Below are 46,723 nucleotides of genomic sequence, written 5' to 3'. Positions count from 1 at the left end.
GCGTATCCTGCTGACCAGCGCCGCGAGAACCGTAGCGTGAATACCCGCTACAGCAGGGTCATTCACCATGAACCGCGAAGAGCCGGTTATCAGCCCGTGATCGACCAGGTGCGCGAGGGAGGATCGGTCGATGTCGGCGATGCGCGCGGCGAGGGCCACGGGGATCTGCTCGTCGGGATTCGGTTTGGTGCTGCGGACGGTCGGCTTCAACAAAGCATTCCATACCCGAATCGTCATTTCGAGTGGCACGCAGATTGTGCACGATGCCCGGGAAGTGAGCGCTACTCGGAATGTGGCCGCTGCATGATTGGCGGTGGATGCAAGGAACTGTGGACTGCACAGATACTGGTACCCCGGAATCGTTCAATGTCCGGTAACAGCCATTATCGGACATTGAGTTCACGTGTCACACGAAACCCATCAACAGAGAGCCGGACACCTCTTCAGCAATCAGCTGGAGGAGCTTGACGCATAGAACTTGAGCACTCCGCAGATGGTGCCCGCACGGCCAAATATGCGTTTCGGTGCAGCGGGATGGCTTCCCACCGCGGCGTGGGTCCTGTTCGCCCTGACGGGTAGCCGCGGTGCAGGGGCACTTCGAGGCGTACGTGGAAGGTGACCCGGTGGATGACCCGTGAGGGCGCAGCGCTATCGATGCCCCGGCAGCCGAGAGTGGCCGCGCCGACACTGCCGCAGTTCTTCCCCACGTGTGAGCTCCGACGGGAAGGGCAGCCTTGCGACGGGCGAGCCGGCCTGCCTGGTCTTGAGTCGCGGCGACGAGAGAACCTGGGGGAGACCCTGGCCCTGGCCACCAGCCGGCCCCGTTCTGTGCTCGCCCCGCGTGCCCCTGGTCCGAGTGCGGCACTCGAACGTCGATCGCCGTCGTGATGGTGACCCCGAGGCTCGTGCGGTCTCCAGCCGGCGCGACTCTAGCGGTCACATCGCCGCCAAAAAGACAACGCCCTGGCGAGAAACTTGTTCTCACCAGGGCATTTGTCGGGCTGACAGGATTTGAACCTGCGACCCCTTGACCCCCAGTCAAGTGCGCTACCAAGCTGCGCCACAGCCCGAGATCTTGCGTGATCCTCCGTCACCGGAGGACCGAGGATCACAGTACCCCGAGCAAGCCCCTAGGAGCCAATCGGGAGGTGCGTGACCTGCGGCACCTGCGCCGTACCCGCCCGCGAGGACGCGGATGCGATAGTGGGCGCAGGCCGTGCCCCCGCCATGGCCGAGACCATCCACCCAGCGGGACCCGACGCGCAGGAGGATCGATGATGACCGACGAGCAGCAGTTGCAGCGCTGGCGAGAGGCCCTCGCGGAGCAGCCGACGGGGTGGGACGTCTCCGCCCTCGCCGGCTTTCGGGAGACGGAGCCGCCGTGGCGGTGGCGCACCCTGGTGGAGAACCTCGCCCCGATGGCGGACCGGGTGCTGGACCTGGGCACCGGCAGGGGAGAGGTGCTCGCCTCCCTCGCGGATGTGCTGCCGGAGGGGACGACCGCGACCGAGGGACGGGCCTCCCACCTGCCTGCCGCCCGGGAGCGCCTGACGCCGCTGGGCATCGAGGTCCACGAGCACGACCCGGAAGCCGCCGGATCGCGCCTGCCCTTCGCCGACGCCGCCTTCGGACTGGTGCTGAACCGTCATGGAGCCTTCGACGCGACGGACGTCGCCCGGCTGCTCCGCCCCGGCGGCACCTTCCTCACCCAGCAGGTGGGCGGAGACGACGGCCACGAGATCCGCGAGCTGTTCGGCATGGATGATCCGAAGGAAGAGGAGACTCTCGAGGGCACGGTCCACGCACTCACCAGAGCCGGCCTGCGCGTGGACCGTTCAGACACCTTCCACGGCCACTTCGAGTTCGACGATGTGCCGACCTTCCTGCGCTACCTGCGCCGGGCCCCCTGGGATGCCCCGGAGGACTTCGATGTCGACGGCTACCGGGACATGCTCGAACACCTCCAGGCGCAGGTGCGGAAGGGACCTTTCTCCGCCACCGTGAGCAGATACCTGGTCCAGGCGAGCGCGCCCGAGACGCCAGATGCCGGCCGCACGGACTTCTCGGCCCTGCTCGGTGAGCAGCTGGATGTCCCGCGGGTCTGACGGCTCCGCACTGCTGCCGCTCCTAGACTGCTGACATGCGCGAACGCGAGCATGAGACCCCGCACGGCGAGACCCCGTACTCGCCGACCTCGCTGCTGCGCGCACTCACTGCGGACCCGTACGGCGTGGACACTCTGCGCAAGGACGATCACCCGGCTGCCGAGGCCGCGCCGCCTGACAACCGGATCATGCGGGGGGTGACCCTGCTGCTGGCACTGGCGCTGGGCTTCGCAGTCGCCGTCTCGGTGCTGGATCTGCGCCACGAGGCCGGCGCGGCGGACGGCCCGCGCGCCCTGCTCGAGCAGGAGGTCCTCGAGACTCGGGCCGAGGCCGAGCAGCTGGAGGAGCGCCAGGCCGAGCTGGAGGCACAGATCGCCGACGCCCAAGGGACCGTCCTCGACAGCACCGACGCCGGCGCGTCAGAGCGCCTGGCCAGCTACGAGCAGGCCGGGGGAGGAGTGCCGCTGAGCGGCCCGGGAACGGTCCTGGAGCTCGAGGACTCCGCTCCGCTGCCGTCGAGCCCCGGCGGCGGTGCCGGCACCGTGAACCGGGTGACCGACGGTGACCTGCAGATCGCCGTGAACGGACTGTGGGCCGCCGGCGCGGAGGCCATCGCCATCAACGGCCAGCGCATCACCAGCACCACCGCGATCCGGACCGCGGGCTCCGCGGTCCTGGTCGACTTCCGCCCCCTGTCTCCGCCATACCGGATCACGGCGCTCGGCGACTCCGAGCAGCTGCACTCCGGGGTGCTCGAGGCTGAGACCGGCGAATACCTCACGGAGATCTCGACCCGTTTCGGAATCCGGATGTCCTGGGAGGATGGCGAGGAGCTCACCGTTCCGGCGCGCGCGGTGGGCATCCTCCAGGAGGCCTCGGTGCTCGACGACGAGACCCAGGGCGCCCCGGACACCCCGCCGACCCCCAGCTCGAACCAATCATCGACCGCCGGCAGCGGCGCCGAGGAGGAGTCCCCATGATCGCCATTCTCGGACTGGTGCTGGGCATCGTGCTCGGCGTCGTCGTCCAACCCGATGTCCCCGCTGTGCTCCAGCCCTATCTCCCGATCGCGGTGGTGGCGGCCCTGGACACCCTCGCCGGCGGCCTGCGGGCGAGCCTCGACGGCGCCTTCGACTCCCACGTCTTCATCACCTCGTTCCTGTTCAACGTGCTGATCGCCTCGTTCCTGGTCTTCCTGGGCGATCAGCTCGGAGTCGGCTCGCAGCTCTCGACCGCCGTGATCGTGGTGCTCGGGATCCGCATCTTCTCGAACGCGGCAGCGATCAGACGTCTGCTGTTCCGGTCATGAGCGACGGCACCCGCACTCCCGACTCCCCGACGCAGCAGAAGCTGGTCTGGCGTCGGCTGCGCGACACCCTCCGCCCGCAGGCGAATCTCTCCCAGCTGATCGTGGGGCTGCTGTGCCTGCTGCTGGGGCTCTCGATCGCCGCCCAGGTGCGGCAGGGCGATGAGTCCCTCGAGGGCGCGAGCCAGCAGGAGCTGGTGCGCCTGCTGGATGAGTCGGGGAGGCACGCCGCCGATCTCGAGGTCGAGAACGCGGAGCTCGATCGCACCCTGGAGGCGCTGCGCTCCGGCCAGGAGGATGACGTCGCGGCGCAGAATGCGGCCGAGGAGCGGCTGGAGGACCTCGAGATCCTCGCCGGGACCGCCCCGGCCAAGGGCCGGGGAGTGGTGGTCTCGATCGCCGATCCGAACGGCGAGCTGCGCGCGTCCACGCTCCTGGGAGTGATCCAGGAGCTGCGCAATGCCGGGGCAGAGGTGATCCAGATCGAGGATGTGCGGGTGATCGCCTCGAGTTCGATCACCACCGCCCCCGCAGGCGGCTTGCTGGTGGACGGAACGCCGATCGAAGCGCCCTATGAGATCCGAGCTATCGGGGACCCCTCCGTGATGGAGCCGGCGCTGCGGATCCCGGGCGGGGCGGCGGACTCGGTCGCAGGCGACGGCGGAACGCTCGCGGCGACCGCCGACGACGCGGTCCGGGTGGAAGCCACCGTCGCGCTGAAGGACCCCGAACACTCCCGAGTGGTCAAGTGATCGTCAATTCTTGGCGTCTCCCCGCCTGGAAGGTCCCCTGCAGGGCGATTCGCGTGCGAGGATGGTGGAGCCGAATCCTGCGCGCCCATTGCGCAGGGTCCGTTGCAGGCCAGGAAGGGGTGCGCGGTGTCAGGGAACACCGAGTGGAACGACGAGAATCTCGACCACACATCGAAGCTGAGTGCGATCTCGCCCAACGATCCCCTGGAGGAGACCGAGCCCGGTCTCTCGTCCCAGGACCGCAGGGCGATCGAGAACCTGCCCCCGCGCAGTGCGCTGCTGATCGTGCAGAAGGGCCCGAATCTCGGCGCCCGCTTCCTGCTGGATTCCGAGACCACCATCGCGGGACGTCACCCCAAGAGCGAGATCTTCCTCGACGACGTGACGGTCTCCCGCAAGCATGCCGCCTTCGTGCGTGATGGCGATGGCTTCCTGGTCCGGGATCTCGGCTCTCTCAACGGAACATATGTGGGCAAGGACCGGGTCGACGAAGCTCGCCTCCAGGCCGGCCAGGAAGTCCAGATCGGCAAGTACCGATTGACCTATCACCTGTTCCACGGGACGGCCTGACCTGATGTCGGCCTCCGCCGCGCGCAGGCCGAGCTCCTCGGGCGCAGCGCGACTGAGCATCGGGCAGGTGCTCGAGATGTTGCGCGATGAGTTCCCGGACCTCGCGCACTCCAAGCTGCACTACCTGGAGTCCGAGGGTCTGATCTCCCCGGACCGCAGCGCCGCCGGCTATCGCAAGTACAGCCGTGAGGACGTGGACCGTCTGCGCTTCGTGCTGCGGGCCCAGCGGGACCGCTTCTGGCCGCTCAAGGTCATCAAGGAGCACCTGCTCGAGCACGGCGTCGACTCCGAGGTCACGTCCATCGCCTCCCGCCCCGGCCCCACCGCGTCGCTCCAGGCGGTGCGTCTGGACCGGCGAGGGCTCGCTCGTGAGGCGTCCGTCGAGGAGGAGTTCCTCGCCGAGCTCGAGCAGTACGGACTGCTCGGTGATGGCGCTCTCTTCTACGGCTCCACCGAGCTGGAGCTCGTCGGGGCGGCCCGGGATCTCGCCGAGGAGGGCCTGCATCCGCGCCACCTGGTGATGCTGCGCACCGCAGCGGAGCGGCAGGCGCACATGATCCGCTCTGTCGCCAGCCCGCGTTCGCGTCCCGGCGACTCTGCGGCACGCGGAGAAGCTGAGGATTTTGCTCGTGACCTGGGCGAATCGATGATCACACTGCACGGGGCTGTGCTGCGGACCGCGCTCCGGGATCGCTGACCAGCAGGGGGCCGTCACCTCTCCGTGACCTTCGGGCGGCGCGTTGCTGTCGGCCGGCGGGCACTTCGCGCTACTCTGAGCAGGTGCTCTCACCCTTCCCCCTCGGAGAGCCTGAACCCGGAGGTAGCCGTGAACGCCGTTGGCGATGATCGCACTGAGCAGTCCACCGTCCCCGCAGAGCCCGCCCAGGGCGTGCTCTTCGACGACATCGTGGATACGCCGGGCGAGCTCGGATATCGCGGCCCTGCCGCATGCAAGGCCGCCGGCATCACCTACCGCCAGCTCGACTACTGGGCCCGCACCGGTCTCGTGGAGCCAGGCGTCCGCGCCGCCCACGGCTCCGGCAGTCAGCGTCTCTACGGCTTCCGCGACATCCTGGTGCTGAAGGTCGTCAAGCGCCTGCTCGACACCGGCGTCTCCCTCCAGCAGATCCGCGTCGCCGTCAGTGCGCTGCGTGAGCGCGGGATCGACGATCTCGCAGGCATCACCCTGATGAGCGATGGCGCCTCCGTCTACGAATGCACCTCCGCCGAGGACATCTTCGACCTGGTCCAGGGCGGCCAGGGCGTGTTCGGCATCGCGGTCGGCCGAGTCTGGCGCGAGGTGGAGAACGACCTGCTGGGCCTGCCGGGTGTCAACCCCGCGGACGATGCCGCACTCGCGCTCCAGGACGAGCTGGCCGCTCGGCGCCGCTCCCGCCAGGCTGGTTGAGCCAGCCCACACACCACAGTCGCACAGCAGAACGGCGAGTCCTGGGAAGGGACTCGCCGCTCTGCTGTGCCGATGCTGCTGATCCGATGCGCGTGCGCTGAAACCTGCTGTGTCTCAGGACCTGCAGGGGAGCGACGAGCAGGCGAGCAGGGACCACAACCGGGCAGCGACGCAGAGGCCTCTGCGCCTCGGGTCCCGACCGGCGGTCAGGAGTTCTGGCGCGAGTCCATCACCGTGGCCAGCAGCGCGTCGAAGTCCTCCGTGAGACGTTTGCCGGACGCGCCCTCGTAGCGGTGCAGCGGCACGGCGCCGCCCTGGGCCTGCTGAAGCCCGACGCGCTCCTCGATGACTGGTTCGAGCACGGCATCGCCGAACAGCTCACGCAGCTCCGCGAGCCGGTACTGATGCTCGACCGAGCGCGGACGGTAGCGGTTCACCACCAGGCCCAGCGGCTGCAGTCGGGGGGCGACGCCGTCGGCATGCATCTCGGTGGCGAGCTTCAGGGCCCGGTCCGCGGCGGTCACCGCGAAGAACCCGGGCTCAGCGACCACCAGGGAGCGGTCGGAAGCCGCCAGCGCCATCTGCGTGAGCCCGTTCAGCGACGGCGGGCAGTCGATCAGCACGATGTCGTACTGGTGCGAGCGCTTGTCGAGGGCCTGATGCAGGCGGCGCACGTCCTTGGGGGTCGGCGCGGGGGAGTCCATGACTGCCGAACGGCTCGAGCCCGGGATGATGTCCAGGTGGGAGGCCGCCCCGGCCGCCCAGGGCGTCTCGATGATGGCCCGGTCGATGGTCTCGGTGCGCGGGGAGGACAGCACCTCGGCGATGTCCAGCGTGCTCGCCGGCTCACCGAGCAGTCCGAGGGTCGAGTCCCCTTGCGGGTCGAGATCGACCACGAGGGTATTCACCCCCTGATGCAGGGCGGCAGAGGCCAGGCCCAGGGTCACGGACGTCTTGCCGACGCCGCCCTTCAGGGAACACACACTCACGATGAACACGCTCCGCAGTCTACCGACAGCACCTGCGCACGGACGCCACGACGGGCGGTAACCTGCGTGAATCATTCGATGAACAGCCGATCAGGGGGAATCGATGGGACAGATCACCCACGAACTGGTGCTCGAGGTGCTCGACGGCTGCGGCGCGAGCGCCCTGCAGGAGGCGAGCCGACTCGGGTTCGCACGGCTGGTCGGACCGACCGAGCTGGTGCTGAGCACGTCGGATCTCGACGCCGTGCGCACGCTGCGGCGCGTGGTCGCGGCCTCGACGAGCCATACCGTCGCGGCCCGTCGGCCGCGAGAGCTGCTCGAGACCTCGGTCCAGCAGCGGCTCGGCGAGCTGCTCGAGGACGTGCGCCGTCAACGACCGCGGATGCGCTTCCACGGCCTGCGCCTCGAGGCCGCCGGCTCTGACACACCCGATATGCGCCGCCTGGCGACCGCTGTCGCCGAGCTCGCCGGGGTGCCGGTCGCCGCGGACGGTGACCTGGTCATGCGGGTGCGGCGAGGGGCGCCGTCCGGAACCTGGCAGGTGCTGCTGCGCACCACCCCGCGGCCGCTGGCCACCCGCGCCTGGCGCACAGTGGACTACCCCGGCGCGGTGAACGCGACCATCGCCGCGACCGTGCTCGATCAGCTCCAGGTGAGAGCCGACGATTCCCTGCTGGACATGACCTGCGGCTCCGGCACCTTCCTGGTGGAGCAGCTGCACGAGGTGGCACCCGCGCGCGCGGTCGGTGTGGATCTGGATCCCGCCGCGATCGACGCCGCCCGCGAGCACCAGCGCGCCGCCCGGCGCAAGGGCAAAGTGGACTGGGTGGTCGGGGACGTGCTGGAGGTGGACCTCGAGCCGGGATTCTCCCGACTGGTGACCAATCCGCCCTGGGGCACCCTCCATGGCGAGCACGAGACGAACGAGAAGCTGCTGGCCGCGCTGCTGGGCCGCGCCGCTGAGCTTTCCGCCCCGCAGTCGCGCATGGGGGTGCTCACCCACGAGATCACCAGGATGCAGCGGGTGCTGGAGACCTCACCGGCGGGCTGGCGACCTGTGGGGGAGCATCGGTTCTTCCAGAAAGGCCACCACCCCCGCCTGTTCCTGCTCGAGCGCGGCTGAGACCTCGAGCGCGGTTGGGACCTGGAGTGCGGCTGGGACCTGGCCACACGGGCCCGCCGGCCAATCCTTCCGGGCATTCCTTACAGGCCCCGCCGGCCGTCCTGCAGCGCACGCAGCGCGGCTGGCTCCCCGTGGACCTGCACCCGGGCGACCTCGTCGCGGCCGCTGACCCACAGCAGCAGCTCGAGCGGCTCGCCGTGCACCCGCAGGCTCCCCGCCGAGCGGCGGGCGCGCAGGCGCCTGCCGCCGAGCGGGGAGACGAGGGTGACATCGGCCTGCACCGACATCGCCAGCGGTGCCATCAGGCCGACCGCCCGCCACGCATCCTCAGCTCGCGCGGCCGAGATGCGCCGCGGCTCCCAGCCGTCCTGCGCCCGGCGCAGGTCCTCGTGATGGATCAGCAGCTCCGCCTGGCCGCTGAGCGCATCGATCCGGCCGATGGGGGAGAGGGGACCGGGGCCGGCGTGGAAAGCCGCCACCCTCTCCTCCCAGGGAGTCCTCCGGTACCGCTCGAGCGCTGAGCGGGCTCGCCCTGCCCACCGATCCGGCAGCCGGTGCGCGAGCATCAGGTGCGGTGCCCGCTCCCGCAGATGCAGGTGCTCCAGCAGCGCGGCGGCATCCCAGCCCGGCAGGATCGTCGGCGCCACGGGGCCGAGCGCGAGGAAGCTCGCTGCGAAGTCCTCCCGCTCGGTCCCGTGAGTCCTCGCGCTCTCCGCCATCTCAGCTGTCCTGGGAGAAGGCGGCATCGAAGGAGAACTCAGAGGTGGGGTAGTCCAAGCTGCGCAGCAGCTCGATGGCCTCCTTCGCGCCGTGGAGCCGGTCCATCCCGGCGTCCTCCCACTCGATCGAGAGCGGTCCGTCGTAGCCGATCGAGCGCAGCGCGCGGAATGCTGCATCCCAGGGCACATCTCCCCGGCCGAAGGAGACGAAGTCCCACCCACGGCGCGGGTCACCCCAGGGCAGGTGCGAGCCCAGGCGGGTGTTGCGCCCCGTGGTGCGGACCCGGACGTCCTTGCAGTCCACGTGGTAGATCCGGTCGGCGAAGTCGGTGATGAACGAGACCGGGTCGATCTCCTGCCACATGAAGTGCGAGGGATCCCAGTTCAGGCCGAAGGCCTCGCGATGGCCGATCGCCTCGAGCGTGCGCTGGGTGGTCCAGTAGTCGTAGGCGATCTCCGAGGGGTGGACCTCGTGAGCGAAGCGCACACCGCATTCGTCGAAGACGTCCAGGATCGGGTTCCAGCGATCGGCGAAGTCCTGATAGCCCTCGTCGATGACCTCCTGGGAGACGGGCGGGAACATCGCCACGTACTTCCAGATCTTCGAGCCTGTGAAGCCGATGACTGTCTTCACCCCGAGCTTCTGCGCGAGCCGGGCGGTGTTCTTCATGTCCTCCGCGGCGCGCTGACGGACGCCTTCGGGGTCACCGTCGCCCCAGACGTCGGCGCCCACGATCGCCTGGTGGCGGAAGTCGATCGGGTCATCGCAGATCGCCTGGCCCTTGAAGTGGTTGGAGATGGCCCAGCACTTCAGGCCGTGCTTCTCCAGGATTCCCAGCCGCTCGGCGACGTACTCCTCGTCATCCCAGCGTGCGGCGTCCAGATGCTCGCCCGAGACCGAGATCTCGAGACCGTCGTATCCCCAGCCGGCCGCGAGCTCGGCGACCTCGTCGAGGGTGAGGTCGGCCCACTGGCCGGTGAACAGGGTGTGCGGATGGGACATGGGGTGATGCTCCTTCTCAGGAATGGCGGGTGGTGACTAGCGGGTCGTGGAGGAAAGGTCGTGGATGGCTGGTGGTGGTGGAGGAGGGGTCGAGGATGACGGGTCGCGGTGGTGCGAGTCTGAGAGTGGCGGCGGCGGCTTCGGCACGCAGGTCTCCGATGGCCCGCACGTCGATGTCGGGCATCTGCACGACGTGGATGAGGTGCTGGGCGGCGATGACGCCGGCGCCGATGATCCCCACGCCCACAGGGCCGGTCCTACGGCTCATGCCTGCACCTCGCGGAGGTACTGGTTCAGCACGGTGTAGGACCGGTCGACAGCCTCGAAGATGTCACCGTCGTGGCCATCGAACTCGATCACCCCGAGCTCGAGCCAGGGGGCGGCCGCGAGGATCGAGGGCACATCCATCTCGCCCTCGCCGAGACTGAGCTGATCGCGCACGTCGCCCTGGAGCGGGCCGTCCTTGAGATGGACGAGCTGGATGCGCTGGCCCAGCTGGCTCAGCAGCGCGGCCGGGTCGGTCCCGCCGACGGCGGACCAGAACGTGTCCAGCTCGAGCACGACGCGAGGGTCGAGATGATCGGCCAGGATGTCCAGGCCGCAGCGCCCGTCGAACACCGGGCGGGCTTCGAAGTCGTGGTTGTGGTAGCCGACGCGCACCCCGTTCGCGGCAGCGATCCCGGCGAGCTCGCCGAGCCGCTCAGCAGTGGCCTTGATGTCGTCCTCACGCGCCCAGTGCTCGCGGTCCCAGTGCGGGTCGATGACCGACTGCACGCCGAGGGCGGCGGCGGTGGCGAAGATCGCGGCGGGATCCTCCGCCCCGAGCAACGAGACGTGCGCCGAGGGGGCGGTCAGCCCGTGCTGGGGCAGCAGCGTGCGCAGGGTCTCCGCATGGTCCATGAGCCCGTAGGGCTCGACGGTGGTGAAGCCGATCTCGGCGAGTCGCCGGAGCGTGCTCGCGGGGTCAGCAGCGAAGGCCTCGCGCACGCTGTAGAGCTGAACGGAGATCTGCACTGCTGCTCCTAGAACCGGACGGTGAGGGCCGGGGGGATCGGTGGTGACGGCTGGGTCACAACTCTATGTCGGAGATCACGTGGCGGCAAAGACGAGGGCCGCGCATGCCCCGGGCGCCCGAATGCTGGACACTGAAGGGGTGAAACGACATGTGCGCGCGTGGATGAGGGCCGAGGTGGCCGCCGGGACCGACATCGCCCTGCTGGTGGCTGTCTCCGATGCTCCTGCTGCGGAGGAGTCGCTGCAGGTTCTCGCCGACGGGGTCGACCACCCCGTCACAGAGACCCGCGACCGCTTCGGCAGCCGCCTGCATCTGGTGCACGGCCTCCCGGAGGGCGCAGTGGAGTTCGTCTATGACGCCACCGGCGTGGGGGAGGCCCCCGTGCCGCAGAGCGACGAGGCGGATGCCGTGCTGCATCTGCGGCCCTCGCGATACTGCGAGGTGGACGAGTTCGATCGGATCGCGGCGGAGATCGTCGGTGAACGCACCGGGGATGCCGCCGTGCAGGCGGTGGTCGACTGGGTGCACGAGCATCTGGACTATGTGCCCGGATCGAGCACCATCACGGATTCCGCGCGCTCGACGTACCTGGCGCGTCAGGGGGTGTGCCGCGACTACGCGCATCTCACCGCGACGCTGCTGCGCGCGAGCGGGATTCCCGCCCGTTGCTCCTCCGTCTATGCACCGGGGCTCAGCCCGATGGACTTCCACCTGGTGGTCGAGGCGCTGGTCGAGGATTCGTGGCAGGTGGTCGATGCGACTCATCTGGCTCCCCGCGCCTCGATGGTGCGGATCGCGACCGGTCAGGATGCGGCGGACACCGCCTTCATGACCACCCTGGCGGGCAACGTCACCCTCAGCGGCATCCAGGTCACCGCGGTGGTGGATCCTGGACTGCCGCACGAGACGCCGGGGGAGCGGCTCCCGCTGCGCTGACGCTCGCCGCTTCGCGACGCGCTGCTCAGGCCTCCGGGGACCGTGAGTCCGCAGGTCCGTTCGGCGAGTCCGGCCCGCTCGGCGAGTCCAACCCGCCGGGACTCTCCGGCGTGCTGGGCGTCTCCGAAGCGCTCGGCGTCTCGAGATCGCCGGGGTTCGCTGGACCGTTCAGGGGCTCCTGGCCGTCGGCCGCTCCTGGGCCGTCAGGGTCCGAGCTGCTCTTGCCGTCCTCACCCTCCGCGTCGAAGCTCGCGAGGTACTCCTCGACCTCCGCGGCGATCGCGTCCGCGGTGGGGACTTCGGCGCCGGCACCGGAGGTGATCATCCGATCGAATCGCTTCTCGAGGCCCTGGACCATCTCCTGCAGCTGGGGCTGAGCGTCGATCTGTGCCGCCACCGCCTCGCGCACCGGCCCGGCCTGGGTCTCGAGCGCGTCCAGCGGCAGCTCCGGTCCCTGCTCCTCGGTGATCGCACCGAGCAGGGCGATCGCCACGTCCGGATAGGTCATCTCGTGCAGGTACTGAGGGACGTGCACCGTCAGCCCCACCACCTCATGGCCACCTTCGGAGAGTCGCATCGTCAGCAGCGCGGTGAAGGGGGCGCGCAGCCGGAAGGTCCCCGGCATGGTGCGGCGCACGGTGATGGAGTCCGGGTCGCCGGCGAAACGGGTCACGGGGAGTTCACGGGTGTGGGGGACTGGTGCCGGGAACCCCTGCAGCAGCAGGGTCCGCTCGATGCCGAGCTGCTCGACCACGATCCGCAGCGCGTTCGCGACCCGTTCCCACTGGAACGACGGCTCCGGACCGGTGAGCAGGAAGAAGGTCTCGCCGTCCGGTGCGGTCACCTCGTGCAGGAGGATCTCCGGCTTCTCGTAGTCCGTGAAGTGGTCGAGCTGGAGGGTCACCTCGGGGCGTCGTCCCGCGTAGTCGAACACCTGGTCCATGTCGAGCCGGCCCACGACGCGGCTCGAGAGGGCGTTCAGCAGCTGATCGTCGACCAGCCGCTGGGCGTCGCCGGCATCGCTGTAGGCGCCGAGGGTGACGAGCAGGGTCCGACCGCGCAGGGCGCGCGAGTCGACGTGACGCTCGTAGCTGAACAGGGTCGTCGGATCCATCTTGACCTCCAAGGCGACGGGCCGCGGGAAGGCGGCGCGGGTGACTACTTCTGCAACGAGGTCCGCGGCGGGCCTATTCCATCCTGAGCGGACACATCACGTGACCAGCGCCACCGAGTCGATCGCGAGGCGCAGCGCGAGCGCCCCGGTGACCACCAGGAACACCACCCGCACGAACCGTGAGCCGAGCCTGAGCGCGAGCCGGGCACCGAGGTAGCCGCCGGCCAGGTTCGCCAGCGCCATCACCGCTCCGAGGATCCACCACACCTCGCCCTGCAGCCCGAAGACCAGCAGGGCACCGAGATTGGTGGTGAGGTTCGCGAGCTTCGCGTGGACGCTCGCCTCGAGGAAGCCGTACCCCAGCAGAGCCACCATCGCGATGATGAAGAAGGTGCCGGTCCCGGGCCCCAGGACGCCGTCGTACACGCCCACCGCACCGCCGATTCCGCCCGAGCGCAGCACATGGGCCCGGCCCTGATGCCGCGGCTCGTGCACGAGCCCCATCGCGGGCCGCAGCAGTGTGTAGGTGCCGACGCCGAGCAGAGCGAGCAGCACGATGGGCGAGAGCCACTCCCGGGGGAGGAACGAGGCCAGGCCCGCGCCGAGGGCGCTCCCCGCGAGGGCGCACAGCACCAGCGGCACAGCGGTCGCGGCCACGGGCGTGATCCGGCGGATGTACGTCCAGGAGGAGATCGCCGTACCCGCCGCAGAGGCGACCTTGTTCGTGCCCAGCACCGCGCCGGTGGAGGCGTCGGCCGGCAGGGAGGTCAGCAGTGCCGGCAGCTGGATCAGCCCACCGCCGCCGACGACAGCATCCACCCATCCCGCCACGAACGCGGCGCCGATGAGCAGCACGAGCGTGAGGGCGGAGAGCTGGAGCAGCTGATCGAGCAGGGGCACCGGTTCAGTGAACACCGGTTGCCGCGCGGGGGACGAATCAGTCCGCTCCCTGACAGACTGGTGACATGCGAGCAGTGATCTGGGACCTCGGCGGCACTCTGGTGGACACATATCCCGATGTGGACCGCGCCCTCGCATCGGCGCTCGATCCGCAGCCCGGTGAGGAGCTGCTCCGCGAGGTGGGGCAGCTGACCCGCATCTCGAGCTCCCACGCGATCAGCACCCTCGCCGCCAGGCACCAGGTGCCCGAGCGCCGGCTGCGCACCGCCTACGAGGCGACGAAGGTGCACTGGCAGCAGCATCCGCCGGCGGTGATGGCGGGCGCCCATGAGCTGCTCGCGGCCGTGCACCGCGCGGGCGGGCTGAACTTGGTCGCGACCCATCGGGAGCGGGGGAGCGCCACTGCGCTCATCGAGGCGCTGGAGCTGCCGGTCGACGACATGGTCTGCGCTCCCGACGGCTTCGCGCGTAAGCCCGATCCGGCGATGGTGCTGGCTCTCCTCGCGGGGCACGCGCTCGCGCCTGAGGAGTGCCTCGCGGTGGGGGACCGCCCCGGCGACGTCGAGTCCGCTCGGGCCGCCGGGGTGCGCGGGGTGCTGTTGGAGACCGCCGGCATCGCCCTCGATGCCGGGGACTCCGAGCGGGTGACCTCCCTGTATGCCCTGGGCGCGCTGTTCGGCCCAGCGGTCCAGTGACACGGGGAGCGGCCCACCCCCGCAGGCTCCTTCCCGCTGACCCCCGCAGGGAGGCGGGGGATCCCCTCAGACTCCCGCCAGGTCCCCTGAAATCACTGGTCACCACGGGAGCATGACCCTACCGTGAGGTGATCGGCGCGGCATCGAGCGGCGTCCGGCGGAGGGTCGTGGAACCGTGCTGTGGCGGATGGCGAGAGGAAAGCTGCGCGAGGAGCGCGCGGTGATGACGACGCTGGCCGGACTGATCATGCTCTCGGTCCTGCTCGCCTGCGCCGGCACCGGCCTGATCACTCGCCTGGTGGGCAGCGGCGACGCCCTGATCGAGCGGGCCGATGCCCCGCACCTCGCCCAGCTGCACACCGGCGACGTCGATGTCGACGAGATCGCCGACTTCGCCGCCGACCGCCCCGAGATCACCGCCCACCAGGTCACGCCCCTGCTCGGGATCGACGGCGCGCAGCTGTTCTTCGACGGGGCCAGCCAGTCCAGCAACGTGCAGCAGAACTCCCTGGTGGTCCCGAGCCATGAACGAGATCTGCTGCTGGGCCTGCAGGACCGCCCGATCATCGATGTCGAGCCCGGCACCATCTGGCTCCCGCTGCTGTATGAGGACTCCGGCCTCGCCGCCGGTTCCACCGTGACTCTCACCGCCCCGGACGGCTTCCGCCTGGACCTCGAGGTCGCGGGATTCCTGCGCGATTCAAGCATGGGCCCCGCGATCGCCGGTTCCAAGCGGCTCGCGGTGAGCGCCGAGGACCTCGCCGCGGTGGCCGAGCACACCGGGACCTGGGAGCACCTGATCAGCTTCTGGGTCCAGGACCGCTCCCGGGACCTCACCACCGTGCGCGCCGCCTACCAGGAGGCGGGCCTGCCCGCGGCCGGCCCGTCGGTGGACCGCTCGGCGTTCATACTGTTCACCGTGTTCGCCGAGGGCCTGGTCGCGGCGCTGGTGCTGCTGGCCGCCGGGATGGTGCTGGTGATCGGGATGCTCACCCTCCGCCTCGCCCTGCGCACGGCGCTCGCGCGGGACCGTCGCGAGATCGCGGTGATGACCGCCATCGGGATCTCCGCCCGCGACGTGCGCACGCTCCACCTGCTCGTCTACGGCACCCTCGCCGGAGTCGCGGGAGCGCTGGGACTGCTGGGCAGCATCGCGCTCGAGCGGGTGCTCTCCTCGGGGCTGACCCGCTTCCTCGGCGAGACCGGGGGAGTCCGCGTAGTGATCGTGCCGGCCCTGGCCGCGATGCTGCTGGTGCTCGGAGTGCTCGCCATGGTCGCAGGCTTGCTGCGCCGACTTCGCCGCATCGGGCCGCTCGAGGTGCTGCGCAGGAGCGGCTCGGTCGGCGACGCCGCTGGACCGGGCCGCCTGCGCCTGCGCCGCTCACCCCTGCCCGTCGGCGTGAGCCTGGGGCTGATGTCCCTGCTGGGCCGCGGCAGCTCAGCACCGCTGCTGGTCACGGTCTTCGCCGTGTGCACCCTGCTGGTGATGGTGCCCACCTCGATCGCCACCACGCTGTCCTCTCCGCAGTTCTCCGCGTACTTCGGACTGGGCGCGGCCGATGTGCGCATCGATCTGCCGCACACCGGGAAGGACAGCACCGACCGGTTCGAGAGCGCCCGCCGCACGCTCGCCGACGACGCCCGCGTGGCCGAGCACACCGCCCTGGTCACCACCCGGCATCTCGTCGAGACCGATGAGGGCGAGGAGCTGGGCCTGGCCGTCTCCAGCGGGGACCGCTCCGCGACGCCCGGCATCTACACCGAGGGACGAGCGCCCCGGAGCGAGGTGGAGATCGCCCTCTCGCTGCTGTCGCTGGCGGAGGCCGGGGTCTCCGTGGGGGACCAGCTGCCGATCCAGGTCCAGGGGCAGTGACAGGAGCTGGAGGTGGTCGGCTCCTATCAGGACCTCACCAACGGCGGGCGGACCGCCAGGGGCATGCTGCCCGCGGAGGGCGAGCAGGTGATCGGGTACGTGCTCGGGGCGGCCCTGACCCCGGGCGCTGAGACCGCCGCTGTCGCCGAGGATCTGTCCGCTCAGCTCACTGACGCCCGGGTCTCGGAGACCGAGGTGTACCGGTCCCAGCTGCTGGGTCCGGTGGCGGAGCGGATCAGCGTCGCCGCGGCGCTGGCCTCGGCGGCGGCGGTGGCCCTGGCCGCACTGCTGGCGGTGATGATCTCCCGACTCTGGCTGGCCACCGATGCTTCCCCGCTCGCCGTCCAGCGGGCGCTGGGTGCCTCGCCCCTCACGCTGCGCGCCCCGTACCTCATCCGGATGCTGGTCACCCTGCTGCTCGGCCTGGTCGCCGGTGCCGCACTCTCCCTCACCCTGGGACAGGGACTGTTCAACGTCCTGATCGAGGGGATGTTCGGGGGGATGGAGCATCTGTTCCAGGGCACCAGCCGGATCGATCTCGTCGTCGATCCGCTGCTGACCGGAATCGCGATGCCGCTGCTGCTGGGCACCATCGCCACGCTCGCCACGCTGTGGACCTGCCGCCGGCTGCGCACCGCCGACGTGCGCGCCCAGACCACGGAATGATCCCCTCGGAGGAGACCGTCATGACCACCACCCTCAGCACCACCGGCCTGGACGTTCCGCTGCTCGAGGCCAGAGGAGTGACGCGCCGCCTGCAGCGGACCACCATCCTGCACGACATCGATCTCACGGTCGCGGACGGGGAGTTCCTCGCGGTGATGGGCCCTTCCGGCTGTGGGAAGTCAACCCTGCTGTACACGCTCAGCGGTCTCGAGGACCCCACCGACGGCAGCGTGCTGTGGGCGGGGGAGGACCACAGCACGCTCGACGGGAAGGCACGTTCGCGCCGCCGACTGCTGGAGATCGGCATCGTGTTCCAGCAGTTCCATCTGCTGCGGAACCTCTCGCTGCTGGACAACGTGCTGCTGCCGGGGCTGCTCGCCCGGACCGAGCAGCGCACCGTGCTGCGCACCAGAGCCGAGCAGCTCATGACGCAGCTCGGCGTCGACGATCTCGCCGAGCGTGGAGTCGGTGAAGCCTCCGGTGGGCAGCTGCAGCGGGTGGCTCTCGCCCGGGCACTCATCAACCATCCTCGGTTGCTGGTGGCCGATGAGCCGACCGGAGCGCTGGACTCCGCAGCCACCGAGGAGATGATGGATGCCCTTGCTGAGATCAGCGCCGAGGGGACGACGATCGTGCTGGTCACCCATGACGCCCAGGTCGCGCAGCGCGCGCACCGGATCATCGCCCTGGCCGATGGTCGGATCAGCGGCGACCGGCCGGCTCCTGGGAACGGCTGACGTCCGGGAGCACCGCGGGATCCAGTCGCAGGACCCGTGCCACGGGATCGCGCTGGATCAGGCTCAGCACTGAGGCGAAGGCGACCGCGATCCCGCTCATCTCCAGCAGCTCTTCGAGCATCGTGCTGTAGATATAGGCGTTGTTGACGATGCCGTCGTTCCCCACCAGGATCCGCCCATTGAGGGTCTCGACCGCGACCGCTCCGGCGAGGAAGAGCGCGCCTCCCAGGAACAGTCCGTTGCGTGCACGTGAGGGCAGGGAGAGGACGAGGCGGAGCAGCAGGAGGACGATCACCAGGGCGATCGGGGCGCCGAGCAGCACCCAGGAGAAGCCGATGGTGACGGGCAGATGCTCCGCGATCAGGTTCCCGGGCACGTCCAGCCGTTCATGCACCTCGAGGTACTCGTCCACCGAGGCGAACAGGGCGACGACTGCCAGCAGCCACCAGGACCGGCGTCGGGCTGATCCCGTCACGGCGATCATCGCGGCGAGGACGCCCAGCAGCAGCCACAGTCCGGAGTTGTACCAGGTGGCCATGTTGTACTCGCGGCCCACATCGAAATACCAGAAGACGGTGTGCAGGTTCTGCGAGAGCAGCCCGGTGGTGCGCTGATGCGCGAGCAGGAACAACAGCGCGATCACGATGATCATTGCGGCGACCGCGATCAGGCGGAGGGCGACCCGGTACTGGGACAGCGGTCTGAAGCCCGCGGGCGCGGAGGGCGAGGTGGACATATCGGGAGTGTATGAACTTTCGATGAGTTCGGGGTGAAGCCAGGATGTGGACGCTCTCATGCGTGTCGCGGGGGAGCAGGGCACTACCGTGGGAGCCATGGCGATCATCTACCGTGCCGAGCTCAGCCCCAACAAGACCGAGATCCTCCACGACTTCCTGTCCTCGCGTTCCTGGGGAGAGACCGGTGAGCTCGTGCTCCTCGGCGCCTACCGCTTCGACGACCCCGAGGGCGAGGTCGGCGTGGAGTGCCATCTGGTGCGCGTGGGGGAGACGACCTACCATCTGCCGCTCTCGTACCGACCCCTCCGGGTTGACGGTGCCGACGAGCATCTGCTGGCCATCATGCAGCATTCGGTGCTCGGTGAGCGCTTCGTCTACGACGGCCTGGCCGACGAGACCGCACTGGACTGCTTCCGGCGCGCGATCTGTGGGGAGCAGCAGCAGGCGGCGCTCGACATCTATGACGAGGACGGCACGCTGAGCGAGACGCTTCCGCAGAGCGTGACGCTCAGCCTCGAGGTCGACGAAGGCGAGCAGCCGCCGACGGGGGATGAGCTGCTGGACGGCGCGCCGTTCACCATCGCGCGCACCCTCGGTGATCTCGACGGCGCCGTACGGCTGCGTGCCCGCTGGTCCGGCGGCGACGGCGTCGTCGTCGCGTACTGAGCACCGCCCGCAGCTCAGCCGGGGATGTCCACCAGCGTGAGGCAGAACGGGTGGCCCACCGGATCGGCGAACTCCAGGCAATGCTCCGCATCGGCAGTAGCAAGGGGATTTCCGAGGGTCCGGCGGTCTGGCGCCACCGTCGCCTCACCGCTAGGGTCACGTTCATGGAGATGCTCGGAGCAGCTCAGATCGCCGCAGCCCGCCTGACGGACTGGTGCCAACTCGCCCAGGGCCTGCACGCCCGGTATCTCATCGACGACTTCGAAGCGGGAGCACGTTTCCTCGTGGCCATCGGCGAGGTCGGCACCGAGCTCGGCCATCAGCCTCGAGTATCGATGGACGCCGGTCATGTCGATCTGAAGCTGGTCAGTGACGACGCGATCTATCGGGACGGAGAGACTGAGCACGTCGTCCAGTGGGTCACCCAGAGGGACCTGGACCTGGCACGGCGCATCACCGAGATCGCTGCGCTCCACGATCTTCGCGCCGAGGTGGCTGCGGTCAGCCACATCGAGCTCGGGCTCGACACCCAGAGCTCCGCGATCATCGCCCCGGTATGGGCAGCGCTCCTGACCGGGGACCCTGCGGCCCAGGGCCGCGGGACACCGAGCGACGAGGTGCGAGATGCCACGGGGCGGGTCCCGAATCTGTGGTTCGGGGACGGGCAACAGGCGGGCGAGCAGCGGTTCCATCTCGAGGTGTACGTGACCCCGGAGGTCGCGCCGCAGCGGATCGCGGCGGCCGTGGCCGCCGGGGGGACTGTCGTCGATGACAGTCAGGCGCCCTCGCTCGTGGTGATCACCGACCAGGACGGCAACAGGGGAGTCGTGTGCGCTCCGGCGCCGATCGCGGGCACAGGGGACTGACATGCCCGAAGGGTCGTCGTACCGCATCGAGCCGCTGGACATCCGCACCTGGCCTGCCTTCGAGGCTCTGGTGCAGCGGCACAACGGCATCTTCGGCGGCTGCTGGTGCCTGTACTTCCATCCGGCCTGCGAAGGGCGCGGCGAGAGCTTCGAGGGCAATCGCCTGCTGAAGAAGGCTCACGTCGAGCAGGGGACAGCACACGCTGCGTTGGTCATGGACGGCGAGGAGGCGATCGCCTGGGCCGAGTACGGCACCCCGGAGGAGCTGCCGACGATCCATCATCGCAAGCAGTACGACGCCACCAGCACTGCGGCGCCGGACTTCCGGATCACCTGTGTCTTCGTCGACAAGCGGTATCGGCGCCACGGCCTGACCGAATTGGCGATCACCGGCGCGCTGGGGCACATCGCGGCAGCCGGCGGCGGAACGGTCGAGAGCTATCCTCACGACCTGACGCATCAGACGAAGAAGATGTCCTCGTCGTTCCTGTACAACGGCACCCGGCGCCTGTACGAGCGGCTCGGCTTCACTTACGACCGACCCAAGGGGCTGAAGAACTGCGTCATGGTCATGACCGTGGAGCCAGCGTGAGCTGGACTAGACACAGGACACAGAACACAGAACCGTCAGGGGAGCACTCTCTGCGCGTCACTCCAGGCCCACTTTACATAACGTGCATTATCGGCGGCGCATGAAGGGCCTGGCCGGGCATGTGTCGGCCGTGTCGCCGCACCACTGACACTTCAGGCGCACTACCTACAAGGTGTCGCCCACGACGGCTTCGTCCAGGATCCCACTGAGGCCGTCAGGAACATCGACCCTCGGCACAATCGACGGCGTTGCACCGACAGTGACGAACCTGCGCCAAAGCTCGGGGATCCGGGCATCCGGGCCATCGAGACAGCATCTGAACACTGAACTCAGGAACACATCTTTCGCACGCTGTATCGCCCGCTTCGGGAGACCTTCTCCGTGCAGCCCTGATCTCCGCACGCTCCTGGCGACCTCTCCCCCGGCACTCTCTTGTAAAGTGCTTGCGACCTGCAGGTTTGCTGCATCGTCGCAGGTCACGGCACAGCTCTGCTCGACGGGATTCTTTTCGCGCGTCGATCGGATGCCGCAGGCCGACCCGCATGGGCGTCACGGACTTTTCCTGCAGGTTCCTCGAGGGTCTTGTGCTGCGCGGCGCGCAGCACCAGTTCACAGAGAGAAGACCGACCAGCAGATCGCGTCACGACTCCCCTGGTCCTCGAGCACGAGCTCCCGGACCGCTGCCGGCAGGCGGGCGCGCTGCCAGTCCCGCTCGCCGCACAGTGCGTCGTCGCCGGAGGCGCTGCGCACCGCCTTGAGCGCATAGGCGGCAGCACCCAGGTCATGCTCGGCGACGTGGCCCACGCAGGCGGCCTGCCCGGCGGCATAGGCGGCGAAACGGGCGGCACCGGGCAGCGGCCGGGCGGCGCCCATCGCGTGCCCGCCCAGCGTCCGGGCCTGCATCATCGACATCTCGCCGTCGGCCCAGGCGCGCGCCGCGACGATCGCGTCGCGGGGACGCGCGTCCCCCGGCTGGACGGTCTCGAACAGCGCGAGCACGTGCTCGGCGCATTCGGCCGCCCAGCGAGCCAGCAGCTGATGGTGCTCGTCACGCAGGGTCCCTCCGCGACGGATCGTCACCATCCGCGGATCACGCACCTCGGGCAGGATCATCACTGGCTCATCTCGCGGCCGATCCGCTCAGGCCGCGACGGTGTGGGGGTTCGCGGTGCCGCTCCCCCGACCCGCCAGAACGAAGAACGTCGCCGAGATCAGGCAGCCCACCACCATGGTGATCGCCATCGGCAGCGAGGAGTGCGTACCGGCGATGCCCACGAGCGGCGCGGCGATCGAGGCGGAGAAGGAGAAGCCCAGGCCCAGCATCGCCGACCCGGTGCCGGCGAACTCGCGGGCCTGGTCCGAGGCGAGCGCGCCTCCGTTGCCGAAGATCATGCCCTGCGGCGCGACGGTGAAGAAGAAGGCCGGGAGCACGATCCACGCCGGGGTGTCCAGGAACAGGCTGCCGATCAGCAGCGCGAAGCTCGCGAGCGACACCACGATCAGACCCACGCGGATCAGGGCCCGGGGGTGAATGGTGCGGGTCAGGCGCGCCGAGAGGAGCGAGAGCACCATCATGCCCACGGAGTTGATCGCGAAGCTCACCGAGTACTCACTGGAGGAGAAGCCGAGCATCTCCTGGACCACGAAGGACGAGGCGGAGACGTAGGCCATCAGCGCGAATGCGGAGAAGGCGTTGACCAGCAGGTACGCGACGAATATCCGTCGGCGCAGCAGCGTGCGCACGTTCCGCAGGAAGGTGCGGAAGCCGCCCGAGTGCCGTCGGGATACCGGCAGCGACTCGGGGATCAGGAAGAGCACGCCGAGCAGCGAGACCAGGGACATCGCGGCGATCACGACGAACACCTCCCGCCACTGGCCGACCAGCAGGATGAGCCCGCCGAGCAGCGGGGCGACGATCGGTGCGACGCCGCCCACGCCCTGCATGATGTTCATGATCCGGAAGAGCTCCGGGCCGTCGGTCATGTCGATCAGCACCGCGCGGCCCAGCACCATGCCGAAGCCGCCGCCGATGCCCTGCAGCACGCGCATCACCAGGAGCATCTCCACGTCCCCGGCGAGGGCGCAGCCGATCGAGGCCACGAGGCACAGCACGATGCCGATCAGCAGCGGGATGCGGCGGCCCATGCGGTCCGAGAGCGGGCCTGCGACGATCTGTCCGCTCGCGGTGCCGAGGAAGAACGCCGTGATAGTCAGCTGCATCATCGAGGCGGTGCTGCCGAGCTCCTCGGCCACCTCCGGGAAGGCCGGGATGTACATGTCGGTGGCGAGCGGGCCGATCGCGCTGAGCGTGGTGAGCACGAGGATCACCATCGCGGTGACCTTGCTGCGGGTGCGGCTGAGCTGCTCTTCGTCGGGGAGGCGGGCCATCTCGTGGTCCGCCGGGTCCTCGAGCACGGGGATCGCACCGGTGATGGTGGGGATCGCACCGGTGATCGTGGGGATGGACCCAGTGGTGGTGGGGATGGATCCGGTCGCGGTGGGGATGGATCCGGTCGTGGTGGGGATCGAGCCTGTGGAGGTCGGGGGCTCTTCGCGAGCGTCCTCGCGGGATGTGTCGTCGGCGGCGGGTGCCACGGAGGTCCTTTCACGGAGTGCAGACGTCGGGCCAGGAGGATCTCGGCGATCCTGCCTGGCCCGATCAGCAATCCTATAGGCGCGTCCGCGGCCCCGTACAGGTCCTCGGCACGCGCGCGCCGTCACACGGCGGGCTTCTCCCGCGCGGCCAGCCCCGCCTGGTAGCTGGGGTCAGTGCGCTTCATCCAGCGGATCACTGCGGAGGTCACCGGGATCATCGCGTACTGCACTGCGACCTTGTACACGAACCCCAGGATCGTGTACTCAGCCCACTGCTCGATGCTGGTGATGCCGATCGCGACCGAGGCGATCGAGCAGAAGATGATCGTGTCCACCAGCTCGCCGAGGCCGCTCGAGGTGAACAGCCGGGCGATCAGGCCCCTCTCCCCCATGCGCCGCTTCATACGGGTCACCACGAAGGAGTTCAGGCTCTGCCCGGCGAGGAAGCCTGCGAGCCCGGCGAGCACCACGATCCAGACCGGCCCCAGAGCCAGTTCGAGAGCTTCCTGCTTGGCCAGCCCGTAGGCATCGGGGAACGGGGGCAGCGCGATGATCACCTGGTAGCTGATCGAGGCCAGGATGCTCACGGCGAAGGAGGTGATGATCGCGCGGCGCGCGCTGCGGGCGCCGTACAGCTCGGTGATGATGTCGCCGAGCACATAGGCCAGGGGGAAGAGGAAGAAGCCACCATCGGTGATGATCTCGAAGCCGGTGCCGGGGATGGTTCCGAAGCTGACGCCCTTGGCAGCGCCGATCCCTGAGAGCACGACCACGGTGACCATGGCGGCGAGGAGTATGTCGAAGTGAGAGCTGCCCCGGTCGGCGTAGACGGCGCCGGCCGGGCGTCCAGAGTGCTGGGCGGAGGGGGTGGGGGGTGTTTCAGTGTTCACCGGGGCAGGGTACACAGTGGGCCGGACCGACACCACGCGGGCCGGGCCAAGACCACGCGGTCAGGGCTCGGCCCGGCCGGTGCGATGGAGTCCGGTGGAGGCTCAGATGCCGTCGGCGCCGTAGTCGTACTCGCCGACGAAGCGCGCGAACTGCTCTTCGCTGCCGTGCCAGAGGTTCGAGTCGCCGGCGAAGGGGCCGGAGTCCGAGTACTGCCACATCTCCCAGCCCCACCAGCGGCCCGGCAGCGTGCTGGGGCGGGAGGAGGAGTAGGAGGCGAGGAAGAGCGGGGAATTCTTCGGGGTCCACTCCCCCACCACGTCGTTCCACCAGTGGAGGTTCGTGTACAGCACCGGTCGGCGACCGGTCTGCTCACGGTAGTGATCGGAGAAGCCCACGATCCAGTCGCGCATCTCCTGCCGGGAGAGACCGTAGTCGCGCGGCAAGCCGCTGTACCCCTCGAAGTCGACCATGCCGGGCAGGGTGACGCCGTCTTCGCTCCAGCCGCCGCCGTTGTTGAGGAAGAAATCCGCCTGCTCCTCGGGGCCTCCGGAGTCGGGGCGCGCGAAGTGGTAGCCGCCGCGCACGAGGCCCGCGTTCCCGGCACCGGTGTACTGGTGATTGAAGGCAGGGCTGCGGTAGCTGCGGCCCTCGGTTGCCTTCACGTAGGCGAAGCGGGAGCCGAGCTCGGCCTGGGCGGCCCAGTCGACCTCCCCCTGCCAGCCGGAGACGTCCTGGCCGTAGATGCCGGCGGCATTCGCCGCTGGGGCTGCCAGCGCGGCCGTGCCGGCGCCGAGGGCCGCGGCGCCGAGGACCCCTCCGCGCAGGACGGACCGGCGCGAGGCACCGACGGGATCGGCGGGAACGGGAGGAGGGGTGAGATGGCGTGGTCGATAGGACGACATGGCGTCTCCTGGGGAAGCGGGGAAGCTGGGGAAGCAGGAACAGTCAGTGCGACGACCGTCACACCGCCGCCACCGTACGCGGAACCGCTCCCCCATGGGGTCCGCAGCTGCAGAACTCGGCGTGTCGCGACGAATCGGGCAGACCGCGCCGAAGCGGGCCCACAGCCGTGTCCCGGCGCTCAGCCCTCTCGGGGCACTCAGTCCGCGCGCGGCGCTATGAAGGCCTGCAGCGTGCCCAGGATGGTGGTCGCGGCGAGCTCGGTGACGTCGCGCTGCTCCATGTGCTCGCGCAGCATGAGGTCGATGAAGATGCCGATCAGCAGTTGCGCGAGATCCTCCGGCGCCAGCAGTGCGCGTGCCCCGGTTGCCTCGAGCCGCATCGAGAGCATGGCGCCGATCTCGTTCCGCAGCCGTTCACGCTGCACGGCGAGCTCCACCCGCATCTGCTCGTCCCGCAGCGAGTGCGCGATCGCATCGGAGTAGAGCAGGTACCACTGGCGGCCGAAGGGTCGGATCCCCTCGAACACCGCGAGCATCACGTCGGCATCGTCAAGGTCGGGAAGGCGCTGGGAGTTCTGTGCCGACGCCTGGGTCACCGCGTCCTCGACGGAGCTGTTCGCGATGCCGATGAGCTCCGCGGTCACCTCGTCGAACAGCGCGGTGAAGACCTCCTCCTTGGTGGAGAAGTTCGAGTAGAAGGCTCCGCGGGTGAACCCGGCCGCCTTGGCGAGGTCGTCGACCGTCGCGCCGTCGACGCCCTTCTCGACGAAGACCTCGAGCGAGGCCCGCACGAGCTTCGCGCGCGTGTTCTCCCGGCGCCGGGTGCCGGCGGATTCGGGCAGCGGCTCGAACAGATCGCTCATGGCTCCTCATGGGGATGCGGTGGGACAGGTTGCGGCAGGGCAGGGCGGGTGGGATGACTCTCACCCCGGTGATGCTCAGGGGACGTTGATGTCCGTGAGGACCAGCCGATACTATCGCACCGATACGTTCGTGTATCGAATGCGTGGGCGTCTCCAGTGGGGCGGTCCGACGTCTCCCCCTGCTCGTGCCCGTCCTGGAGGTCGCGTGTCCTCGTCCCTGTACCGCCTCGGTCGTCTGATGGCCTCCCTGCGCTGGAAGATCGTCGGCGCCTGGGCCGCGCTGCTGCTCATCGTGGGCGGCCTCGCCGTCGGCCTCGGCGGCACCTTCGCCACCGACATCCAGATCCCCGGCACCGAGGGACAGCGCGGCATCGATGCCCTCGCCCAGCGCTTCCCGGAGCTGGGCGGCACCGCCGGCCAGGTGGTGCTGGTGGCCCCCGACGGCACCACGGTCGATGAGCATCAGGACCAGATCGAGACGCTCATGGAGGAGATCGCCGCCGTCGACGGCGTCGCCGCCGCCCCCTCCCCCTTCGACGAGCTCTCTCCCGGCACCCGCACCGAGGACGACACCGCGATCATCGCCCAGTTCCAGATGGAGCCCTATGACGGCGAGTACCCCGCGGAGTCCATCGCCGAGATCACGCAGCTGATCGAGGAGGCGGAGACCCCGTCGCTCGAGACCCACGTCGGAGGCCAGGTGCTCCAGAGCGCCGAGATCCCCTTCGGCGCCGGAGAGGTGATCGGCGTCATCGTCGCGCTGCTGATCCTCGCTATCGTGTTCCGCTCGCTGGTCCCCGCGGTCATCCCGATTATCACCGCGATCGTCGGCGTCGGCGTCTCGATGCTCGCCCTGGTCGCACTCTCCGCCGGGGTCGAGATCCCCTCGGTGACCACCGCGCTCGGCGCGATGCTCGGCCTCGCCGTCGGCATCGACTATGCCCTGTTCATCCTCTCGCGCCACCGCGACCAGCTCAGCCAGGGCGATGACGTCCACGAATCGATCGGCAAGGCCCTGGCCACCTCCGGCAGCGCCGTGATCTTCGCCGGCCTGACCGTGATCGTCGCGCTGGTGGGCCTGTTCATCACCGGCATCCCCTTCCTCACCGTGATGGGCGTCGCCGCAGCGGCGACCGTTGCCCTGTCCGTGGTCGTCGCCCTGACCATGCTCCCGGCGATGATGGGGATCCTCGGTGAACGTCTGCGCCCGCGCAGGATCCGCCGGGCCATGGCAGAACACGGCGGGACGCTGCCGGCCCCGGAGCCGGACGCGCGACCCCGTCGGAGCTTCGGCCGCACCTGGGCGCGCCTGGTGACCAAGGTGCCCGCGCTCACGATCCTGCTGGTGATCATCGGCGTCGGCGCCCTCGCGATCCCGATCAAGGACCTCGAGCTGGCACTGCCCGATCTCGGCACCGAGCCGCAGGGCACCTCCGCCCGCGACACCTATGACCTGGTCGCCGAGGAGTTCGGCCCCGGCTACAACGGTCCCCTGCTGGTCACCGCCGACATCATCAACACCACTGATCCACTCGGCGTGGTCGACGAGCTGGAGAGCGACATCGCCTCCCTCGACAACGTCAAGGAGATCCAGATGGCGACCCCCAACCGGGGTGCCGACATGGCGGTGGTGGTCGTGGTCCCCGACGGCGGGCCCACCGACCAGTCCACCAAGGACCTGGTCGCCGAGCTGCGCGGCAGCGCCGACGGCTGGGAGGACGAGCTGGCGATCTCCGAGGTGACGGTCACCGGTGCGACCGCCGTCGGCATCGACGTCACCGACAAGCTCTCCAGTGCTCTGCTGCCCTTCGCACTGTTCGTGGTGGGCCTCTCGCTGATCCTGCTCGCCCTCGTGTTCCGCTCCATCTGGGTGCCCATCAAGGCTTCCGTGGGCTATCTGTTCTCGGTCGCCGCGGCCTTCGGCGTGACCTCGATGGTGTTCGAGTACGGCTGGTTCAACGGACCGCTGTTCGTGCACGTCAACGGCCCCGTCGTCTCCTTCATGCCGATCATGGTGATGGGCGTGCTGTTCGGCCTGGCCATGGACTACGAAGTCTTCCTGGTCTCCCGCATGCGCGAGGAGTTCGTGCACACCGGCGATGCCCGCGGCGCGATCGAACGCGGCTTCACCGCCAACGCCCCGGTGGTCACTGCCGCGGCACTGATCATGGTCGCGGTGTTCGCCGGCTTCGTCACCTCCGGCTGGTTCATGCTGCAGCCGATCGCCGTGGCGCTCGCGGTGGGGGTGCTGGTCGATGCCTTCGTGGTGCGGATGACCTTCGTCCCCGCAGTGCTCGCGCTGCTGGGACGGCATGCCTGGTGGCTGCCGGGATGGCTGTCCCGCGCGCTGCCCACGGTCGATGTCGAGGGCGAGGGGCTGGCCGCGGTGCTCGAGCACCGCCGCTGGACCGAGGAGCACGGCGAGCACGCGCTGCGTCTGGACCAGGTCGTCGCGCCTCTGCTCGGTGCCTCCGGCACCGTGGGTCCGCTCACCGGCTCCATCGCCCCGGGCACCCTGCTGGTGGTGCGCGCGCCCGACGACGCCGCCCGCGCGACCTTCCTCGCGCTCGCCGCGGGTCGCCACACCCCGACCTCCGGCATCCTCGCCGTCCACGACCGTCTGGCCCCTGACGACCTCGGGGCGATCCAGGGACGTGCTCACTGGATCGGCGCCGGCGCACCTGTCGCGCACCGGCTGGTTGAGATCGACGGCCACGGCATCGGCCGGGCGGTGATCGTCATCGAGCAGATCGAGGACCTCGCCCACGCCGCCGCCGTCAGCGACGACACCCTCATCGAACGCCTCGACGCACTGCTGGAGAAGGGCGCCACGGTGGTCGTCGGCTCCCGCACCGACCGTCCCGTCGACGCCGAACGCCACCTGTTGGGGAGCCTGCGGGATCCGCGCCGCTTGCTCGCCCTGTCCGTCCAACGCTCCACCGCATCGTCTCCAGACACCGCGTCCTCCCTCGAAGGAGCCCTCGCATGAACCGCCTCACGCATCCCCGCACCCTGATCGTCGTCCTGGTGCTGCCGCTGCTGGTGGCCGCACTGGGCATGTGGGCGCTCAGCGGGCGTGTGGACCGCCTGGACACGGTGCCCGCCGCAGTCGTGAACCTCGATGCGGGCGCTGAGATCGAGAACGCCGACGGCGAGGTCCAGACCGTCCCCTTCGGCCGACTGCTGGCCGGGTCCCTGACCCAGCCCGGCACCGTCGAGGGGCAGGACACCCCCGACACCACCGGCTTCGACTGGCAGCTGACCAGCCAGGACGATGCCGCGCAGGGCCTCCAGGACGGCACCTACTCCGCCGTGGTGGTGATCCCGGAGAACTTCTCCCAGGATCTGGCCACGATCGGCACCCCCGAGGCCACCCAGGCGATCCTCGAGGTCACCACCAACGACGCCAGCGGCCAGATCAACGCCCTGGTGGGCACTGCGGTCGCCGAGGCGTCCGCCTCCACCATGGGTGGGCAGATGGCACAGCAGTACCTCGACGGCCTCTACCTCGGCTTCAACGACCTCGGCGAGGGCTTCCGCGATGCCGCCGACGGTGCGCAGGACCTCTCCGAGGGCACCAGCGATCTGGACAGCGGCACCCAGGAGCTCGCCGAGGGCACCCGCACCCTGGCCGACGGGACCGAGAAGGCGGCCGAGGGCGCGCACGAGTTCTCCGGCGGGGTGTGGACCTTCGCCGACGGCACCTGGCAGGCGGCCGACGGGACCCGCACGCTCGCCGATGGACTCGACGAGCTGGCCACCGGCAGTGAGGATCTCGCCGACGGCGTCCTCGGACTGCAGGACGGCATGAACGGCACCGACGGCCAGCCGGGCCTGCTCGATGGCGCCTCGCTGCTCGCCGCCGGCGTGGAGGGCGACGGCACCGCGGAGAACCCGGGTCTCGAGGCCGGCGCGGACCAGCTCGCCACCGGCATCGAGCAGTTCGCGGACGGCGTCTCCCAGGCCGGAACCGCGGTCACGGGCGACGGCACCGCGGAGAACCCCGGCCTGGTCCCCACCGCGCAGGGCGTCGCAGAGGGCACCGCGGAGCTCGGCCAGGGCGCGCAGCAGGCCGCCGACGGGCTCGCCGGCACGCCCGAGCAGCCGGGCCTCGCACAGGGGGCGCAGGGCGTGGTGCAGTACGCCGACGGGATCGACGCCGCCGTGAACGGCGACGGCACCGAGCAGAACCCGGGGATGGCCGCCGACGCCGCGGCGCTTCAAGAGACTCTCTGCGCGCAGGACTCCGAGAGCATGGAGTGCCTCCAGGCCTCGCGGCTCGCGGCGTCCGCAGACGGCGCGTCAGCCGCTGTGAACGGCGACGGCACCGCCGAGAACCCCGGCCTGACCGCCACCGCGCAGAGCGTGGGCGACGGCGCGAGCACCGCTGCGGGCGGCGTCCAGCAGATCGCCGACGGCATCAACGGCACCGACGAGCAGCCGGGCCTGGTCCAGGGCACCGAGGGCGTGGTGACCTACGCCCAGGGCATCGCGTCCGCCGTCGACGGGGACGGCACCGCCGAGAACCCCGGGCTCACCGCGGCCGCGCAGCAGCTCGCCGCCGGCGCCCGCACCAGCGCCGACGGCGCCGGAGAACTGGTGAACGGGGTGAGCGGCCTGCATGACGGGCTGGTGCGGTATGCCGACGGCGTCGACCAGCTCGCGGAGGGCTCCTCGCAGCTCGCCACTGGCACCCGGACCAGCGCTGATGGCGCCGGAACCCTCGCCGATGGCACCGATCAGCTGGCCGAGGGGGCGACCGAGCTCGGCACCGGCGCGCAGCAGCTAGCGCAGGGCAATCAGCAGCTGGCCGATGGCTCCGGGGAGCTCGCGGAGGGCACTGAGGAGCTGGCCGAGGGCACCACCGGGCTCGCGGAGGGCACCGAGGAGCTGGCCGGCGGTCTGCGCGAGGGCGCGGACTCCGTGCCCTCGTACACCGAGGCCGAGCGCACCCGGATGGGTGAGATGGCCGCCGCTCCCGTCGGCACCGAGGTGGAGCGGCAGAACGAGGCGAACGGGGCGGATACCGCCACCTTCCCCTTCGTCACCGCGCTCGCGCTGTGGCTGGGCGCCTTCGGCACCTTCCTGCTGCTGCCGGCGCTGCGGCGCAGCCTGCTGGACCGGGCGCTGCCGATGTGGCAGGTGGTGCTGCGCTCGCTGGCACCGGCGCTGCTGATCGCGGTGGTGCAGACCGTCGCGGTGCTGTCGGTGCTCACCGCCATCGGCATCTCGCCGCTGTCCCCGCTGTCGGTGGGACTGGTGGCCTTCGCCGGGGCGGTCATGTTCGCCGCGCTGCACCAGATGCTGCTGACGCTGCTGGGCGATCGCATCGGCCGGATCTCTTCGATCGTGCTGATGGTGCTGCAGGTGGTGACGCTGGTGGGGATCGTGCCGGTGCAGACTGCTCCGGAGCTGCTGCAGTCGATCGGCTCGCTGATGCCGCTGTCGATCGTCACCCAGGGCCTGGTCCATGCGGCGCTCGGCGGGTCGCTGGTGAGCACCTCGAGCACCCTGCTGGGAATCGTTGCGTGGGCGGCGGTGTCGCTGCTGCTGACCCTGGTGGCCTCGCGCAGGGCCCGCTTCGCGCGGCGTTCCGTGCGGGTGGGCGCGGGGGCGGTCCCGGCGGCTGCCTGACGGGAGCAGTCACTGGAAGTCCCTGCTCACTGGAAGTCCCTGGACCTGCCCGCTGCGACCAGGTCCAGGGCGGTGACGTCGTCGGCGACGAGGTTCACCGCGCCGGTGCGGTTCTCCACGATGCCGCGCAGCACGATCGACCGGGCGGTGCGCAGCAGGGCCCGGTGCCGTACCCAGAACCCCTGGGAGCAGACCACGTTGAGGATCCCGGTCTCGTCCTCGAGGCTGAGGAAGGTGACGTTCCCGGCGGTCGCGGGGCGCTGGCGGTGGGTGATCACCCCGGCGACCCGGATCCGGGTCGAGTCCTCCGCCTCGCGGGTGCCGGCGATCGAGAGCACCCCGTCCCTCGTGAGCTGCTTCCGCAGCAGCGCCATCGGGTGGTCATCCAGGGTGATGCCGGTGGCCCAGGCGTCGGCGGTGGCGAGCTCCGCCTCGCTCATCCCCGGCAGCATCGGCGCCTGGGCACCGATTGCGAGATGCGGCAGGGTGCCCGGGGATTCCTGCGCGGCGGCGCCCGCGGCCCACAGAGCCTGCCGACGCGAGCTCGCCAGCGCATCGAGCGCCCCGGCCGTGGCCAGTGCCTCGAGCTGCCGAGCGGTCAGCCGCACCCGGCGGGCCAGATCCGGGACCGAGACGAACACCCCACCGCGCTCCCGCTCCCCCGTGATCATCTCCGCGGTCTCGGTGCTGATGCCGCGCACCTGATCCAGGCCCAGCCGGATCGCCGGACCGGCCGCAGCGGTCTCCCCCTGGATCTGCTCCCGCGGCGGATCCACCCGGTAGCCGTGATGCTCCTCGTCGGTCTCCAGATCGGTGCGGGCGCGGCTGCGGAGCACATCGGGCCCGCGGGTGAGCACGCCATGCCGGCGGGCGTCCGCGACCAGCGACTGCGGGGAATAGAAGCCCATCGGCTGGGAGCGCAGGAGCGCCGCGGTGAACGCGGCCGGGTAGTGGCACTTCAGGTAGGAGCTCGCGTAGACGAGGTACGCGAAGGAATACGCGTGCGACTCGGGGAAGCCGTAGTTGGCGAAAGCCAGCAGCTTGCGGTGGACCGCGTCGGCGTCCTCCCCCACGATCCCGTGCTTGGCCATCCCCTCGAACAGCGCGTCGGAGAGCTCGAGCATCTTCTGGGTGGAGCGCTTGGAGCCCATCGCGCGGCGCAGCTGATCGGCCTGGGCGGGGGTGAAGTCCGCGACGTCGACCACCATCTGCATCAGCTGCTCCTGGAACAGCGGGATCCCGAGCGTGCGGCCCAGGGACTTCTCCAGCCGCGGGTGGAGGAAGGTGACCTCCTCCTCCTTGTTCCGGCGCCGGATGTAGGGGTGCACGCTTCCGCCCTGGATGGGGCCGGGCCGGATCAGCGCCACCTCCACCACCAGGTCGTAGAACTCCCGGGGCCGCAGCCGCGGGAGGGTGGAGATCTGGGCGCGGGACTCCACCTGGAACACGCCCACGCTGTCCCCCTCGCACAGCATGTCGTAGACCGCCTCGTCCTCCTGCGGCAGGGTGCGCAGCTCGAAGTGCTGGCCGTGGTGCTCGGCGATGATCCGCAGCGCATGATCCAGCGCGGTGAGCATCCCCAGCCCCAGCAGGTCGAACTTCACCAGGCCCGCGTCGGCGCAGTCCTCCTTGTCCCACTGCAGCACGGAGCGGTTCTCCATCGCGGCCCACTGCACCGGGCACACCTCGATCACCGGCCGGTCGCACAGCACCATCCCGCCGGAGTGGATGCCGAGGTGGCGGGGGGCGTCACGCAGCTGGTGGGCGAGCTCGACCACGTCGGCGGGGACGTCCGCATAGGCGAGGGAGGAGAAGGAGCGCTCGATCCGCTTGGCGAAGGCGTCCTGCGCGCCGGGGTCGTAGCCGAGCGCCCGAGCCGCGTCGCGCACCGCGAGCCGGGCCCGGTAGGTGATGACGTTGGCGACCTGGGCGGCGTTCTCCCGCCCGTAACGGTCATAGACGTGCTGGATCACCTCCTCGCGGCGGTCGGAGGCGATGTCGATGTCGATGTCCGGCGGGCCGTCCCGCTCGGGGGCCAGGAACCGTTCGAACAGCAGGTGGTGGCCGACGGGCTCGACCGCGGTGATCCCCAGCGCGTAGCAGACGGCACTGTTGGCGGCCGAGCCCCGGCCCTGGGCGAGGATCCCCTCCCCGGCGCAGAAGTCGACGAGCTCGTGGACGATGAGGAAGTAGCCGGGGAAGTGCAGGTCGATGATGACCTTCAGCTCGTGGTCGATCTGCGCCCACGCCCCCGGGATCTGCTCGGGACGCTCTGCCGTCGGGCGCGGTCCGTAGCGCTCCTGGCCCTCGATCTCCACCAGCTCCACCAGCCAGCTGGCCTCGTCGTGCCCGGAGGGCACCGGGAATGGCGGCAGATCCGGGGCCAGCAGCCGCAGGTCGAAAGCGCAGTCCCGTCCCAGCCGTGCCGCCTGCGCGATCGCACTGGGATAGCGGGGCAGCAGCTGGGCCATCTCCTCGCCGCTGCGCAGGTGCGCGGGACGGGAGGAGAGGTGGGGATCAGCCTGGGCGAGCGGCACTCCGGCGCGCAGGGCGGCGTGGGTGTCCGCCAGGCGCTTGTCGGAGGGGCGGGCGTAGTGGGCGTTGGTGCTCGCCACCAGCGGCAGGGAGACCGCATCGAGCCCGTGGCTCTCGCGCACCAGGCGGGCGCCCTGGGCGAGCGCGTCGTGGAGTTCATCCGCCTCTCCCCCACCGCCGGCGATCAGCTCGACGGCGACGTTGCCGGGGCCGAACAGCTCCAGCAGTCGCGTGATGGCCTCCGCGGCCGCGTGGGCGGCCGCCTCGAGGTCCCCGACCTCCAGGTGCGGGGCCGCGGCCCGGGTCACCGAGCCTTTGCGGCAGCCGGTGAGGATCTGCCAGTGCCCCTCGCGGGCGAGCCGGGAGAGCTCGGCGAGCCGGTAGCGGGGGGCGGCCTTCTGCCTGCTGTCGAGGTGAGCGCGGGCGATCGCGGCCGAGAGCTGGCGGTAGCCGTCCGTGTCGCGCACCAGCACCAGCAGGTGCTCCCCCTCCGGGTCCGGCACGCCGGTCCGGGGAGCGGAGATGATCGGGGTGGTGCTCGCCGCGTCCGCCCCGGGTTCGAGGCCCAGGGTCAGCTCGGCCCCGAAGACGGTGGCGATCCCCGCCTCCGCCGCAGCCTTCGCGAAGCGCACCGCGCCGGGCAGCCCGTCGTGGTCGACCAGGGTGATCGCCCCCAGCGCCAGCCGGGCGGCCTGTGCGGCCATGTCCTCGGGGCTCGAGGTGCCGTCGAGGAAGCTGAAGTGGGAGTGGGCGTGCAGCTCCGCGTAGTCGACGGTGCGCTCAGGCCGGTAGGCGTCATCGGTGACCTGCCCGGTGTGCTCGATGACGACCGGCGGGGAGACCACCTCGGCGGGACGGTCCGAGAGGATCGCCTCGAGGTCCTTCCACGCGGGTGGGCCGAGGAACCAGCGGGCCATGCTCAGATCCCCCGTGCTGCCGCGCCGGAGTAGAGCGCGCGTGCCGCCCTGCTCGCCGTCTCTGCATCGGCGCCGCCGACGCTGCGCGCCTCATACCTCTGCTGGTTGCGCGCCCGGCGCATCTGGTCGAAGCGTCGGGCGCCCGACTGCCCCGGTGGCGTGGTCAGCACTGCTTTCAGGAAGCGACCGAGTGCTTCATGCTGCCCCGGGCCGTTGGTCGTCCGGTATCCGTAGGCGGCCAGGAGTGACTCCCCGACGTCATGCGCGGCGTCATAGGCGAGGTTGTAGCGGCTCTCGGCCCAGGTGAGGTTGTCGAGGTCATCGAGACGCCGGCGCGCCTTCTCCAGGAACAGCTCTGCACGTCTCAGGTCGACAGGCACCTGTTCTAGGCGATGTGCGGTGACGAGCGCGTTGATGACCTGGCTCTGCGCGGTCTCAAGTGGGGTCAGGGCCATGGCAGCTCTCCGAGGACGGGGACGGTGGGACTGTTCCGCACCTGGGTGTGGAACCCCGAGTCACGGTCGAACTCGGCGCGGGTGGCGATCGTGGGATTCACCGGACGGCGCACGATCTCCTCGACCCGTCCGCAGGCGTCATACACCTCATCGGGGTCGGGGGTCCCGATGACCAGGACATCGATGTCGTTCGGGGCAGGTCCGTCGACTCCTCGCATCCGGGCGGCGAAGGAGCCGTGCAGGAACGCGCTCTCGACTCCCTGGATCCGGGAGAATTCCTCCTTGAGCAGCACGACGGGTCCGGTGGTGATGAGCAGGATCTCGCGGAGCGGAGTGAAGAGCGGACTGTTCGGATCGGCGCGGAGCAGACGTGTGCGCCCCACCTGCCGTTCGGCCAGGATCCCGGCCTGGAGCAGGCGGGCGGCTTCCCGGTGCACGGTGGGATATGCCAACCCCGTCTGCTCGGCGAGCTGGGTGAGGTTGCGTTCCTCATCGTCGAGCATGAGCGCGGACAGCAGTCGGGCCTGGCCGTCCGACCGGAAGATCGGTGCAAGCAGAGGCGCTTCAGTTCTCATATAACGGAGGATATCCTCCATTATTGTGAGTCTCAAGGGGTTGATCACTGCTTCAGTCATAGAGTCCCTCCAGTGCCCAGTCGCCGGTCCGCGACAACGCGAGCACCGCGGTCTCCTCGGCGCTCGCGCCCCGCACGACCAGCTGCAGGCGGGCGGCGCGATGGCCGTCCCGGGCCCACCAGCGCTCATCGATCACCGTCGGGGCACCGTGGCCGAGCACCGGATAGCCGGAGCCGGCGCGCAGTCCCGCCCGTTGCAGGGCCGGAGCGCCGGGCGCGCTGACCAGCAGCTGAGCGGGCGGGGCGCTCAGCAGGCCGCGGGCGGTGACCACGACGGGCCGGCCGGAGGCGTCCTCGAGCCGCACCGCGGGCGGCTCGCGGAACACGGTGGCGGGTACCGGGCGCGGCAGGGAGCCGGGCCAGGGGCCGTCGCGGTGAGTGGGCTTCTCGCTGCGCCAGGGCACGAGCGTCACCTCCTCGGCGAGCAACCGCCCGCCTGTGAGGGCGGGGACCTGCACCGCGTCCTCTCCTGCCAGGCCCTGGGCTCGGGCGAGGGCGCGGGAGGCGCGCTGGGCCGCTTCCCCGGCGCTGCCCCACAGGGCGGGGGCGTTCTCCCCGGCCGGGGCGAGCTGCAGCGGGTGCAGACCGATCCGGGTGATCGCGCCGGTCGCGGGGCCGCCCAGGCGGGCGCGGGTGATCCAGCCGTCGCACTGCCAGCGGATGCGGTCCACGACATCGGCGGCGGTGAGCGCCCCGTCGTGCCGCCAGGTGCGCTCCATCTCCTCGCCGCTCTCGGTGCGGGCCACGATCCGCAGCCGGGTGCACACCAGGCCGTTCGCGACCAGCATCTCGTGCAGCTGCTCGGCCAGCGGGCGGGCGATGAAGGCCGCCTGGTCGGTGCGCACCAGCGGGGTCTCCAGCGTGGTCTCGGCGAGGATCGGCTGGGTGGGATGGTGCGCCGCAGGCGGGGTGGGCTCCTCACCGCGGGACAGCAGGTGCAAGGTCGCAACGTCGGGGCCGAAGCGGTCGGCGACGGCGGCCGACGGGAGGGCGGCGAGGTCCCCGAGGGTGGTGATGCCGAGGCGCTGCAGCAGGTCGACGGTCTCGGCGAGATCCAGCCTGCGTTCCGGGCGGGTGGCCGAGGGCTGGCCGCGATGTCCCCAGCCGGGGCCGACGGGCGCGCTGCGCAGGGTCGCGATCGGGTGCGGGGCGAGGTAGTCGGCGCTGCGCCCCTCGCGCACGATCCGCCCGCGCGGGGAGGCGAGCAGCGCAGCGAAGGGACCGTCGGCGATCCCGACGGTGCAGTCCCAGCCGGTGAGCTCGGCGACGGCGTCGAGGATCTGCTCCGCCAGGGGTCCCTCGCCGCCCTGGTGGCGGGCGGGGCCGCGGGCCGACATCAGCAGCACCCCGGGACGCAGCACATCGACCCCGGCGGCGATCGTATCCACCGCGGCGGCGACCAGCTCGAACAAGGCGGATTCGTGCTCCCGGTCCGCCTCCAGCACGAGCGCCTCGGGACAGGCGGCGCGGGCGGCGCGACGCTTCATCCCCGGCACCACCCCGGCCACCTGGGCGGCGGCCCCGGCATGGGTGACGCGGTGCTGGTCCAGCAGGATCACCGGAGCGACGGCGAGGTCGAGCACGGGCGGGGCCTCCCCCGCCGCAGCTTCTGCCTCGCTCTCGCTGCGGCGCTGGTGGCGGTCCAGCGCCGCCAGCAGCGGCCAGTCCGGGACGGTGACGGCGGCGGTGCGGGTCGCGGTGGGCGCTGCGGGGGTGGCGATCGCGAGGGGGGTCTCCGGTGCGCTCATCAGCTGGCCCTCCGCACCGGGTGCAGCAGACGCACCGGCTCCGTGCTCGCGAGGCTCCGCGCAGAGCTCTGCGTGACCTCTCTGCCCTGCGGAGCGTCCGCGATCATCCCGCGCACCTGGGGCAGCAGAACATCGGTGGTGCGATGCCCGGCGATCCCTCGCCCGTCGGCGGTGATCTCGAGGCGGCGCCTGCGCAGCCGGCCCGAACCGGTCCCGAGCCCTACCCAGCCCTGGGTGGTGGCGCGCAGGGTGAGGTCGGCGCGGCCGGGCGGGGTGGCGGCGAGGACCAGGGTGTCGGCGGTGCGGGCGCGGTTCAGCAGACTGCGCCAGAGCGCGGGGGCGAGGTCCAGGTCGGGGCCGAGCACGAGCACGCCCACGCCGTCGGCCAGGGCGGAGAGCACCTGGGGGCGCTGGTCCCCGCCCGCTGGGGCGAGCGCGAGGCGGCAGGGATCCAGGCCGGCATCCAGGGCGGAGCGCAGGCCCAGGTCGGGCATACCGGCGATCGCGCACCAGGAGTCCTCCCCCACCGCGGCGACCGCGAGGGACAGGAGCAGCGAGGTGGTCGCGGCGCCCTCGATCGCCACGGAGCTGCCCGCGCGCAGGCTGCCGCGCGGGAACAGCGTGGCAAGAGGTCCCGGGACCGACAGGCGCGTGCCGAGGCCGTCATCGGCGGGCTCCACACGGGGTCCTGCGACAGACCCTGCGACAGAACCTGCGCCGGGCCCTGCGCCTGCCCTTGCGCCGGGCTGTGTGAGGGATGGTGCCGATGACTGCAGGGCGGTGCGGTCGATCCGGCCGCCCCAGCGTGCGGCGGAGCGCTCGGCAGCGCCCAGTGCGGCCCGAGCCCGGGACAGGCGCTGCTCACGTTCTTCCCGCTGGAGAGCTGTGCCCATCGTGTTTCCTCCTTCCGCCTCTCGCCGTCCCCCTCGCACATATGTTCGAACAGGGGTTCGAACTGTACGCCTCGGAGGGGTGGGGCTCAAGGTGCCCAGGCAGTGACTTCGAACGTACATGCGAAGCCTCGGGGAGGGGTGTGACAGATGGCGACGGGGTGGCCCCGGGGTGCAGGAGGCGGGAGCTGAGGGCTGGGTCGATCCGTGTGGGGGCTGGTATACATGCCGGTCATGAGCATCAGAATCCGCCGAGCCGTCGCTGAGGATCTCGACGCAGTGCGCTTCCTCGGCTTCTCGACGTGGCCTCCCACCTATGGGCAGCTCAAGGGTGCTCGCTATGTCCTCGACGCGCTGGACACCTACTGGAGCGCGGAGGCCCTGCGTGCTGCCATCGAGGCCGGTGACATCGACGTCGCGGAGACCGCGGAGGGGGTCGTGGGCATGGCCGAGGTCGCGGAGCTCGGGGACGACCTGGTCCTGTGGAAGCTCTACGTCCTGCCCTCGCAGCAGCGCTCAGGAATCGGGCATGAGCTGATCTCGGCCGCGAAGGATCGTGCGCGGGCGCGCGGCTGCGGCTTGCTCACCGAGTACGTCTCGGAGAACTCGAGCGCCGGCAGCTTCTACGCGCGGGAGGGGTTCGCCCCGACCGCCGCCCCGTGGCCCGGGACGGTAGCCACGTGGGTTCGCTGGCACTGCGATCCTCGCCCGGCTTTCAGCATCCGTCCCGCCGCTGCGGACGACGCCCACGGATGCGCGAGCGTGCATCACACGTCATGGGTCGAGACCTACTCCGAACTGCTTCCGGCATCGCACTGGGAGACCGACACGCTCGAGCAGCGTACTGCGACCTGGCAGAAATGGCTCGACGGCGGGGTCGCCGTGACCGTCGCGGAATCCGCTGACCAGATCATCGGCTTCGCCATTGCACATACGGGGCGGCAGATCGGTCCTCATACGCCGGTGCGCGACCGAGAGCTGTATTCGCTCTATGTGCTCTCCGCGCATCACGGCAGCGGGGCCGGCCAGATCCTGCTCGACGCGGTACTGCCTGCCGACGTCCCGGCCCAGCTCTGGGTCGCCGCGGAGAACCCCCGTGCGCGCCGGTTCTACGAGCGCAACGGCTTCATTCCCGATGGTGCCCGTCACGTCGATGAGACGCTCGACCTCGCCGAGGTCCGGCTCGTCCGCTGACGCTCTGCCGCACCGCTCTTGCGCTTCCCGACCGACCTGCAGAAGGGTATCCCCGCATGGATCTGAGCCTCCGACGTGCGGAGCAGCACGACCTCCCCGCCGCGCAGAAGGCACCGACCTCAGCCAGTTCCGACTCTCGAGCGCGTGCTGTGAAACGACGCTGACGCGCGGAGCGCAGCATTCGCGGCCAGGAGGGCATCCATGGTCTCCGTGGCCAGAGCTCTTCACAAACCCCCCACCATCACCCCTCCTGAGTCGTATCGCGCCGCAGTAGCGTTCACCAGATCGGCAGATTCTGGCGCAAGGGGGGCACCGTGGAGAAGACGATCGACAGGTTCCAGGTATTGATCGCCATTCTTGCCGTGGCCTTGATCATCGGACTGCCGATAGGTCTCTTTTTCCTGGCGGTCCATGCTTTCACTGCTGCTACTTCCACTTCTGCGACCGACACCATCGACGCAGAGTGGGCTCTCGAGCAGAACTGGAAGGTACTCCCTGCTGGGGACGCAGAACTCACTGACGCGATCGAGGACAAGGATGGGTTCCACGGAGATGGACTCGCGGTGTACGTCTATGGCACGGCTGGCTCTCCATCGTGGGTCCTCTCTGACCAGGTAGGAACCATCGACGCCATTGCTTTGCACACAGCCAGCGACATCACGCAGCAGTTGGCACAAGCGCACGACGTCTCTGGGATCCCCGAACCGACGGCGTGCCGGTGGATCTCCGTGCAATCTGACGGCAGCGAATTGATCGAATGTCGCACCGCAGATCCGAACACCTTCGTCCTTGCCGAAAGCCTGATGTAGAACCACCGCTCTGGAGCACTGGCCCGACGAAACAGCCTGGGCTATCGAGGCGAGGCGGATTCGAGGTCAGTAGGGCGGGGGCGGCGGGTTCTTCCGCCGCTCGAGAGCGCGCCGTCGCGATTCGAGCTGTGCCTGGTAGCGGGTCCAGGAGTCCATGAGCTCGCGCGTCATGTACGGGCTGGCGAGGTCCTCGTTGTCACGGACGATCACGGTCACCCGATCTTGGATCGACCAGGCTGTCCGTCCCGGCAGGCCGGGGATGCACGGCAGACGGGTCGGGTCGATCAGGCCAGCGTTCTTCGCGCGGTGATGTTGCCAGCACAGCAGGTGCAGGTTCTCGATCTCGGTGAGGCCACCGCGTTCCGGATCCCCGCGGTTGTACTCCTCGATGTGGTCCGCCTCGGAGGCCCAGGAGGTGGTGCGGGTGCATCCGGGGACCGCGCAGGTGGTGTTGCGCAGACGCAGATGTTCGAGCATGGCGCGGGTCGGGGTGTAGCTCTCTGCGGGCAGCGGGAGGAAGGCGCCGCTGCAGGGATCGGTGAGCACTCGGTACCAGGTCTCGCTCTGCCCCGCCAGCTCGCGGGCCATCGCCGCGGGAATCGGGATCGTGCCCTCCAGCAGGCCGGGCTCCTGAGAGCCTCCGAGCATGGTCATGACCGGCACGGTGATGTTGAGGCGGAACCGGGGCTTGGGGACCTGGACGCCGTCAGTGTCGAGCGAGGCACCTCCCAGCAGGTCGTACTGGATGAGAGCAAGGGAGGCGGTCATCGCCGTCGCGGCGACGGTGCCGCGCGGGTCCATCGGCGGCGCCTCCCCCGCTTCCAGGGCGTGGCGCTGGGCAGCTTGCACGGCGCGGGCGGCCGAGTCCAGACGCTGGGCGAGGGCGAGGATCTCCGGAGCCGGGCCGATCACCCGCAGGCATCCGATCCCGTCGTCCCGGGTGGGCAGCAGTTCCACTCGGCGCCGACCCTCAGGGGTGACGTGAGCCGGAGTCTCCTGCTGGGATTCCAGGCGGCTGAGCAGCCGGGAGAGCCGCTGATGGAACTGCTCGGTGGTGAGGGTGGTGGGCCAGAGAGATGCGGCCGCATCCACGTGCTCCATCTGGCGTGGGGTGAGGTGGCGGGTGCGACGCAGGATGCGGTCGAACCAGGCGGCGGGGTACTCCCCACTTCCCAGGCGGATGAGCGTGCGCGGGAGCTGAGTGACTGCCACGTGGGCGTCATGGAGGATCCGGTCCGCGACCGTCCGCGTGCAGCGCAGAGCCAGAGCGACGGAGAGGAGTTCGGCATCAGCGACGTCTTCGTCGTAGCCCTCGCTCTCGGTGTCGTGGAATGACGGGGCCAGGGCCGTGAAGCGGGCGGCGAGGCGGTGGCTCTCCTCGATCGCCGCGGCGTGGACCTCCCGCAGATGCTCGGGGAGGACTGGGGCTGCGGGAGTGGGGTCAGAGACTTCCGCAGGCGTGTGATCAGCTGCCGCCGTGGACGCCGCCCGGATCTCTGGGAAGGAATTCCGCCGGGTGGAGTCCCCCTCCGCATCTTCCTCACCGAACGGTTCGTTCGCACCTTCGCGAAGATCACCCATCGCACACCTCCTCCCCCTCGATATGGCGACAGCAGTCCCGACCAGAGAAAGAGATCTGCGGGACAGTGCTGCGACTCAATGAAATGCCGTCCCATTATTTTATCGAGGCTCATTGCTGCAGCAAGAGGTTCTCCGAAAATGTGGATAACTCGCGGTGGGGAGGAGAGAATCCGCCACATGTCGTGGATGAGCCGACGGTGGAGGACAAACTCTCCGCCTACCGAAGTACGCCGAGGCTGCGCAGGACGCCGGCCACCCATGCGGCACCCTCAGGCCGCTCCTGCATGGCCCTCCGCCCCCGCCCCGATCCTCCGATCCCCCTCGAGGCCCCTCCCTGGAGAACCTCATCGAGAACCTGCCAATGGAATATCGCGACCCCACCCTTTCGAAGAAGCGATCGGGACGATAACACACATCACAGGGATGCCCGAGGGGTGACGCAAAGAATGCGCACAACACAGATACAGCGCTACTCTCTGCAAATGCAGAAGAATTCGCGAGGTCCTCGAAGTCCGTCTATGGGAGCGAATCTCATCGCTCCCTACGCCTCCGCGGCCTCGACGCTGCGGGCTTCGTCCGCGATGCGCACGCTCGCGCTCCTGACGGGGGTCAACGCGCTGGGCAATGGGCTCTTCGCGACGATCAGCATCCTGTTCTACACCCAGCATCTCGGCTTCTCGATCGGCTTCGTCTCGGGGATCCTGGTCCTTGCGACCGTGCTCGCGATCGGGGGTGACCTCGTCAGCGGCAGATTCTCCGATTCCGCGAGCCCGAAGCCGGTGCTCCTGGCCGGGCTCGCACTCTCCGCGCTCGCCACCGCACTGCTGCTGGTGGTCTGGGATGAGGCGAGCTTCGCCCTCGTGCTGTGTCTGATCAGTCTCGGGCAGGGACTGTGCATGTCCTCGAACACCACCCTGATCCGGCGCATCGCCCGCGAGAATCCGGCGCTCGCCCGAGCTTCGTTGAGGTCACTGCTCACCCTCGGGATCTCCGCCGGCGCCCTGCTGGCCGGGCTGGTCCTGGCAAGCAGCAGTGCGACGGCGTTCCGGATCGCGATCCTCGGCAATGCGCTCAGCTTCGTCATCGCCGCCGTCATGCTGCTGCGCATCACGGTGCCGCCCGCCCCTGCCGGGGCTGCGGGGCGGCCGCGCCCGGTGCTTCCCGATCGACGGTTCGCCGTGTTCTCGCTCGCCAATGGTGCGATCGGGATCTACCTGCACGTGCTGTCCTTCGCGCTCCCTCTGTGGGCGGTGATCCATCACCCGGAGCTGATCTGGGTCGTCGGCGTCCTGGTCGCGCTGAACGCTCTGTTCACCGCCGCCTTCCAGGTGCCGGCCAGTGCGGGGATCGTGAGCGTCGGTGCGGCGAGCAGGCCCCTGGTCATCGGCGCGCTCTGCCTGGCGATCTCCTACCTGTTCTTCCTCTCCGGCTGGTCATCATCGCCGGGTGTGCTGGTGCTCGTGCTGATCCTCTTCCTCGCTGCGCACACCGCAGGAGAGGTGCTGTACAGCGCCGGCACGATGGAGCTGCTCTTCCGGCTGGCGCCTGCGCAGCAGCAGGGTCAGTACGGTGCGTTCTACGGGATCAGCAACGGGCTGGTCTCCTCCGTGGCGCCAGCGATCCTCGGCGCCGCGATCGCCCTCAGCGGCGGGTGGGGATGGTGGATCCTCGCAGCGGCGACGATCCTCCTGGCGCTCCTCATCCGCGCTGTGAGCAACGGCGCGGACCCACAGGATCCTCCCGGCACGATCGATGCGTGACCGTCCGGATACGGCGAGGTCAGGAGGTGAGCTGCTCCGGGGCGTGCTGAGCTGCCCATGCCGCCCAGCCCGCATAGCTGCCCTCGAGCTCGACCACCTCGAAGCCGGCCCGGCGCAGGGCGGCTGCAGCCACGGCGTTGCGCACGCCGGACTGGCAGTAGGTGACCAGAGGGCCGGCCTCCGGGGCGGGCAGGGCATCCTGCTGGAAGAGGACCTTGCCGGCGTTGAGCTGCTGTGAGCCGGGGAGGTGGCCGTTCGCGTGCTCGGTGCGGTTGCGCACGTCCAGCAGCAGGGCGTTCTCGTGCTGGGCGAGGAAGCCCCCCAGGTCCGCCGGAGTGACCGTCTCCGGGACGGCGCGCGGCAGGCCCTCGAGCGTCGGGGTGTATCCGGCGATGTGGTCGATGCCCACGCGCACCAGATGGTCACGGATCTCGCCGGCCGCGTCGGCGTCCGGGGCGAGCAGCACCAGGGGCGTGTCCTCGGCCTCAGGATCATAGGCCCAGGCCCCGAAGCTCGCGGCCTTGGCGGCGCCGGGCACGGTCAGCGCGCCGGCGACCGTACCTCGATGGATCTCAGCCTGCGGGCGGACGTCCAGGAGCACCATGCTGCCGTCGTCCAGGCCCTGTGCGATCTGCGCGGTCTCGAGCTTCGCCAGCGGCGGCCGCTCGCCGAGCGGGGCCGGGCCCTGGACGTTCTGGCGCTTCATGCGGGCGAAGTAGGCGTGGGCGTCGGGCTGACCGTCGAGCAGCTCATCGATGAAGCCCTGCTCATCGTCGTTGGCCAGATAGGGCGCCCACCAGGCGAATCTGCGTTCATACCCGACGGTGGTCGAGGGCAGTGCCCCCAGGGCCTTGCCGCACGCGGAGCCCGCACCATGTCCCGGGAAGACCTGCACATGATCGGGGACGGTGAGGAAGGAGTCCTTCAGCGAGGCGAACAGCTGCTTCGCGCCGGTGAAGCGGGTGTCCTGGAAGCCGGCGGCCTCATCCAGCAGGTCCGGCCGGCCCACGTCGCCGGAGAAGACGAAATCGCCCGTGAGGTAGTAGCCGGGCTCGTCCGTGACGGCACCGTCGGTCACCAGGAAGGACAGGTGCTCCGGGGTGTGGCCCGGGGTATGGCGCGCGGTGATGGTGAGGTTCCCGAGCGTGAGGGTGTCCAGATCGTGCAGGACCTCGGCGTCGAAACGGTAGGTCCAGTCCTCTCCGCCTTCACCGGAGACGTAACCGGTCGCGCCGGTCGCGGCGACGAGCTCGCGGGTGCCGGAGAGGAAGTCGGCGTGCACGTGGGTCTCGGTCACGGCGGTGATCCGCAGGCCGTGGCGGGCAGCGAGGTCCAGGTACTGCTGGACGTCGCGGCGGGGATCGACGACGAGCGCCTCTCCGCTGGCCTGACAGCCGATCATGTAGCTGGCCTGGGAGAGGTCCTCATCGTAGATGCGCTCGAGAAGCATGATTCCTCCTGCGGTTCAGAAATGGACGGTGCTGCGCGGGTCGGTGACTGCGGTGACTGCGGTGAACGGCGGCGGCATTGACTGGAACTGCCGGTGATCAGGCCAGGGACAGGAACATCTTCTCCAAGTCCTTCTTGTCCAGGCTCTCCTCCGGGTTCTTCAAGCACTGCTCGAGGCCGCTGGCGATGATCGCGAACCCTGCACGGTCCAGTGCCTTGGACACCGCGGCGAGCTGGGTGACCACATCCTTGCAGTCGCGCCCCTCCTCGAGCATGCGCACGACGGCAGCCAGCTGCCCCTCGGCGCGCTTGAGACGATGAACGGTGGGGGTGAGCTCATCGAGATTCAGCTGCACGGAAGCTCCTGATGGTCGGGTATCTCGACCGTATACCCCAGGGGGTATCACGCTCAACCCCCTGTCGAGGACTGGCGAGCGGCGGCCGGACGGCCCACGGCGGAGCCACCGCAGACAGGCAGGGGCCGCTGCGCAGCGGTGTGGCAGAGTTTCCTGCAGGGCCATGAACAGCCCGTCCCGCTTGAGCGAAGGAGCCTCCGCATGCGCGCACTGATGCTGCACGAGAAGAACCGGATGTCGATCGAGGAGGTCGAGCCCGTCGGCGCTCCCGGCCCAGGACAGGTTCGGATCAAGATGCACACCGTCGGCATCTGCGCCTCGGACGTGCACTACTGGACCGACGGCAAGATCGGCCCCTTCGTGGTCGAGGCGCCGATGATCCTGGGGCATGAAGGCGCCGGCACCGTCGTCGAGGTGGGCGAGGGCGTCACCCACCTCTCCCCCGGTGACCGGGTCGCGATGGAGCCCGGCGTGCCCGATCCCAGCTCCCGTGCGGTGCGCGAGGGCAACTACAACGTGGATCCCGGCGTGCAGTTCTGGGCCACCCCGCCCGTGCACGGCTGCCTCGTCGACGAGGTCATCCATTCCGCCGCCTTTACCTTCAAGCTTCCCGACAGCCTCAGCTTCGCCGAGGGTGCGCTGATCGAGCCGTTCTCCGTGGGCATGTACGCCGCGACGAAGGCCGGGATCAAGCCCGGCGATGTCGCCGCCGTCGTCGGCGCCGGGACCATCGGGATC

At 69.9% G+C, this 46,723-nt stretch carries 44 protein-coding genes and 1 tRNA gene (1 of these 45 cut by a window edge); 22 read left to right on the top strand and 23 right to left on the bottom strand.

The genetic code is table 11. From position 1 onward, the window contains the following. Both ACT3SQ_RS06095 and ACT3SQ_RS06090 read right to left on the bottom strand, forming a co-directional pair. Window positions 1-249, bottom strand: a 249-nt coding sequence (locus tag ACT3SQ_RS06095; RefSeq protein ID WP_444600931.1) for a hypothetical protein, incomplete at its 3' end; no start/stop codon positions are given. A 747-nt stretch (window positions 250-996) separates the two neighbouring features. Continuing rightward, a tRNA-Pro gene (locus ACT3SQ_RS06090) sits at window positions 997-1,070 on the bottom strand. A gap of 204 nt (window positions 1,071-1,274) precedes the next feature. On the opposite strand from ACT3SQ_RS06090, the gene ACT3SQ_RS06085 reads away from it, so the two are divergent. From ACT3SQ_RS06085 to ACT3SQ_RS06055, 7 genes are all read left to right on the top strand, one after another. Beyond that, window positions 1,275-2,105: a class I SAM-dependent methyltransferase gene (locus ACT3SQ_RS06085; protein ID WP_441445558.1), complete on the top strand. Its 831-nt coding sequence runs from the start codon at window positions 1,275-1,277 to the stop codon at window positions 2,103-2,105. 35 nt (window positions 2,106-2,140) lie between these two features. After that, window positions 2,141-3,085: a DUF881 domain-containing protein gene (locus ACT3SQ_RS06080; RefSeq protein WP_441445559.1), complete on the top strand. Its 945-nt coding sequence runs from the start codon at window positions 2,141-2,143 to the stop codon at window positions 3,083-3,085. After that, window positions 3,082-3,414, top strand: a complete 333-nt coding sequence (locus ACT3SQ_RS06075) for a small basic family protein (protein ID WP_441445560.1) — start codon at window positions 3,082-3,084, stop codon at window positions 3,412-3,414. The genes ACT3SQ_RS06080 and ACT3SQ_RS06075 overlap by 4 nt, the downstream gene beginning before the upstream one ends. Further along, window positions 3,411-4,163, top strand: a complete 753-nt coding sequence (locus ACT3SQ_RS06070; protein WP_441445561.1) for a DUF881 domain-containing protein — start codon at window positions 3,411-3,413, stop codon at window positions 4,161-4,163. Before ACT3SQ_RS06075 ends, ACT3SQ_RS06070 begins: the two co-directional genes overlap by 4 nt. A gap of 126 nt (window positions 4,164-4,289) precedes the next feature. Beyond that, window positions 4,290-4,733 (top strand): FHA domain-containing protein, encoded by a 444-nt coding sequence (locus tag ACT3SQ_RS06065; RefSeq protein ID WP_441445562.1) that lies wholly within the window; start codon window positions 4,290-4,292, stop codon window positions 4,731-4,733. A 4-nt stretch (window positions 4,734-4,737) separates the two neighbouring features. Beyond that, entirely contained in the window at window positions 4,738-5,430 is a 693-nt protein-coding gene (ftsR, locus tag ACT3SQ_RS06060; RefSeq protein WP_441445563.1) for a transcriptional regulator FtsR, read from the top strand. Window positions 5,431-5,559: 129 nt separating this feature from the next. Further along, window positions 5,560-6,141, top strand: coding sequence for a MerR family transcriptional regulator (locus tag ACT3SQ_RS06055; RefSeq protein ID WP_441445564.1), 582 nt, complete (start codon window positions 5,560-5,562; stop codon window positions 6,139-6,141). Window positions 6,142-6,347: 206 nt separating this feature from the next. Here ACT3SQ_RS06055 and ACT3SQ_RS06050 read toward each other — a convergent pair whose 3' ends face one another. Continuing rightward, window positions 6,348-7,139 carry a ParA family protein gene (locus tag ACT3SQ_RS06050; protein WP_441445565.1) on the bottom strand — a complete coding sequence of 264 codons (792 nt, stop codon included), beginning with the start codon at window positions 7,137-7,139 and terminating at the stop codon, window positions 6,348-6,350. 94 nt (window positions 7,140-7,233) lie between these two features. Between ACT3SQ_RS06050 and ACT3SQ_RS06045 the strand changes: the two genes are divergently transcribed. Then, window positions 7,234-8,253, top strand: coding sequence for a methyltransferase (locus ACT3SQ_RS06045; RefSeq protein WP_441445566.1), 1,020 nt, complete (start codon window positions 7,234-7,236; stop codon window positions 8,251-8,253). Window positions 8,254-8,333: 80 nt separating this feature from the next. Here the strand turns inward: ACT3SQ_RS06045 and ACT3SQ_RS06040 are convergent, their stop codons facing one another. Genes ACT3SQ_RS06040 through ACT3SQ_RS06025 form a run of 4 tightly spaced genes read right to left on the bottom strand, consistent with a single transcriptional unit; the run spans window position 8,334 to window position 10,989 of the window. Next, on the bottom strand, window positions 8,334-8,972 hold the full coding sequence (locus ACT3SQ_RS06040; RefSeq protein ID WP_441445567.1) for a TIGR03085 family metal-binding protein: 639 nt from the start codon (window positions 8,970-8,972) through the stop codon (window positions 8,334-8,336). Between the two features lies 1 nt (window position 8,973). Then, complete coding sequence (locus ACT3SQ_RS06035; protein ID WP_441445568.1) at window positions 8,974-9,975, bottom strand: sugar phosphate isomerase/epimerase family protein; 1,002 nt, start codon at window positions 9,973-9,975, stop codon at window positions 8,974-8,976. A gap of 16 nt (window positions 9,976-9,991) precedes the next feature. Then, a complete protein-coding gene (locus ACT3SQ_RS06030) occupies window positions 9,992-10,243 on the bottom strand; it encodes a hypothetical protein (protein ID WP_441445569.1) in 252 nt (83 codons plus the stop codon). Beyond that, window positions 10,240-10,989: a sugar phosphate isomerase/epimerase family protein gene (locus ACT3SQ_RS06025; RefSeq protein ID WP_441445570.1), complete on the bottom strand. Its 750-nt coding sequence runs from the start codon at window positions 10,987-10,989 to the stop codon at window positions 10,240-10,242. The genes ACT3SQ_RS06030 and ACT3SQ_RS06025 overlap by 4 nt, the downstream gene beginning before the upstream one ends. A gap of 139 nt (window positions 10,990-11,128) precedes the next feature. Here ACT3SQ_RS06025 and ACT3SQ_RS06020 point away from each other — a divergent pair, with 139 nt between their 5' ends. Beyond that, window positions 11,129-11,926 (top strand): transglutaminase-like domain-containing protein, encoded by a 798-nt coding sequence (locus ACT3SQ_RS06020; RefSeq protein ID WP_441445571.1) that lies wholly within the window; start codon window positions 11,129-11,131, stop codon window positions 11,924-11,926. A 25-nt stretch (window positions 11,927-11,951) separates the two neighbouring features. On the opposite strand, the gene ACT3SQ_RS06015 is transcribed toward ACT3SQ_RS06020, so the two are convergent. Together ACT3SQ_RS06015 and ACT3SQ_RS06010 are read right to left on the bottom strand one after the other, a co-directional pair. Further along, the gene (locus tag ACT3SQ_RS06015) at window positions 11,952-13,040 is read right to left on the bottom strand and encodes a PAC2 family protein (RefSeq protein ID WP_441445572.1); all 1,089 of its coding nucleotides are present in this window, start codon (window positions 13,038-13,040) and stop codon (window positions 11,952-11,954) included. A 96-nt stretch (window positions 13,041-13,136) separates the two neighbouring features. Further along, window positions 13,137-13,940: a TSUP family transporter gene (locus ACT3SQ_RS06010; protein WP_441445573.1), complete on the bottom strand. Its 804-nt coding sequence runs from the start codon at window positions 13,938-13,940 to the stop codon at window positions 13,137-13,139. A 65-nt stretch (window positions 13,941-14,005) separates the two neighbouring features. On the opposite strand from ACT3SQ_RS06010, the gene ACT3SQ_RS06005 reads away from it, so the two are divergent. From ACT3SQ_RS06005 to ACT3SQ_RS05990, 4 genes are all read left to right on the top strand, one after another. Further along, window positions 14,006-14,635, top strand: coding sequence for an HAD-IA family hydrolase (locus tag ACT3SQ_RS06005; protein WP_444600930.1), 630 nt, complete (start codon window positions 14,006-14,008; stop codon window positions 14,633-14,635). A gap of 223 nt (window positions 14,636-14,858) precedes the next feature. Continuing rightward, the gene (locus tag ACT3SQ_RS06000; protein WP_441445575.1) at window positions 14,859-16,508 is read left to right on the top strand and encodes an ABC transporter permease; all 1,650 of its coding nucleotides are present in this window, start codon (window positions 14,859-14,861) and stop codon (window positions 16,506-16,508) included. 12 nt (window positions 16,509-16,520) lie between these two features. After that, on the top strand, window positions 16,521-17,174 hold the full coding sequence (locus ACT3SQ_RS05995; protein ID WP_441445576.1) for an FtsX-like permease family protein: 654 nt from the start codon (window positions 16,521-16,523) through the stop codon (window positions 17,172-17,174). A 20-nt stretch (window positions 17,175-17,194) separates the two neighbouring features. Next, window positions 17,195-17,911, top strand: a complete 717-nt coding sequence (locus ACT3SQ_RS05990; protein WP_442332076.1) for an ABC transporter ATP-binding protein — start codon at window positions 17,195-17,197, stop codon at window positions 17,909-17,911. Here the strand turns inward: ACT3SQ_RS05990 and ACT3SQ_RS05985 are convergent. Further along, window positions 17,877-18,647: a hypothetical protein gene (locus ACT3SQ_RS05985; protein ID WP_442332077.1), complete on the bottom strand. Its 771-nt coding sequence runs from the start codon at window positions 18,645-18,647 to the stop codon at window positions 17,877-17,879. The genes ACT3SQ_RS05990 and ACT3SQ_RS05985 overlap by 35 nt on opposite strands. 97 nt (window positions 18,648-18,744) lie before the next feature. Between ACT3SQ_RS05985 and ACT3SQ_RS05980 the strand changes: the two genes are divergently transcribed. The 3 genes from ACT3SQ_RS05980 to ACT3SQ_RS05970 all read left to right on the top strand — a co-directional run bounded on the left by ACT3SQ_RS05980 (window position 18,745) and on the right by ACT3SQ_RS05970 (window position 20,772). Beyond that, entirely contained in the window at window positions 18,745-19,314 is a 570-nt protein-coding gene (locus ACT3SQ_RS05980; RefSeq protein WP_442332078.1) for a maltokinase N-terminal cap-like domain-containing protein, read from the top strand. Window positions 19,315-19,478: 164 nt separating this feature from the next. Further along, entirely contained in the window at window positions 19,479-20,180 is a 702-nt protein-coding gene (locus tag ACT3SQ_RS05975; protein WP_441445580.1) for a 4a-hydroxytetrahydrobiopterin dehydratase, read from the top strand. A 1-nt stretch (window position 20,181) separates the two neighbouring features. Next, window positions 20,182-20,772, top strand: coding sequence for a GNAT family N-acetyltransferase (locus ACT3SQ_RS05970; protein ID WP_441445581.1), 591 nt, complete (start codon window positions 20,182-20,184; stop codon window positions 20,770-20,772). Between the two features lie 609 nt (window positions 20,773-21,381). Here ACT3SQ_RS05970 and ACT3SQ_RS05965 read toward each other — a convergent pair. The 5 genes from ACT3SQ_RS05965 to ACT3SQ_RS05945 all read right to left on the bottom strand — a co-directional run bounded on the left by ACT3SQ_RS05965 (window position 21,382) and on the right by ACT3SQ_RS05945 (window position 26,023). Beyond that, on the bottom strand, window positions 21,382-21,885 hold the full coding sequence (locus tag ACT3SQ_RS05965; RefSeq protein WP_442332079.1) for a putative immunity protein: 504 nt from the start codon (window positions 21,883-21,885) through the stop codon (window positions 21,382-21,384). A gap of 27 nt (window positions 21,886-21,912) precedes the next feature. Beyond that, window positions 21,913-23,367 (bottom strand): multidrug effflux MFS transporter, encoded by a 1,455-nt coding sequence (locus ACT3SQ_RS05960; protein WP_442332080.1) that lies wholly within the window; start codon window positions 23,365-23,367, stop codon window positions 21,913-21,915. Between the two features lie 122 nt (window positions 23,368-23,489). Beyond that, window positions 23,490-24,257 carry a queuosine precursor transporter gene (locus tag ACT3SQ_RS05955; RefSeq protein ID WP_442332081.1) on the bottom strand — a complete coding sequence of 256 codons (768 nt, stop codon included), beginning with the start codon at window positions 24,255-24,257 and terminating at the stop codon, window positions 23,490-23,492. A 102-nt stretch (window positions 24,258-24,359) separates the two neighbouring features. Continuing rightward, the gene (locus ACT3SQ_RS05950; RefSeq protein WP_442332082.1) at window positions 24,360-25,160 is read right to left on the bottom strand and encodes a GH25 family lysozyme; all 801 of its coding nucleotides are present in this window, start codon (window positions 25,158-25,160) and stop codon (window positions 24,360-24,362) included. A 197-nt stretch (window positions 25,161-25,357) separates the two neighbouring features. Next, on the bottom strand, window positions 25,358-26,023 hold the full coding sequence (locus ACT3SQ_RS05945) for a TetR/AcrR family transcriptional regulator (RefSeq protein ID WP_441445586.1): 666 nt from the start codon (window positions 26,021-26,023) through the stop codon (window positions 25,358-25,360). Between the two features lie 205 nt (window positions 26,024-26,228). Between ACT3SQ_RS05945 and ACT3SQ_RS05940 the strand changes: the two genes are divergently transcribed. Both ACT3SQ_RS05940 and ACT3SQ_RS05935 read left to right on the top strand, forming a co-directional pair. Continuing rightward, window positions 26,229-29,012 carry an MMPL family transporter gene (locus tag ACT3SQ_RS05940; protein WP_442332083.1) on the top strand — a complete coding sequence of 928 codons (2,784 nt, stop codon included), beginning with the start codon at window positions 26,229-26,231 and terminating at the stop codon, window positions 29,010-29,012. Then, a complete protein-coding gene (locus tag ACT3SQ_RS05935) occupies window positions 29,009-31,657 on the top strand; it encodes a YhgE/Pip family protein (protein WP_444592507.1) in 2,649 nt (882 codons plus the stop codon). The genes ACT3SQ_RS05940 and ACT3SQ_RS05935 overlap by 4 nt, the downstream gene beginning before the upstream one ends. A gap of 26 nt (window positions 31,658-31,683) precedes the next feature. On the opposite strand, the gene ACT3SQ_RS05930 is transcribed toward ACT3SQ_RS05935, so the two are convergent. From ACT3SQ_RS05930 to ACT3SQ_RS05910, 5 genes are read right to left on the bottom strand one after another with little or no spacing between them, the layout of a single operon-like run. After that, window positions 31,684-35,109, bottom strand: coding sequence for an error-prone DNA polymerase (locus ACT3SQ_RS05930; protein ID WP_441445589.1), 3,426 nt, complete (start codon window positions 35,107-35,109; stop codon window positions 31,684-31,686). 2 nt (window positions 35,110-35,111) lie between these two features. Beyond that, entirely contained in the window at window positions 35,112-35,564 is a 453-nt protein-coding gene (locus ACT3SQ_RS05925; RefSeq protein ID WP_441445590.1) for a hypothetical protein, read from the bottom strand. Next, on the bottom strand, window positions 35,555-36,139 hold the full coding sequence (locus ACT3SQ_RS05920) for an ArsR family transcriptional regulator (RefSeq protein ID WP_441445591.1): 585 nt from the start codon (window positions 36,137-36,139) through the stop codon (window positions 35,555-35,557). The genes ACT3SQ_RS05925 and ACT3SQ_RS05920 overlap by 10 nt, the downstream gene beginning before the upstream one ends. 52 nt (window positions 36,140-36,191) lie before the next feature. Further along, window positions 36,192-37,946, bottom strand: coding sequence for a DNA polymerase Y family protein (locus ACT3SQ_RS05915; protein ID WP_441445592.1), 1,755 nt, complete (start codon window positions 37,944-37,946; stop codon window positions 36,192-36,194). Continuing rightward, window positions 37,946-38,839 carry a hypothetical protein gene (locus ACT3SQ_RS05910; RefSeq protein ID WP_444600929.1) on the bottom strand — a complete coding sequence of 298 codons (894 nt, stop codon included), beginning with the start codon at window positions 38,837-38,839 and terminating at the stop codon, window positions 37,946-37,948. The genes ACT3SQ_RS05915 and ACT3SQ_RS05910 overlap by 1 nt, the downstream gene beginning before the upstream one ends. A gap of 231 nt (window positions 38,840-39,070) precedes the next feature. Here ACT3SQ_RS05910 and ACT3SQ_RS05905 point away from each other — a divergent pair, with 231 nt between their 5' ends. Together ACT3SQ_RS05905 and ACT3SQ_RS05900 are read left to right on the top strand one after the other, a co-directional pair. Beyond that, entirely contained in the window at window positions 39,071-40,030 is a 960-nt protein-coding gene (locus ACT3SQ_RS05905) for a GNAT family N-acetyltransferase (RefSeq protein ID WP_441445594.1), read from the top strand. 314 nt (window positions 40,031-40,344) lie between these two features. Beyond that, a complete protein-coding gene (locus ACT3SQ_RS05900) occupies window positions 40,345-40,839 on the top strand; it encodes a hypothetical protein (protein WP_442331651.1) in 495 nt (164 codons plus the stop codon). Between the two features lie 66 nt (window positions 40,840-40,905). On the opposite strand, the gene ACT3SQ_RS05895 is transcribed toward ACT3SQ_RS05900, so the two are convergent. Next, window positions 40,906-42,420, bottom strand: a complete 1,515-nt coding sequence (locus tag ACT3SQ_RS05895; protein ID WP_442331652.1) for an HNH endonuclease signature motif containing protein — start codon at window positions 42,418-42,420, stop codon at window positions 40,906-40,908. A gap of 518 nt (window positions 42,421-42,938) precedes the next feature. On the opposite strand from ACT3SQ_RS05895, the gene ACT3SQ_RS05890 reads away from it, so the two are divergent. Beyond that, window positions 42,939-44,180 carry an MFS transporter gene (locus ACT3SQ_RS05890; protein ID WP_444502608.1) on the top strand — a complete coding sequence of 414 codons (1,242 nt, stop codon included), beginning with the start codon at window positions 42,939-42,941 and terminating at the stop codon, window positions 44,178-44,180. Between the two features lie 19 nt (window positions 44,181-44,199). Here ACT3SQ_RS05890 and ACT3SQ_RS05885 read toward each other — a convergent pair whose 3' ends face one another. Both ACT3SQ_RS05885 and ACT3SQ_RS05880 read right to left on the bottom strand, forming a co-directional pair. After that, window positions 44,200-45,630: an MBL fold metallo-hydrolase gene (locus tag ACT3SQ_RS05885; protein WP_442331654.1), complete on the bottom strand. Its 1,431-nt coding sequence runs from the start codon at window positions 45,628-45,630 to the stop codon at window positions 44,200-44,202. A gap of 97 nt (window positions 45,631-45,727) precedes the next feature. Continuing rightward, on the bottom strand, window positions 45,728-45,985 hold the full coding sequence (locus tag ACT3SQ_RS05880; RefSeq protein ID WP_441443050.1) for a metal-sensitive transcriptional regulator: 258 nt from the start codon (window positions 45,983-45,985) through the stop codon (window positions 45,728-45,730). 201 nt (window positions 45,986-46,186) lie between these two features. Here ACT3SQ_RS05880 and ACT3SQ_RS05875 point away from each other — a divergent pair, with 201 nt between their 5' ends. Continuing rightward, window positions 46,187-46,723, top strand: the 5' portion of a protein-coding gene (locus ACT3SQ_RS05875) for an NAD(P)-dependent alcohol dehydrogenase (RefSeq protein ID WP_441443049.1). It continues 495 nt past the right edge of the window; the window shows 537 of its 1,032 coding nt (coding positions 1-537); it begins with the start codon at window positions 46,187-46,189; its stop codon lies beyond the right edge, outside the window.

Source organism: Brachybacterium sp. AOP42-C2-15, assembly GCF_052377065.1.
Taxonomy (GTDB): Bacteria; Actinomycetota; Actinomycetes; order Actinomycetales; family Dermabacteraceae; genus Brachybacterium.
The sequence above is the reverse complement of the archived record's forward strand: the minus strand, read 5'-3'. Positions and strand labels throughout refer to the sequence as shown.

What these genes read in the sequence shown, in the direction of transcription:
- ACT3SQ_RS06035 (WP_441445568.1), bottom strand. Translation starts at nt 9,975, where the DNA reads ATGTCCCATCCGCACACCCTGTTCACCGGCCAGTGGGCCGACCTCACC.
- ACT3SQ_RS05885 (WP_442331654.1), bottom strand. Translation starts at nt 45,630, where the DNA reads ATGCTTCTCGAGCGCATCTACGATGAGGACCTCTCCCAGGCCAGCTAC.
- ACT3SQ_RS05990 (WP_442332076.1), top strand. Translation starts at nt 17,195, where the DNA reads ATGACCACCACCCTCAGCACCACCGGCCTGGACGTTCCGCTGCTCGAG.
- ACT3SQ_RS05965 (WP_442332079.1), bottom strand. Translation starts at nt 21,885, where the DNA reads ATGATCCTGCCCGAGGTGCGTGATCCGCGGATGGTGACGATCCGTCGC.
- ACT3SQ_RS05895 (WP_442331652.1), bottom strand. Translation starts at nt 42,420, where the DNA reads ATGGGTGATCTTCGCGAAGGTGCGAACGAACCGTTCGGTGAGGAAGAT.
- ACT3SQ_RS06040 (WP_441445567.1), bottom strand. Translation starts at nt 8,972, where the DNA reads ATGGCGGAGAGCGCGAGGACTCACGGGACCGAGCGGGAGGACTTCGCA.
- ACT3SQ_RS05915 (WP_441445592.1), bottom strand. Translation starts at nt 37,946, where the DNA reads ATGAGCGCACCGGAGACCCCCCTCGCGATCGCCACCCCCGCAGCGCCC.
- ACT3SQ_RS06085 (WP_441445558.1), top strand. Translation starts at nt 1,275, where the DNA reads ATGATGACCGACGAGCAGCAGTTGCAGCGCTGGCGAGAGGCCCTCGCG.
- ACT3SQ_RS06045 (WP_441445566.1), top strand. Translation starts at nt 7,234, where the DNA reads ATGGGACAGATCACCCACGAACTGGTGCTCGAGGTGCTCGACGGCTGC.
- ACT3SQ_RS06005 (WP_444600930.1), top strand. Translation starts at nt 14,006, where the DNA reads ATGCGAGCAGTGATCTGGGACCTCGGCGGCACTCTGGTGGACACATAT.
- ACT3SQ_RS05890 (WP_444502608.1), top strand. Translation starts at nt 42,939, where the DNA reads ATGGGAGCGAATCTCATCGCTCCCTACGCCTCCGCGGCCTCGACGCTG.
- ACT3SQ_RS06000 (WP_441445575.1), top strand. Translation starts at nt 14,859, where the DNA reads ATGACGACGCTGGCCGGACTGATCATGCTCTCGGTCCTGCTCGCCTGC.
- ACT3SQ_RS05950 (WP_442332082.1), bottom strand. Translation starts at nt 25,160, where the DNA reads ATGTCGTCCTATCGACCACGCCATCTCACCCCTCCTCCCGTTCCCGCC.
- ACT3SQ_RS05920 (WP_441445591.1), bottom strand. Translation starts at nt 36,139, where the DNA reads ATGAGAACTGAAGCGCCTCTGCTTGCACCGATCTTCCGGTCGGACGGC.
- ACT3SQ_RS05980 (WP_442332078.1), top strand. Translation starts at nt 18,745, where the DNA reads ATGGCGATCATCTACCGTGCCGAGCTCAGCCCCAACAAGACCGAGATC.
- ACT3SQ_RS06015 (WP_441445572.1), bottom strand. Translation starts at nt 13,040, where the DNA reads ATGGATCCGACGACCCTGTTCAGCTACGAGCGTCACGTCGACTCGCGC.
- ACT3SQ_RS05930 (WP_441445589.1), bottom strand. Translation starts at nt 35,109, where the DNA reads ATGGCCCGCTGGTTCCTCGGCCCACCCGCGTGGAAGGACCTCGAGGCG.
- ftsR (WP_441445563.1), top strand. Translation starts at nt 4,738, where the DNA reads ATGTCGGCCTCCGCCGCGCGCAGGCCGAGCTCCTCGGGCGCAGCGCGA.
- ACT3SQ_RS05935 (WP_444592507.1), top strand. Translation starts at nt 29,009, where the DNA reads ATGAACCGCCTCACGCATCCCCGCACCCTGATCGTCGTCCTGGTGCTG.
- ACT3SQ_RS05945 (WP_441445586.1), bottom strand. Translation starts at nt 26,023, where the DNA reads ATGAGCGATCTGTTCGAGCCGCTGCCCGAATCCGCCGGCACCCGGCGC.
- ACT3SQ_RS05910 (WP_444600929.1), bottom strand. Translation starts at nt 38,839, where the DNA reads ATGGGCACAGCTCTCCAGCGGGAAGAACGTGAGCAGCGCCTGTCCCGG.
- ACT3SQ_RS05985 (WP_442332077.1), bottom strand. Translation starts at nt 18,647, where the DNA reads ATGTCCACCTCGCCCTCCGCGCCCGCGGGCTTCAGACCGCTGTCCCAG.
- ACT3SQ_RS05975 (WP_441445580.1), top strand. Translation starts at nt 19,479, where the DNA reads ATGGAGATGCTCGGAGCAGCTCAGATCGCCGCAGCCCGCCTGACGGAC.
- ACT3SQ_RS05925 (WP_441445590.1), bottom strand. Translation starts at nt 35,564, where the DNA reads ATGGCCCTGACCCCACTTGAGACCGCGCAGAGCCAGGTCATCAACGCG.
- ACT3SQ_RS06075 (WP_441445560.1), top strand. Translation starts at nt 3,082, where the DNA reads ATGATCGCCATTCTCGGACTGGTGCTGGGCATCGTGCTCGGCGTCGTC.
- ACT3SQ_RS05970 (WP_441445581.1), top strand. Translation starts at nt 20,182, where the DNA reads ATGCCCGAAGGGTCGTCGTACCGCATCGAGCCGCTGGACATCCGCACC.
- ACT3SQ_RS06070 (WP_441445561.1), top strand. Translation starts at nt 3,411, where the DNA reads ATGAGCGACGGCACCCGCACTCCCGACTCCCCGACGCAGCAGAAGCTG.
- ACT3SQ_RS05905 (WP_441445594.1), top strand. Translation starts at nt 39,071, where the DNA reads ATGAGCATCAGAATCCGCCGAGCCGTCGCTGAGGATCTCGACGCAGTG.
- ACT3SQ_RS06080 (WP_441445559.1), top strand. Translation starts at nt 2,141, where the DNA reads ATGCGCGAACGCGAGCATGAGACCCCGCACGGCGAGACCCCGTACTCG.
- ACT3SQ_RS06030 (WP_441445569.1), bottom strand. Translation starts at nt 10,243, where the DNA reads ATGAGCCGTAGGACCGGCCCTGTGGGCGTGGGGATCATCGGCGCCGGC.